The organism is Streptomyces sp. WG5 (genome assembly GCF_049974565.1).
Lineage (GTDB): Bacteria > Actinomycetota > Actinomycetes > Streptomycetales > Streptomycetaceae > Streptomyces.
The window spans coordinates 115,344-172,830 of sequence record NZ_JBNGGC010000006.1 but is presented as its reverse complement, the minus strand read 5'-3'; the positions used below and the strand labels follow the sequence as shown (position 1 = coordinate 172,830).

Here is a 57,487-nt window from a genome sequence, read left to right as displayed (position 1 = left end):
CGGCGGTCTGGTCGCCGACGCCCCCGTCGCCCTGGTCGCGGTCCCGCTGTCGGTCCCGGTGGCTGATGGCTCCGCCCCGGCCCCCTCGGGCTGCTGCGGCTGTCCCATGCGGATGTCCTCCTCGTCGTGGTGGCGCGGTGGGGGGTGGGCCCCGCCCCGGCCGGCTGGTCAGGCCGCTCCCGGGCGGGCGCCCTCACTTGAAGCCGGTGGACATGTACTGGTCCACGTTTTCCTTGTCGACGACGGCCGAGTAGCAGGTGACGGTCGAGGGGATCTCGAACTCGGCGAGGCCGCTGATTCCCTTGCCCTGGCCGAGGGCGCGGGCCAGGTCGATCGCGGAGGCGGCCATGGTCGGCGGGTAGAGCACGGTCGCCTTCAGTACGCCGCTGTCCGCCTTGATGGCCTGGAAGGCGGAGAGCGCGCCCGCGCCGCCGACCATCAGGAAGTCGTCGCGGCCGGCCTGCTCGATGGCGCGGAGCGCGCCCACGCCCTGGTCGTCGTCGTGGTTCCACATGGCGTGGAAGTCCGACTGGGCCTGGAGCAGCTGGGCCATCTTGGCCTGGCCGGACTCGACCGTGAAGTCGGCGGCCTGGCGGGCCACCTTCTTGATGTTCGGGTAGTTCTTCAGGCCGTCGTCGAAGCCCTGGGTGCGCTGCTGGGTCAGCTCCAGGTTGTCCAGGCCGGCCAGCTCGATGACCTTGGCGTCCGGCGTGTCCTTGAGCTTCTCGCCGATGTAGTGGGCGGCGTTGAGGCCCATGCCGTAGTTGTCGCCGCCGACCCAGCAGCGGTAGGCCTGGGGGCTGTTGAAGATGCGGTCGAGGTTCACGACCGGGATGCCGGCGCGCATGGCCTGCAGCCCGACCTGGGTGAGCGCCTTGCCGTCGGCGGGCAGCACCACCAGGACGTCGACCTTCTTGTTGATGAGGGTCTCGATCTGGCCGATCTGCTGGGCGGTGTCGTTGGAGCCCTCGGTGACCTCGAGGGTGACGTCCGAGTACTTCTCCGCGCGCTGCTTCGCGTTGTCGTTGACGGCGTTGAGCCAGCCGTGGTCGGCCTGCGGGCCGGCGTAGCCGATGGTGACGGCCTTGCCCGGCTTGTCGTCGGCGGCCGGCTGCGTGTCCGCGGAGGCCTTGTCGCCGCCGCCGTCGGGGTCGTTGCTCGTACACCCGGTGAGGACGGCACCGGCGGACACGGCGGCGGCTCCGAAGAGCAGTCCTCTGCGACTCGTGAGCTCTGTCATGGCGGTGAACCCTTTCCTCAGTGCGTGCTTGCGGTACGGCGCTGGACCAGCACGGCGGCGACGATGATCGCGCCCTTCGCGATCTGCTGGACGTCGCTCTGCAGGTTGTTCAGGGCGAAGATGTTGGTGATCGTGGTGAAGATCAGGACGCCGAGCACGGAGCCGAGGATGTGGCCGCGCCCGCCGGTCAGGAGCGTTCCGCCGATGATCGCGGCGGCGATGGCGTCGAGTTCGTAGAGGTTGCCGTTGGTGTTCTGGCCGGAGCCGGCCAGGACGATCAGCAGGAAGGCGGCGATGCCGCAGCACAGCCCGGACAGGAGGTAGAGGTAGAGCCGCTGGCGGCGGACGTCGATGCCCGCGAGCCGGGCGGCCTCCGCGTTGCCGCCGACGGCGACCGTGCGGCGGCCGAAGGTGGTCCGGTTGAGCACCAGCCAGCCGATCACGGTGACGGCCGCGAACACCAGCACCAGGGGCGGGATGCCGAGGATGTAGGCGTCGCGCTCGCCGAGGTCCAGGACGCTGGGGACCGTGACGACCTGGGTCCGGCCGTCGGTGATCTGCTCCGCGAGGCCGCGCGCCGAGGCCAGCATGGCCAGGGTGGCGATGAACGGCACCATCTGGCCGAACGCGATGAGCACCCCGTTGACCAGACCGCAGCCCACGCCGACCACGACCGCCGTGAAGAGGATGCCGGCGAACCCGTACTCCTGGGTGGCGACCGTGGTCGCCCACACCGAGGCCAGGGCGACGATGGCGCCGACCGACAGGTCGATGCCGCCGGAGACGATGACGAAGGTCATGCCGACGGTGACGACGCCGATCACGGACGCCTGGGTGAGCACCAGCTGGAGGTTGCGGGTGTCGAGGAACGAGTCGGGCTGGGTGATGCCGCCGATGAGGACCAGTACGGCGAGCACGCCGAGCAGGGTGAGGGTGCGGACGTCGGCGCGGCCCAACTGGACCCGCCAGGCGGGCGGACCGTCCACCGGTGCCGTCTTGCCGGTGCCGTCCCGCGGCGGGGACACGTGCTGCGTCATGACGCCGGGCTTCCTTCCATCACGAGGTCGAGTACGCGGTGTTCGTCGAGGTCGCGGGCCGGGGCCTCGTGCACGACACGGCCCTCGCGCAGTACCAGCACGCGGTCGGCGAGGCCCAGTACCTCGGGCACCTCGCTGGAGACCAGCAGGACGGCGAGGCCGTCGTCGGCGAGGCGGCGGATGACCGCGTAGAGCTCGGCGCGGGCGCCGACGTCGACGCCGCGGGTGGGTTCGTCGAGCAGCAGGACCTTGCAGCCGCGCAGCAGCCAGCGGGCGAGGACCGCCTTCTGCTGGTTGCCTCCGGACAGGGTGCGTACGGGCACGGAGGGGTTGTCGGGCCGCAGGGACAGTTCCCGGGTCGCCGCGCGGGCCGCGTCCAGTTCGGCGCCCCGGTCGATCCAGCCGCCGCGCGAGAAGCGGGACATGGTGGAGACCGACACGTTGCGGGTGACGGACTCCAGCATCAGCAGGGCCTGCGCCTTGCGTTCCTCGGGCGCGAGCCCGAGACCGGCGCGCACCGCGGCGCGCACGCTGCCGGGACGCAGCGGACGGCCGTCGACGAGTACCTGGCCCGTACTCGCCTTGCGCGCCCCGTAGACCGTCTCCAGGATCTCGGAGCGGCCGGAGCCGACGAGACCGGCGAGGCCGACGATCTCCCCGGGGCGGATCTCCAGGTCGAGGGGGGCGAACTCACCCTCCCGGGACAGTCCCCGCACGCTCAGCACCGGCTCGGCGGAGGGCGGTGCGGTGGGCCGGTCCGGGAAGACGTACTCGACGTTGCGCCCGGTCATCAGCGCCACCACGTCACTGGTCGGCGTCGACTCGGCGGGCAGCCCGCCGGCGACGGCCCGGCCGTCCTTGAGGACGGTGACCCGGTCGCCGATGCGGCGGATCTCCTCCAGGCGGTGCGAGATGTAGACGACGGCGACGCCGTCGGCGGTGAGGTCGGCGACGATGCGGAAGAGGTTGTCGACCTCGTCCGGGTCGAGCGCGGCGGACGGCTCGTCCATCACGATCAGCCGTACGTCGTGCGAGAGCGCCCGCGCCATGGAGACGATCTGCTGCTGCGCCGCGGAGAGCTCGCCGACCAGCCGCCCGGGGTCGACCTCCGGGTGGCCGAGGCGCTTGAGGAGCTCGGCCGTCGACGCCTTGGCCGCCCTGCCCCGTACGACGAAGCCGGCGGTGGTCGGCTCGTGACCGAGGTGGACGTTCTCGGCGACCGACAGGTGTTCCACCAGGTCGAGTTCCTGGTAGATGGTGGCGATGCCGAGGCGCATGGCCGCGATGGGCGAGCGCAGGGTGACGTCCTCTCCGCGCCAGCGGATGGTGCCGGTGTCGGGCTGGTGGGCACCGGCCAGCACCTTGATGAGGGTGGACTTCCCGGCGCCGTTCTGGCCGAGCAGGCAGTGCACCTCGCCGGCCTGGACGTCGAGGTCGACGCCGTCCAGGGCCCGGACTCCGGGGAACGACTTGGTGATGCCGGACATGCTGAGCAGCGGTGGTTCTGGTGCCATGTGAGGTCCCCTCGGCGGGCGTGCGGGCCGGTGTCAGGGCAGAGCGGAGCAGGGCAGGGCAGGGCTTGACTGGGCAGGGCGGGACGGAGCAAGCAGGGCAGAACAGGGCGGTGCGCTGTGCTGATGGAGCTCGGGAACCGAGTGGTGCCTACGCGGGTGAGAACAGGTGGTCGCTGATCAGCCGGGCCGCGCCGATGACGCCGGCGGTGGGGCCCAGCTCCCCCAGTACGATGGGCAGGTTGCCGGTCGCCAGCGGCAGCGACTGGCGGTAGACCTGGGTGCGGATCGCGGCGAGCAGGTTGTGGCCGAGGCCGGTCACCCCGCCGCCGATCACCACCAGGCCCGGGTTGAAGAAGCTGACCAGGCCTGCGATGACCTGGCCGGTGCTCCGGCCGCCCTCCCGGATCAGATCGAGTGCGGTGGCGTCCCCCGCGGCGGCCGCGGCGGCGACGTCGGCGGCGCTGAGGCCCCCGTTCGCCTCCAGACGGCCCGCGAGCTCGGCCGACAGGCCCTGCTGGGCGGCCTCCGTGGCGTCGCGGGCCAGTGCCGCGCCGCTGAAGTGGGCCTCCAGACAGCCCCGGTTGCCGCAGGCGCACGGGCGTCCGTCGGGCACGGCCTGGATGTGCCCGATGTCGCCCGCGCTGCCGGTCGTCCCCCGGTAGACGTCGCCGCCGACGACGATGCCGCAGCCGATGCCGGTACCGATCTTGACGACGAGGAAGTCGTGCACGGTGCGGGCGACGCCCGCGTGCTGCTCCCCCAGCGCCATCAGGTTCACGTCGTTGTCGACCATGACCGGGCAGCCGAGTTCCTGGCTGAGCGCCTCCCGCACGGGGAAGCCGTCCCAGCCCGGCATGATCGGCGGAGCCACCGGCACACCCTCGGGGAAGCGGACCGGTCCCGGGACGCCGATACCGGCGCCGTCGAAGCCGTCCGCGAGCCCCGAGGCCCGCAACTTGGCGGACATGGACAGCACTTGCTCGAAGACCGTGACGGGGCCCTCGCGTACGTCCATGGGCTGGTTGATGTGCCCGAGGATCTCCAGCTCGGCGTTGGTGACGGCGACGTCGACCGAGGTCGCGCCGATGTCGACGCCGAGGAAGCGCAGCTCGGGGTTGAGGCGGATGTTGTGGCTGCGGCGCCCGCCGCGCGAGGCGGCGAGTCCGTCGGCCACGACCAGCTCCGTCTCCAGCAGCCGGTCCACCTCCACGGCGAGCTTCGACCGCGAGAGGTCGACCTGGTCACCGAGCTGGGCGCGGGAGTTGGGCCCTCCGTCACGCAACAGCTGGAGCAGTCGCGCTTGGTGGGCGTTGGCGGGTCGTGCCGTCATGCGTCTCACGAGCCCCTCCCCGCCTCTATCGGCCTTGAGTGTGCCGGTTTCCGGCCACGTCCGTGGCTTGCTTTCGGAGGGAACGTAGCAGTGGGCGCCGCGCGTGGGAAGAAGTCACGCACGAATTGCTGCGAACTTTCTCCACTGAGTGGACAAAGGGGCGCGGGGTCCTCAGGGGCAGGGAACGCGACGAGGCCGCCCGGCCAACGGGCCGGGCGGCCTGCGGAACGCCTCCGAGCGCCTCTGACCTCCGGATTCCTCTGGTGCGCGGTGCGGCGGCTCAGGGGCAGCGGACGACCTGTCCGGCGTAGGAGAGGTTTCCGCCGAAGCCGAAGAGCAGCACCGGGTCGCCGGTGGTGATCTCGCCCCGCTCCACCAGCTTGGAGAGCGCGAGGGGGATGCTCGCGGCCGAGGTGTTGCCGGACTCGACGACATCGCGGGCGACGACGGCGTTGACGGCGCCGATCTTCGCGGCGAGGGGTTCGATGATGCGCAGGTTCGCCTGGTGCAGCACGACCGCGGCCAGATCGGCCGGTTCCAGTCCCGACCGCTCGCAGGCCCGGCGTGCGATGGCGGGCAGCCGCGTGGTCGCCCAGCGGTAGACGCTCTGCCCCTCCTGCGCGAAGCGGGGCGGCGTGCCCTCGATGCGGACCGCGTTCCCCATCTCGGGCACCGACCCCCACAGCACGGGGCCGATCCCCGCCTCCTCACCCGGCGCGCAGGCCTCCACGACGGCGGCTCCCGCCCCGTCGCCGACGAGCACGCAGGTGGTGCGGTCGGTCCAGTCGGCGACCTCGGACATCTTGTCCGCGCCGATGACCAGTGCGCGGCTCGCCGAGCCGGCCCGCACGGCGTGGTCGACGGTGGCCAGGGCGTGCGGGAACCCCGCGCACACGACGTTGACGTCCAGGACGGCGGGTTCCGGCATGCCGAGGCGGGCCGCGACGCGGGCGGCGGTGTTCGGGGAGCGGTCGATCGCGGTGGAGGTGGCGACCACGACCAGGTCCACGTCGGCGGGGGTCAGTCCGGCCGCCGCGAGCGCCTTCGCCGCGGCGTGGCCGGCCAGCTCGTCGACCGGCTCGTCGGGGCCGGCGATACGGCGGGAGTGAATGCCCACCCGGCTCCTGATCCACTCGTCGCTGGTGTCGACCATGCCCGCCAGATCCTCGTTGGTAAGGACCTTGGCGGGCTGGTAATGACCGACGGCGGTGATGCGGGAGCCGTGCATGGGTGGAGACCTCGCTGCCTCGGGTACGGGATCCACCAGTGTGATGAGTGACCGGCGGGTACGACGGCAGGTGATACGACAGGAAACGGGCGCCCGCCTTGTCGGCTTCGGTCAGCATCCCCGGTGCCCGTGCCCGCGTCCCCTCCCCTGCCCTTGCTCGCGTCCTTCCCGCCCCGCCCCACGCTCACCCGGTGAACGGCCGCGCTCACCCGGTGAACAGCTGGGTGGCCTTCCGGACGAGTTCGTACAGCCCGTAGGCGAGCGGTGCGCCCACCCAGAGCCAGGTGAAGGTGATCAGCGGCCGCCGGCCGGGAAGGTCAGGCGGACTCTGGCTGCTGTCGTCGGACATCGGTGGCCTCCTTCGGTGCCGGGGCGGCGGGTACGTGGTGGCGGGCGTGGACCGGACGGACGAGTTCGTTGGCGACGAAACCGACGACCAGCAGCCCGATCATGATGACGAACGACGTCCCGTACAGGGACGCGCCGTGCCGCCCGGCCTCCTCCTGCCGGTCGGCGACCCAGTTCACGATCAGCGGCCCGAGGACGCCGGCCGTCGACCAGGCGGTGAGCAGCCGCCCGTGGATCGCACCGACCTGGTAGGTGCCGAAGAGGTCCTTGAGGTAGGCGGGGGCCGTGGCGAAGCCGCCGCCGTAGAAGGAGAGGACGACGAGGGCGCACAGGACGAACAGCGGCTTGGAGGAGTCGCCGAACAGGGCGATCAGGGTGTACATCAGCGCGCCCACGCCGAGGTAGAGGCGGTAGATGTTCTTGCGTCCGATCAGGTCGGAGGTCGTGGACCAGCCGATCCGGCCCGCCATGTTGGCCGCCGACAGCAGGGCCACGAATCCCGCGGCGGCGGTCACCGACACCGGCGTGGAGGTGTCGGCGAAGAAGTCGGTGATCATCGGCGCGGCCTTCTCCAGGATGCCGATGCCGGCGGTGACGTTCATGCAGAGCACGACCCACAGCAGCCAGAACTGCGGGGTGCGCATCGCGCTGCGCGCCGAGACCTGGACGCCTTCGAGGGCGACCGGGCCGCCGTCCGCGCGCTCCTTCGGGCGCGGCACCCGCACCAGCAGCACGCCCAGCAGCATGAAGACGGCGTACGCGAGTCCGTGCACCAGGAAGGCGAGGGCGATCCCGGAGTTGTCGGTGCCGAAGGACTTCAGCATCTGCGCCGACCAGGGCGAGGCGATGAGAGCGCCGCCGCCGAAGCCCATGATGGCGATGCCGGTGGCCATGCCGGGGCGGTCCGGGAACCACTTGATCAGTGTGGAGACGGGTGAGATGTAGCCGATGCCGAGCCCGATCCCGCCGACGAAGCCGTAGCCGAGGACGATCAGCCAGTACTGCTCCGCCGCCGCGCCGAGCGCGGAGAGCAGGAAGCCGGACGAGAAGCAGACCAGGGCGACGGTCATCGCCCAGCGCGGCCCGTGGCGTTCGACGAGGGTGCCGCCGAACGCGGCCGACAGCCCGAGCATGACGATGCCGAGCTGGAAGGGCAGCGCGCTCTGTGTGCCGCTGAGGCCGAGCGCGGACTCCAGGGGCGGTTTGAACACGGACCAGGCGTAGGCCTGGCCGATGGAGAGGTGGACCGAGAGGGCGGCGGGGGGAACGAGCCAGCGGCTCCAGCCCGGGGGCGCGACGGGGGGACTACTCATGGGTCCCCAACCGTAGGCAGCGGGGACGCGATTGAGAAGATGGTTGAGCAGACAACCACCGAGCGTGCACAAAGCCTTGCCGGGGCGACCGCACGGGAGCCGCCGCGGTTCGGCACGCGCGCGGCCGGCACCTGGGACGGGGAGTGGCGGAGCAAGACGACCACGGCGTGCGCGTACCGCGGAGCGGGCTGCGACCGCACCCTCCCGCGTGCAGGACAATGAGACCGTGAAGGTCACCTCGCCGCACGACAGCCCGGTGACCCGGTTCGCCCCGTGCGTCAAGGACGGCTTCAGCTGCCGGCACGCACAGAACCGGGACTGACCGGCACACGGAGAACGGCACACGCCACACGGGAATCGGGACACGCGCATGGGACGAGTCACGGAACGACGCAAGGTGATCCGGATACGGGACGGCGCGGTCTCCACCCGCCCGGACACCCTCGTCGCCGAGGAACCGCTGGAGATCCGGCTGAACGGCAAGCCCCTCGCGATCACGATGCGCACGCCGGGTGACGACTTCGCGCTCGCCGCCGGTTTCCTGGTCAGCGAGGGCGTGCTCGCCGAGCAGGGTGACCTGCAGAACATCGTCTACTGCGCGGGCGCGACGGCCGACGGGGCCAACACGTACAACGTCGTCGACGTGCGGACGACCCCGGGCGTGCCGATCCCCGACATCACTCTGGAGCGGAACGTCTACACGACCTCGTCCTGCGGGCTGTGCGGCAAGGCCAGCCTGGACGCGGTGCGTACGACGGCCCGCTGGCCCATCGCCGACACTCCCCCGGTCCGCGTCACCCCCGAACTGCTGGCGGGCCTGCCCGACCGGCTGCGCGCCGCCCAGCGGGTCTTCGACCGGACCGGCGGCCTGCACGCGGCGGCCCTGTTCCGCGAGGACGGTGAGCTGGTGGACGTACGGGAGGACGTGGGCCGGCACAACGCGGTCGACAAACTGGTCGGCCGCGCCCTGCAGAACGGGGACCTGCCGTTGTCCCGGTCGGTCCTGCTGGTGTCGGGGCGGGCCTCCTTCGAGCTGGCGCAGAAGGCCGTGATGGCGGGCATCCCGGTGCTGGCCGCGGTGTCGGCGCCGTCCTCGCTCGCGGTGGACCTGGCCGCCGAGACGGGGCTGACGCTGGTGGGCTTCCTGCGGGGCGGCTCCATGAACGTGTACGCGGGCGAGGACCGCGTCGCCCTGGGGGCCGCGGCCGCCCAGGGCTGACCTGGCCCTCCACGGACACGGCGGCGGGGCTCCTGCACCCCAGGGCCCCTCGCTCCCAGGCCCCGCAGTCCCGGGTTCCCGCGTGTCCTCCTCGGCTCGGTCGGGCGACACGCGCGCAAACTGTAGGGGACGTACCAGGCACGGCATGTCCTGATGTAGTGATGTCCTGATGATCGGCTCCCGACCAGCCGCCCGAAGGGCAGACCGTTCCATGCCGTCACCCTCCCGCACCTGTCCGCGCTCCCCCCTGCTCGCCCTCGCCTCACTGTTCGCCCTGGCCGCCTCCTCGCTCCCCGCCCACGCCGAACCCAGGACCCGGGCGCCCGAGTTCGAGCAGCGGGTCCTCTTCCGAGCGGACCAGGACCCCGGCGGCTACGCCTGCTTCCGCATTCCGGCGATCGTGCGGACGACGGACGACACCCTGCTGGCCTTCGCCGAGGGACGCGTCCTGAACTGCGGAGACGCCGGTGACATCGACATCGTCGTCAAACGCTCCACCGACGGCGGGCGCACCTGGGGCCCGCTCCAGGTCGTCAACGACGGCGGCGGCGACACCCACGGCAACCCGGCCCCGGTCGTGGACCGCACCACCGGCCGCATCCTGCTGCTCGAGACGTACAACGCCGGCCGTACGGACGCCGCAGGCTGCGCGGTGCCCTGTGCCCGCACCCCGCACCTCCAGTACAGCGACGACGACGGCCGCACCTGGTCCGCGCCCCGCGACCTGAGTGCCGACATCCAGCCGCCCGGCTGGAACTCCTGGTACGCCACCGGCCCCGTGCACGGCGTCCAGCTCACCGGCGGCAGCCACGCCGGGCGGCTCGTGGCCGGCGTCAACGCCGAGACGTGGGACGGCGAGAGGGTCACCGCCAACCACGCGGCGCTGGTGGTCAGCGACGACGGCGGCGAGCACTGGAGGGTCGGGGCCACCGACACCTGGCCCGTCGCCGCCGACGGCACCTTCCGGCAGAAGCCGTCCGAGGTCACCCTCACCGAACGCGCCGACGGCACGCTCCTGGTCAGCGGCCGGGAGGAGCACGGCACCGACCTCGGCCACCGCACCCAGGCCGTCAGCCGCGACGGCGGCGACAGCTTCGCAGGCCCCTTCCGGACCCTCCCGGACCTGTACACGCCGCAGGTGCAGGGGGCCGTGCTCCGCCGCGGCGACCGGATGCTGCTGTCCGCGCCCGCCGATCCCGACCGGCGCCGGACGATGGCCATCCGCTCCTCCTACGACGGCGGCGCGACCTGGGACAGCGTGGACCGCGGCACGGTCGTCACCCGGGACTGGTCCGGCTACTCCGACATGGTGGCCGTCGACGACGCGGCGGTGGGGCTGCTGTACGAGGCCGGGGCGGTGGACGCCCGCGACGAGATCCGCTTCGCCCGCTTCACCGAGGACTGGCTCCAGCCGCGCCGGGGCGCCGACCCCACCACCCCGGACCTCGCCGCGGGTGCCGCGCCCGCGGCCGTGCTCGGCGGCGCCGGGACGACGGACGGCGCGGTGGGCGGCGCGCTCTCCTTCGACGGCACCGACGACGCCGTACGACTGCCGTACGACGAGCGGCTTCCGCTCGGGGCCGGGGACTTCACGGCGTCGCTGTGGTTCCGGTACACGGCGGACGGCGGGGAGCAGCCGCTGCTGTGGATGGGCGGGGTCGGCACCACCCAGCCCCAGGTGTGGCTGCGCGCCGAGCCCGGCAACGGCCGGATCCAGGGGCTGATCACCACGCGCGACGGTGGGGCGGCCCCCCGTTCGGCGTGGGTGCGCACCGACCGCGCCCACAACGACGGCCAGTGGCATCATCTGGCGCTGCGCCGCGGCGGGGGGCGGCTCACGCTGTTCGTGGACGGTACGGCGGCCGGCGCGGCGGACGTGCCCGGCTCGGTCAGCCGGAACTCGCCCTTCGGTGTGCACATCGGGGAGCGCGTGGACAGCCGGGCCCGTCTGACCGGCGCGATCGACGAGGTGCACGTCTGGAACCGGGCGCTGACCGACGAGGAGATCGCAGCCGGGAACCCGCGGTCGGCCATCGGCGACACCGTCCTGTACCTGCCCATGGACGGAGTGCGGTCGGGCGGCTGAGGATGCCGCCGCCCGCTCAGCGCCTCCCGGTGCCGACCGTGGTGCGCGCCGGGGCGGCGGACCCCTCCGACTCCTCCGCCCCCTCTGTCTCCTCTGTCTCCTCCGACTCCCCCGAGTCCTCGGAGTCCTCGGAGTCCTCGGAGGCGACCACCTCCGGATCGCGTGACCGGCGCTTGGCGAGGACCGCGCACACCATCAGCTGCATCTGGTGGAAGAGCATCAGCGGCAGCACGGCCAGCGAGGCCTGGGCACCGAACAGGACGCTCGCCATCGGCAGTCCGGCGGCGAGCGACTTCTTCGACCCGGCGAACTGGATCGCGATCCGGTCCTCGCGGCCGAAGCGCAGCGTCTTCGCCCCGTACCAGGTGAGCAGCAGCATCACGGCCAGCAGCACGGCCTCGACCGCCAGCAGCCCGGCCAGCCGGACCGGGCTGACCTGGTGCCAGACGCCCCGGACCATGCCCTCGCTGAACGCCGTGTAGACGACGAGGAGGATCGAGCCGCGGTCGACGAGCCCGAGGGCCTTCCTGTGCCGGGCGACGAAGCCACCGATCCAGCGGCGCAGCGCCTGCCCGGCGACGAACGGCACCAGCAGCTGCAGCACGATCTCGACCACCGAGTCGGCCGAGAACCCGCCCGCGCCGCCGAGCAGGGCTGCCGCCAGCAGCGGCGTCACGACGATGCCCACCAAGGAGGAGAAGGACCCGGCGCAGATCGCGGCGGGCACGTTGCCGCGCGCGATGGACGTGAAGGCGATCGAGGACTGGATGGTCGACGGGACCAGGGTGAGGAAGAGCAGTCCCTGGTGGAGGGGGTCGGTCAGGAGGACCGGGACGAGGCCGCGGGACGCGAGGCCGAGCAGCGGGAAGACGACGAAGGTGCAGGCCAGCACGGTGACGTGGAGCCGCCAGTGGCGCACGCCGTCCATCGCCTCACGGGTGGAGAGCCTGGCGCCGTAGAGGAAGAAGAGGAACGCGATCGCGGCGGTGGAGGCACCGGAGGCGATGTCCGCGCCCGTGCCGCGGGCCGGCAGCAGCGCCGCGAGGCCCACCGTCCCGAGCAGCAGCAGGATGTACGGGTCGATCGGCAGCCGACGCGGCCGTCGCAGGCGTTTCACGGTTCTCCACTTGCTCGTCGTACTCGTTCATCGCGTTCGCGGGGGCTCACGGGCCCCGGCTCCATCATCCTGCTCCCTCGCTCAGCGATCGGGAATCCGGTATACCGCTCTGACTGTCATCACGTTCCGCGATAGCGTGGGGAGGGTGTACGACCCCTCTCACCTGCGTACGTTCCTGTCGGTGGCCCAGACACTGAGCTTCACGCAGGCCGCCCGGCGGCTCGGGCTGCGCCAGTCGACCGTGAGCCAGCACGTGCGGCGGCTGGAGGCCGCCACCGGCCGGCAGCTCTTCACCCGCGACACGCACTCCGTGGAGCTGACGGAGGACGGCGAGGCGATGCTCGGGTTCGCGCGCCGGATCCTGGAGGTGCACGAGCAGGCGACGGCCTTCTTCACGGGCACCCGGCTGCGCGGAAGGCTGCGGTTCGGGGCCTCCGAGGACTTCGTGCTGACCCGGCTGCCGGAGATCCTGGAGGGTTTCCGGCACGACCACCCCGAGGTCGACCTGGAGCTGACGGTGGAGCTGTCGGGGACCCTGCACGAGCAGCTGGCCGCCGGGAAGCTCGACCTGGTGCTGGCCAAGCGGCGGCCCGAGGACCCGCGGGGCGAGCCGGTCCGGCGCGACCGGCTGGTGTGGATCGGCGCGGAGCGGCTGCGCCTCGAGGCGGACCGCCCGGTACCGCTCATCGTCTATCCGCCGCCGGGCATCACCCGCGCGCTCGCTCTCGACGCCCTGCAGCGCCAGGGCCGCGAGTGGCGCGTCGCGTGCACCAGCGGCAGCCTCAACGGGCTGATCGCGGCGGCCCGCGCGGGCCTCGGCGTGATGGCGCACTCACGCGGACTGATCCCGCCCGGCCTGGTACGGGTGCCGGACCGGGCCGGGCTGCCGGAGCTCGGCCGGGTCGACTTCGTGCTGGTGCACGGCCGGCAGCGCCCCTCGGCGCAGGGCGCGGCGGACGCCCTCGCGTCGGCGATCCTGGCGGGCGGCGACCGGTTGCAGCGGCCTCGGCGCACGGGCCTCGGATAGACGGGCCGGGGTGCGGGTGTGACGGAATCCGCGGCGCCCGCGCTGAAGGAGGAGAGGGCGGCCCCGGCCGCGTACCGCCGGTAAGCGAGTCGTACAGATTCGGTGGAGATTGCGGAGCCGAAACGCGCCCCACGGCCGGGAACGTGCCCGACCCTTCCCCATGTGAGCGCATTTCCTCTCGCTGACCAGCGCGAACATGAGCGCTGTTCGATTTTTGCGACCCTCCCGCCCCGGCCCCGCGTGGGGTAGCTTTCACCGCGCTGTGCGGGGGGCCACCAGAAGCGGGGAGCGGGGTTTGCGCGAGTTCACCAGTCCTCCGTCGACGTTGCCACCACCGGTGGGCGGTCTGGCCGACGTGGTCTTCCGGCATGCCCAGGAGGACCCGGGCCACATCGCGCTCGGCCGCAAGGACGACGCCGGGCGGTGGCGGGACGTGACCGCCGGCGCGTTCCGCGACGAGGTGCTGGCCCTCGCCAAGGGACTGCTCGCCCAGGGCATCCGCTTCGGCGACCGGGTCGCCGTCATGTCCCGCACCCGCTACGAGTGGACCCTCCTCGACTTCGCCCTGTGGACGATCGGCGCCCAGGTGGTGCCCGTCTACCCGACCTCGTCGGCCGAGCAGTGCCTGTGGATGCTGCACGACGCCGAGGTGACCGCGGCGGTCGTCGAGCACGAGGACCACGCGATGACGATCGCCACCGTCATCGACCGGCTGCCGCACCTGCGCGGCCTGTGGCAGCTCGACTCCGGCGCCGTCCAGGAGCTGTACGACGCGGGCGCCCACCTGGACGACGAGGTGGTGCACCGGCACCGGAAGGCGGTCACACCCGATACGCCCGCCACCGTCATCTACACCTCGGGCACCACCGGCCGCCCCAAGGGCTGCGTCATCTCGCACGGCAACTTCATGTACGAGGCGGACACCGTCGTCGAGCGCTGGGAGCCGGTGTTCCACTCCCGGAAGGGCGACGAGGCGGCGACCCTGCTGTTCCTGCCGCTCGCCCACGTCTTCGGCCGCATGGTGGAGGTCGCGGCGATCCGCGGCCGGGTCCGCTTCGGCCACCAGCCGCAGCTGAACGCCGCCGCGCTGCTGCCCGATCTGGCCGCCTTCCGGCCGACGTTCGTCCTGGCCGTGCCGTACATCTTCGAGAAGGTGTTCGACGCGGCCCGGCGCAAGGCCGAGAAGGAAGGCAGGGCCGGTCCTTTCGAGAAGGCCGTCGACGTGGCGGTGAGGTACGCGGAGGCGGTGGAGGCGAAGGCCTGGGGCGCCGGCCCCGGCCCGTCGGCGGGGCTGCGCGTGCAGCACCGGCTCTTCGACACACTCGTCTACACCAAGGTGCGGGCGGCGATGGGCGGACGCATCCGCAACGCCATGTCGGGCGGCTCGGCGATGGACCGGCGGCTCGGCCTGTTCTTCGCGGGCGCGGGCGTGCAGATCTACGAGGGGTACGGCCTGACCGAGTCCACGGCGGCGGCCACCGCCAACCCGCCCGAACGGACCCGCTTCGGCACCGTCGGGGTGCCCGTGCCCGGCGTCACCGTGCGCATCGCCGACGACGGCGAGATCTGGCTGAACGGCGACAACGTCTTCCAGGGCTACCTCAACAACCCGGAGGCCACCGGCGAGGCCCTGCGGGACGGCTGGCTGGCCACCGGAGACCTCGGCGCGCTGGACGAGGACGGCTACCTCACCATCACCGGCCGCAAGAAGGAGATCCTGGTGACCTCCGGCGGCAAGAGCCTCTCCCCGGGGCTGCTGGAGGAGCGCGTCCGGGACCACCCGCTGGTCAGCCAGTGCATCGTCGTCGGCAACGACCGGCCCTACGTCGCCGCCCTCATCACCCTCGACCAGGAGGCCGTCGACCACTGGCTGACGATGCGCAACAAGCCCCGGCTCCCTGCGGCCGAGCTGGTGCACGACGCCGACCTGGAGACGGAGGTGCGGCGCGCGGTCGTCGCGGCCAACACGCTGGTGTCACAGGCCGAGTCCATCCGCACGTTCCGCATCCTCGCGCAGCCGTTCACCGAGGAGCACGGGCTGCTGACCCCCTCGCTGAAACTGAAGCGCAAGGCCATCGAGAAGGCCTACCGCAGCGAGGTCGAAGCACTGTACTCGGCATGAATTCGCCGGTCAGGAATGCGGCGGGCGCCGTGATCGTTGACGATGTGAGTACCACCTGACCACAACCGAAGGATCAAGAGCTCGTGAGCAGCAAGGTCCCCCCGATCATCCTGAACAACGGCGTCGAGATGCCCCAGCTGGGCTTCGGCGTCTGGCAGGTGCCGGACGACGAGGCCGAGACGGCCGTCGCCCAGGCGCTGGAGGCCGGGTACCGCAGCATCGACACAGCGGCGATCTACGGCAATGAAGAGGGCACCGGCAAGGCGCTCGCCGCCTCCGGCGTGGCCCGTGAGGACCTCTTCGTCACCACCAAGCTCTGGAACACGGACCAGGGGTACGACTCCACCCTCCGCGCCTTCGACACGTCGATGGCGAAGCTGGGCCTGGAGTACGTGGACCTGTACCTGATCCACTGGCCCATGCCCGCCAAGGAGCGGTACGTCGACACGTACAAGGCGTTCGAGAAGCTGCACGCCGACGGCCGCGTCCGGGCGATCGGCGTCTCCAACTTCCTGCCGGAGCACCTGGAACGGCTGATCGGCGAGACGTCGGTCATCCCGGCCGTCAACCAGATCGAGCTGCACCCGCACCTCCAGCAGCACGCCGCCCGCGAATACCACGCGGAGCAGGGCATCGCCACCGAGGCCTGGTCCCCACTCGGCCAGGGCAAGGGCATCCTGGAGATCCCGGCGATCGTGGCGATCGCCCAGAAGCACGGCCGCACCCCGGCCCAGGTCGTGCTGCGCTGGCACCTCCAGACCGGCAACGTGGTGATCCCGAAGTCCGTGACGCCGTCCCGGATCAAGGAGAACATCGACGTGTTCGGCTTCACCCTGGACACCGAGGACCTCGCGGCGATCAGCGCGCTGAACGAGGACCGGCGGCTGGGCCCCGACCCGGCGGAGTTCAACGGGGAATGACCTTCATCCCCGCGCGAAGGGGCCCGGTCGGTGCGACCGGGCCCCTTCGCGTGTCCCGGTCGGGCTGCCCCGGCGGCCGTACGGCCACGGTGTCGGCGTCGGCACCGGCGGGCCGCGCCATGGCCCGGACGACCGGGTCGGCGATCTCGTCGGCGGTGAATCGCCGGGCGGCATGCCGCCGGCGGCGTCCCAGAACCCGGTGACGGCCCCCCGGCGGTGGGGAGTCCGTCACCTGGAGCGCTCTCGAAGTCAGTACCCGGGTCGGGCGGCGGGGCGGCTCAGGAAGGCCGCTGGGCCGTGTAGACCGTATGCGCCACCAGCAGGAAAAGGTCCTGGCGCCGGTGCGCGCTCGCCTCGTCCCCGGGGTCGAGCAGCCGGTCGAGCGTGGTCCGGTCGACGGCGTCGAGGCCGTCCCCGACCCGGTCGCGCAGCCGGGACAGCGAGGAGACGACGTACGCGCGGACCTCGTCCGTGACGGGCGCGGGCAGGTCCAGCAGGAAGCTGCGGGTACCGGTGTGCTTCAGGCCCGCCGCGGTCAGCAGCGCCGGCCAGTCCTCGGTCTCGTTCACGGAGCCGGGCAGGCTCGCGCGCATCTCCGCGAACGAGTCCTCCTCCACGGCATGCATCCTGGCCTGCAGCCCGGGGCGCCCGATCCCGAGGTCCCGCGGCAGGAACCGGGCGGGCAGGCCGCCCTCCAGGACCGCCAGCGTGCCGCCGGGCGCGAGGTGCCCGGCGAGCGCGGCCAGGGCCGCCCGCTGGTCGCCGAGGTGGTGCAGGCTCTGGCCGGCCCACATCAGATCGGCGGGGTAGTCGAGCTCGCCCAGTACGCCGGGCAGGTCACCGGTGAGGGTGCCGAAGCGGTCGGCGACGCCGAGCCGGGCGGCACGGTCGCGGGCCCGCTCCAGCAGCGCTCCGGCGCCGTCGACGGCGACGACGCGGGCGCCGGGGAAGGCGTCGGCGAACAGGCAGGAGACGACGCCGGGTCCGCTGCCGACGTCGACGACCAGGCCGGGCTCGGTCGCCTCCCGTGCCAGCCAGGTCATGGCCTGCCGGTACAGCGGCGTGTACAGCTCCGCCTGCGCCTCCAGCAGCGGGGCCATCTCGGCCCAGTCCATGTCGGTGTGGTCGTGGTCGTGGCCGTGCCCGGGTCCACGGTGGTCGTGGTTGTGCTGGTGGTGATGGTGGTCGTGCGCCATGGTGGTCAGCCTCCCGTTCGCGATGCCGTCAGCGTGCGACGGCTCACCGCTTCGGGGCAAATCATGTTGCCGCAACCGCAAAATCGCACGCGCCACCGGGGCCCGGCCCGAAGGCCGGGCCCCGACGGCGTCACCTACGCCGGAGCCCGCTCATGACAGGGGCGGGTAGGCGTTCTTCATCAGCTCCTGGAACTGCGCGGAGAACCAGGCCCCGGAGATCGGGGCGTCGGGCAGGGCACCCGACATGCTGTTGCCGTTGCGCGGGTTGCCCGTGTAGGTGGGGTCGCACATCCGGTCGAAGCCCTTGCCGTCCGGGTTCTCGATCAGCTTGCTGGAGCCGTCGGACTCGCCCGGGGGCTTCATCCACACGTACGCGTCGATCCCGTCGGCGGGGCTGGCCTGCGGGCGTTCACCGAGGCCGGCTCCGGACTGGTTGCACCAGTTGCCGGGGTGGATGCGGCGGTCGTAGCGTCCGCCGTCCACGTAGGTGTTCACGTCGGTCGTCGCGCCCGGTCCGGTGGGCCGGTCGGCGCCGCCCCAGCCGTTGCGGGAGGTGTCGATCAGCATGCCGAGGTTCTGGTCGAAGCCGAGCGAGACCAGCTTGTCGCGCATGGCCTGGGCGTAGGACAGCTCGTCGGTGTACTGGTTCCAGTCGACCCAGTCGGACTGGCGCACGGAGGTCCCGTTCACCGAGTCCGTGATCTTGAAGTTCTCCTCCTTCAGGGCGCTGTAGTTGGCGGTGTTGACGATGAAGCCGTGCACGTCGTCGAGGGTCGCCCCCTCGGTGGTGGCGGCGGTCTTGAAGATCTCGGCGGAGGGGCCGAAGTTGCTGTCCCAGCCGAGCCAGCCGTGGTGGCCGGCGTCGACGTAGTTGTAGACGTTGCCGGCGTCGGCGAGCTTGTTCAGGGCGTAGCCGACGCCCTTCTGGTAATTGCCGTTGGCCTTCATCACGTCGCAGTTCTCCGTGACGGTCGGCCGCCCGGAGACGTTGGTGATCAGGTTGGGCAGCGAGTCGATCTCGACCGTGGTGACGATCCGGAGGTCCGCGTACTTCGAGTCGGCGAGGATCTCGGCGATCGGGTCGATGTACTCGGTCTTGTACCGGTCGATCTCCGTCGGGCCCAGTTCACCGTTGGAGGCGAGGGCGGAGCAGTCGCGTCCCGGCAGGTTGTAGATGACCAGCTGGACCACCATCTCGCCGGAGCCCTTCTGCTCCAGCGCGGCATCCAGGTGGTCGCGCAGGCCCATGCCGCCGTTGGCGCCCTCGATGGCGGCGATCCGGTCGAGCCACACCCCGGTCGGCTGGTCGGCGATGCGGTCGCCGCCGGGCTCGGCGGCGGCGTTGGCCGACCACTCGGGGTTCACGTAGACGTTGGCGCCCTCGTAGGGGTTGTTCACCCGGTCGGAGGGGCCACCGGGGTCCGGCGGGTCGGTCGGGTCCGGGTCGGGCGATCCGCCGTCGTCGACGTTGCAGGTCACGCCGTTGAGGGTGAAGGTGGCCGGGATCGCGTTGCTGCCGCTGTAGGTGCCCTGGAAGCCGAAGCTCGCCGAACCGCCCGTGGACAGGGTGCCGTTGTAGGACTCGTTGGCCACGGTGACGGCGGCACCGCTCTGGCTGACCTTCGCGTTCCAGCTGTTGGTGACCTTCTGGTTGCCGGCGTACGTCCACCCCAGCGTCCAGCTGGAGGTGGCGGCGCCGTTGTTGGTGACGGTCACGGCGGCGGTGAAACCGCTGCCCCAGTCGTTCTGCACCTTGTAGTCGACGGCGCAGGGGACGGCCGCCGCGCCGGCGTTCGCGGACTGGGCGGCGAACGCCGTGCCGGTTGCCCCGGCGACCAGCGTCAGGGCAGCGAGCATCGCGGTTCTGCTTCGGGTCATGAGTGCGGGTTCCTTCTTTCGTGGGGGTGCGGGTGCTGTCGTACCGGGCCACGCGCCGACTGGGCGCGGCCCGCTGCCGAACGGCATGGGGGTGCCGTGATCGGAGGTCAGGAGCGGCCCGCGGGCGCGATGGGACCGCCCGGGGGAGGTGCGGGCCGGCACGCCGGCCGATGACGCGTGGGACAGGCCGCGAGCGCGGCTAAAAGTCCTGAACACGAGGGATGGAGCGGGGGGTGCCGCATGAGCGACTCCTTGCAGTTCGGGCGCGCCGTGACGAACGCGTCGACTGATGGAACCGCTCCCACTGGTGCCAGTGAAGGTAGCGCCAAGTGACGGTGAAGAACAGGGGAGTCACTGACTTTCTCTCAGCACCACCTGTCGAATGTTTTCGACTCTTCACACATCTTGACCGCCCCGCCCCCTCTCCTCACTATGGGAGCGCTCCCACTGGTTCAAGGCTTGTTGCTCCTCCCCCACACCCTCCCCGAGCTGCAAGGAGGAACCAGCACCATGCATCCCGGACGCAGACGCAGACGCCGCACCGCGCGGCGGTTGTGGACCACCGCACTCGCCGCTCTCGCACTCCCCCTCACGATGCTGAGCAGCGGTGCGACTCCCGCCCAGGCGGCGGCTCTCCAGTGCAGCGTGGACTACAGGACCAACGACTGGGGCTCCGGCTTCACCGCGGAGCTGACGCTCACCAACCGCGGCACCGACGCCATCGACGGCTGGACGCTGACGTACGACTACGCGGGCAACCAGAAGCTGACCAACGGCTGGAACGGCACCTGGTCCCAGTCGGGGCGAACGGTCACCGTGAAGAACGCCCCGTACAACGCGCGGATCGCCGCGGGTGCCGCCGTCTCCGCCGGCGGACAGTTCACGTACAGCGGCACCAACACCGCCCCGGCCGGCTTCGCGGTCAACGGCACCTCCTGCACCGGCGCGCACCAGCCGCCCATCACGGTACTGACCAGCCCGGAGGCGGGCGCGGTGTACTCGCAGGGCGAGGCGGTCCCGCTGGCGGCCACGGCGGCCGCCGCCGACGACGCCACGATCAGCAAGGTGGAGTTCTACGACGACACCACGCTGCTGGGCACCGACACCAGCTCGCCCTACACGCTCTCCGCCTCTGGCTTGACCGTGGGCAGTCATTCCCTGGTGGCGAAGGCGTACGACAGCATGGGCGCCTCCGCGAGCTCGACGCCGGTCGGCATCACGATCGCCTCGGGACCGGCCGTGGTGGCCACCCCCAGCCAACTGGGCGTTCAGCAGGGCGAGTCCGGGACGTACGAGGTCAAGCTGTCGAAACAACCGACCGCGAACGTCGCCGTGACGACGGCCCGCGCGAGCGGCAACACCGGTCTGACCGTCTCCGGCGGGGCGACCCTCACCTTCACCCCGGCGAACTGGGACACCGCCCAGCGGGTGACCATCGCGGCCGACGCCTCCGGCACCGGCTCGGCGGTCTTCGAGTCGACGGCCCCCGGCCACGGCAAGGCCACGGTCACCGTGACCCAGCTGGCCGCCGCGAAGGACTACGACGCCCGCTTCCTGGAGCTCTACGGGAAGATCACCGACCCGGCGAACGGCTACTTCTCCCCCGAGGGCGTTCCGTACCACTCGGTCGAGACCCTGATCGTCGAGGCCCCCGACCACGGGCACGAGACCACGTCCGAGGCGTACAGCTACCTGCTGTGGCTCCAGGCCATGTACGGCAAGGTGACCGGCGACTGGACGAGGTTCAACAACGCCTGGGAGATCATGGAGACGTACATGATCCCCACGCACGCCGACCAGCCGACCAACTCGGCCTACAACGCCTCGAAGCCGGCGACGTACGCGCCCGAGCTGGACACTCCGCAGGAGTACCCGGCGCCCCTGGACGGCACCGTCTCCGTCGGCCCGGACCCGATCGCCGCCGAGCTGAAGTCGGCGTACGGCACGGACGACGTGTACGGCATGCACTGGCTCCAGGACGTCGACAACACCTACGGCTACGGCAACTCGCCCGGCAAGTGCGAGGCGGGTCCGTCGGACACCGGCCCGTCGTACATCAACACCTTCCAGCGCGGCGCGCAGGAGTCGGTGTGGGAGACGGTGCCGCAGCCGACCTGCGACGCCTTCAAGTACGGCGGCGAGAACGGCTACCTGGACCTCTTCACCGGTGACGCGTCCTACGCGAAGCAGTGGAAGTTCACCAACGCCCCGGACGCCGACGCGCGGGCCGTGCAGGCCGCGTACTGGGCGGACAAGTGGGCCGAGGAGCAGGGCAAGGGCGACGAGATCGCCGGCACCCTCGACAAGGCCGCCAAGATGGGCGACTACCTGCGCTACGCCATGTTCGACAAGTACTTCAAGAAGGTCGGGAACTGCGTGGGTCCGACGAGTTGCCCCGCCGGCACCGGCAAGGACTCCTCGCACTACCTGCTGTCCTGGTACTACGCCTGGGGCGGCGCGGTGGACACCTCGGCGGGCTGGGCCTGGCGCATCGGCTCCAGCCACACCCACGGCGGCTACCAGAACCCGCTGGCCGCGTACGCGCTGAGCACCTACGACGACCTGAAGCCGAAGTCGGCGACGGGCGCGGCGGACTGGGCCAAGTCCCTCGACCGGCAGGTGGAGTTCTACCGCTGGCTGCAGTCCGACGAGGGCGCCATCGCGGGCGGCGCGACGAACAGCTGGGCGGGCCGGTACGCGACCCCGCCGGCCGGCACGCCGACCTTCTACGGCATGTACTACGACGAGAAGCCGGTGTACCACGACCCGCCGTCCAACCAGTGGTTCGGCTTCCAGGCGTGGTCCATGGAACGGGTCGCCGAGTACTACCAGCAGAGCGGCGACGCGCGGGCCAAGGAGGTCCTGGACAAGTGGGTCGACTGGGCGCTGTCGGAGACGACGGTCAACCCGGACGGCAGCTTCCTGATGCCCTCGACGCTGAAGTGGTCGGGGCAGCCGGACACCTGGAACGCGGCCTCCCCCGGTGACAACGCCTCCCTGCACGTCACGGTCGCGGACTACACCAACGACGTCGGCGTGGCGGCGGCCTACGCCAAGACGCTGACGTACTACGCCGACCGCTCGGGCGACACGGAGGCGGCGGCGACCGCGAAGGCGCTGCTGGACGGCATGTGGGAGAACAACCAGACGGCGCTCGGCATCGCCGTCCCGGAGACCCGCGCCGACTACAACCGCTTCGACGACCCGGTGCACGTCCCCAGCGGCTGGACCGGGACCATGCCGAACGGCGACACGATCGACGCGTCGTCGACCTTCTCCTCGATCCGCTCCTTCTACCAGGACGACCCCGCCTGGTCGAAGATCGAGAGCTATCTCGCGGGCGGTGCCGCGCCCACGTTCACGTACCACCGGTTCTGGGCGCAGGCGGACATAGCCCTCGCCATGGGTTCGTACGCGGAGCTACTCGAATAGCCCCCGCGAAGCGCTCCGCGGGGCGGGCGGTTGTTCGGCCGCGGGCCGTGCGTGGCCGGCCGTGCGGCTCCCCGCGTCCCTGAGGGGGCGCGGAGGGCACCACTTCCTCCCCCGAGCGCTTGACGGCTCCGCGTGCTCGGTCTCGTCACCGGACGACGGGACCATCCGACCGGGCGGCCCCTCACCCACGCCGAGGGCCGCCCGGTCCTCGCACGTTCGCCCTCCCCGAACGGTCCTTGCGAAAGGAAGACTCCCCACCGTGCGAAGAACCCGCATCCTCACGACTGTGCTCGCGCTGGCCGCCGGACTGCTCTCGGGCGCCCCCGCCGCACTGGCCGCCGAGGCACCGAAGGCGGCACTCACCGCCGACACCTACACCTGGAAGAACGCCCGCATCGACGGCGGTGGCTTCGTCCCCGGCATCGTCTTCAACCGCACCGAGAAGGACCTCGCCTACGCCCGCACCGACATCGGCGGTGTCTACCGCTGGCAGGAGTCGTCCCGGACCTGGACGCCGCTGCTCGACCACGTCGGCTGGGACGACTGGGGCCACACCGGCGTGGTCAGCGTGGCCTCCGACTCCGTCGACCCGGACCGGGTGTACGCGGCGGTCGGCACGTACACCAACGACTGGGACCCGGGCAACGGCGCGGTCCTGCGCTCCGCCGACCGGGGCGCCACCTGGAAGAAGGCCGACCTGCCCTTCAAGCTGGGCGGCAACATGCCGGGCCGCGGCATGGGCGAGCGCCTCGCGGTCGACCCGCACGACAACGACGTGCTGTACCTGGGCGCACCCAGCGGCAAGGGCCTGTGGCGGTCGACCGACGCGAGCGCGACCTGGGCCGAGGTGACGGCCTTCCCGAACCCCGGCGACTACGCGCAGGACCCGGGCGACACGAGCGGCTACGCCTCCGACAACCAGGGCATCGTCTGGGTGACGTTCGACGAGTCGACGGGCACCGCGGGTGCGCCGACCAAGACGGTCTACGTCGGGGTCGCCGACAAGGAGAACGCCGTCTACCGCTCGACGGACGCGGGGGCGACCTGGCAGCGGATCGCCGGCCAGCCCACCGGCTACCTGGCCCACAAGGGCGTACTGGACGCAGAGAACGGCTACCTCTACCTCGCCTACAGCGACACGGGCGGCCCGTACGACGGCGGCAAGGGCCGGCTGTACCGGTACGCGACGGCGACCGGCACCTGGACGGACATCAGCCCGGTCGCGGAGGCGGACACCTACTACGGCTTCAGCGGCCTGGCCGTCGACCGGCAGAACCCGGGGACGGTGATGGCGACGGCGTACAGCTCCTGGTGGCCGGACACGCAGATCTTCCGCTCCACGGACAGCGGCGGCACCTGGACGCAGGCGTGGAACTACACGTCGTACCCCACCCGGGAGAACCGGTACACGATGGACGTCTCGTCGTCCCCCTGGCTGACCTGGGGCGCGAATCCGTCGCCGCCCGAGGAGACACCGAAGCTGGGCTGGATGACGGAGGCGCTGGAGATCGACCCGTTCGACTCGGACCGGATGATGTACGGCACGGGCGCCACGATCTACGGCACCGAGGACCTCACGAACTGGGACGACGACGGCGGCAGGTTCACCATCGAACCCATGGTGCGCGGCCTGGAGGAGACGGCGGTGAACGACCTGGCCGCTCCCCCGTCGGGCGCTCCGCTGCTCAGCGCGCTGGGCGACATCGGCGGCTTCCGGCACACGAGCCTGACCGAGGTCCCGTCGATGATGTTCACCTCCCCGAACTTCACCTCCACCACGAGCCTGGACTTCGCGGAGGCGAACCCGGACACGGTCGTCCGGGCCGGCCATCTCGACGCGGGCCCGCACGTCGCGTTCTCCACGGACAACGGAGCCAGCTGGTTCGGCGGGACGGACCCCGCGGGGGTGAGCGGCGGCGGCACGGTCGCGGCGGGCGCGGACGGCAGCCGCTTCGTGTGGAGCCCGGAGGGCGCCGGCGTGCACTTCACGACGGGCTTCGGCACGTCCTGGCAGGCGTCGAGCGGCATCCCGGCCGGGGCGGTCGTGGAGTCCGACCGGGTCGACCCCAAGACCTTCTACGGCTTCAAGTCCGGCACGTTCTACGTCAGCACGGACGGCGGCGCGACCTTCACGCCGTCGGCGGCGACCGGCCTGCCCTCCGGTGACAGTGTCCGCTTCAAGGCGCTGCCGGGCGGGGAGGGCGACATCTGGCTGGCCGGCGGTGCGGCGGACGGCCCGTACGGCCTGTGGCACTCGACGGACGGCGGCGCCACCTTCACCAAGCTGTCCCACGTCGACGAGGCCGACACCATCGGCTTCGGGAAGGCCGCACCGGGCGCCTCCTACCAGACCCTGTTCACCAGCGCGGAGATCGGCGGCGTCCGCGGCATCTTCCGCTCCACCGACCAGGGCGCCACCTGGACCCGCGTCAACGACGACGCCCACCAGTGGGGCTGGACCGGCGCGGCCATCACCGGCGACCCGCGGGTGTACGGGCGGGTGTACGTGGCGACCAACGGGCGGGGCGTCGTCTACGGCGACACGGCCGGCGACGACGGTGGCGGGCCCGGCCCGGGTCCCGACCCGGGGCCGACCGGCGCGTGCGCGGTGACGTACACGATCACCAACCAGTGGTCCGGCGGCTTCCAGGCGGACGTCCGCCTCACCAACACCGGCAGCTCGCCCTGGAACGGCTGGGCCCTCGACTGGTCCTTCGCGAACGGCCAGAAGGTGACCCAGATGTGGAACGCCGAGCACACCCGGTCGGGCACGACGGTGACGGCCAGGAACACCGGCTGGAACGCCAACGTGCCGGCCGGCGCCTCGGTGGGCTTCGGCTTCACGGGCGAGTGGTCGGGCACGAACGCGAAACCGGCGTCGTTCACGGTGGGGGGCCGGGCCTGCTCGACCGGCTGACCGCCCGCCCGCGTCAGGTCACGCCGCCGAGGGGCGGCTGTGGCCTCCCCCGCACGACGGCCCCGAACCGGAAGGGTTCGGGGCCGTCGCCCTGCGAGGCGCCGGTCAGGCGACGACGTCGATGTACGTGGAGGGCCCGTAGCTGCCACCCTTGACCGGGGTGACGTACATACGGACGGACTTGCCCTCGGTGAGGTCGCCGCCCTTCCAGGGACTGCAGTAACCGGCCGTGTGGCCGCGGGTGTCGACACGCCGGTCGATGACACCGTCGTAGTTGTAGTCGAGGGCGGTCTCGATGCCCCAGCCGTCCGACTTGGTGTCGCAGGCCCTGATGGCGTCGCCGGGGATCGAACCGGACGGGTCCGCGTTCCAGGTGGCGCTTCCCGCACCGTTGGGGGCGTAGATGGTCACTGATCCCGCCCACGCCTGGCCCTGCAGGCCGACGGCCAGACCGATCGCGCAGGCACCGGTGACGAGTGCTCGGATCGCGGTTCTCCGGGTCTTCATGCTGCTTCCTCCCCTGGCCGGGGACCTCGCGCCCCTGGCATGCACGGAACAATATGCCACACCTTGATCAACTGCAGAAGTCCCGTCGGGCGCCTCAGTGGTGAGCCCCGCCGCAGGTCAGGGCGTGTACACCGTCGGCCTGGGCGCCGTCGCCATCCCGGCGCCGATGAAGAAGCTCGGGTGCGGGGGCTGGTTGTAGGCGGTGTTCTGCCAGGCCAGGGCCGTGCGGTACTGGGTGTCGTGGAGGAGGGTCGTGATCCTCCGGTCCGTGTCGTGCGGGGTGGAGTAGATGCGCAGGGCCGTGTTGCCGCTCGTACGCCAGACGACCTCCTCGCGCCAGTCCCCGAGGATGTCGCCGGCGAGGACCGGTGTGGCCTTCGTGCCGTTGTTGGAGGCGACGCCGGAGCCGGTGAGGAGGCGGGTGTCGCCGGAGGTGCCGTACTTGTCCACGCGGGTGCCGTCGAGGAGTTCGCGGACGGGGTCGCCGTCCCACCAGGACAGGAAGTTGGCGCTGGAGGGCTTGCGGCTGCTCACGACCGTGCCCTTCGGGTTGCGGATGCCGCTCTCGACCGACGACCAGGACTCGGCGCCCGCGCTGCCGGACCAGATGTCGGCGGAGACGCCCCGGCCGTTGTCGCCGTTCGCGCCGGTGGCCCAGATGACCTGGCCGGTGCGCGCGTCCGCCATCCACGAGGACGGCTTCGAGCCGTCCTCGTCGACCTTGAACTCCTCCAGGCCCGCACGGGACGGGTCCAGGTCGCCGACATGCATGGCGTCGCCGTGGCCGTTCCTCGTGGTCCACAGGGCATGGCCGTTGTCGTCGACGGCCATCGCCCCGTAGACGATCTCGTCCCTGCCGTCCCCGTCGACGTCGGCGACGGACAACTGGTGGTTGCCCTGGCCGTCGTAGCCCTTGCCCGCGTTGGTGGAGGAGTTGGTGTCGAAGGTCCAGCGGCGGGTGAACCGCCCGTCGCGCCAGTCCCAGGCGGCGATGACGGAGCGGGTGTAGTAGCCGCGCGCCATGATCAGGGAGGGGCGGGAGCCGTCCAGGTACGCCGTGCCCGCCAGGAACCGGTCGACGCGGTTGCCGTAGGAGTCGCCCCAGGACGAGACGTTGCCCCGGGCCGGGACGTAGTCGACGGTGCCCATGGCCCTGCCGGTCTGCCCGTGGAACATGGTCAGGTACTCGGGGCCGGACAGGATGTAGCCGGACCCGTTGCGGTGGTCGGCCGAGGAACTGCCGATGACCGCGCCGGTGCCGTCCCGCGTGCCGTCGGCGGTCTTCATCGCCACCTCGGCCCTGCCGTCGCCGTCGTAGTCGTACACCTGGAACTGCGTGTAATGGGCGCCCGAGCGGATGTTGCGGCCCAGGTCGACGCGCCACAGGCGGGTGCCGTCGAGCTTGACGCCGTCGACGATCGTGTTGCCCGTGTAGCCGGACTGCGAGTTGTCCTTGGCGTTGGTCGGCTGCCACTTGAGGACGAGGTCCGGCGCGCCGTCGCCGTCGAGGTCGCCGACGGAGGCGTCGTTGGCCTCATAGGTGTAGGAGACGCCGTCGGGTGTGGTGCCGCCGGCCGGTGGGCTGATGGGGACGTCCTTGTAGCCGGCCCGGAACTGGATCGCGTGGACCGAGTCGCCCTGCTCCGTGCCGTTCACGACCGCGCGGACGGTGTAGTCGGCGTGGGAGGGGGCGCCCGAGTGGAAGTAGGTGGTGGAGCCGGTGACCGGACTGGAGTTGACCTTCGTGCCGGCCCGGTAGACGTTGAACGAGACGTTGTCCGGGTCGGTGCCCAGCCAGCGCCAGCTGACCAGGTTGCCGTCACCGGTGTGGACGCTGACCACGCCCCGGTCGAGGGCCTCGACCTGCCGGGCCGTGGCGGCCTCGGCGGTGTCGGCGGTGAGCGTCGTCAGACCCGCGCCGACGAGCCCGGTGGCGGCGAGGGCCGCGGCCAGGACGAACGGGCGTCTGCGGTACGTGCGGGAGTGCCTCACGGGACGGACCTCCTTGAGGACGGATGGGTTCCGCCTCTCAGTCGCCGCCGGGAGCCGCCGGGTTGCCGCACCCGGCCTACGGTTTCGCGAACGCCCTCAGGGTGAAGACCGGGTCGGGGCGCGGCCGGTCCTGGTCGGGGAGGGCCGCCAGCCGGGCGGCGAAACGATCCGCGCGCGGATCGCCCGGCGGCAGCGTGACGAACCAGCCGCGCCGCAGGTCGGCGACCGTGCGACGGGGGCTGCGGCCCTGGCCGTGGCCGGTGAAGCGGGCCCGGCCCGCCGGTGTCAGGCCGTGTGCGCGGGCGTACGACTCGACGAGGTCCGCGGCGTCGTGGGCGGTGCTGGGCGGGCGGGAGGCGAGCACGGTGTCGATGTCGCTGCCCACGTTGTGCGAGGCGCCCTTGTCGACCGTCGTCACGTACACCCCGCCGGGCCGCAGGACGCGGGCGCACTCGCCGACGATCGCCCGCGCGTTCCCGGCGCTGCCGGCGAGGTGCAGCAGCCACACACTGCTGACGGCGTCGAACTCCCCGTCCCGGAAGGGCAGCCGACGGCTGTCGGCCAGTACGACGGCGCCGGGCAGCCGGGCGGCGGCGTACCGGGCCATGGCGGGGGTGAGGTCGGCGCCGGTCACCCGCATGCCCTCGCGTCCGGCGGCGAGGCGCCGGGTGACGATGCCGGTGCCGCAGGCGACGTCGAGCAGGCTGCGCGCCTGCCGCGGTACGAGGCTCAGTACGGCCTGTGCGGCGGCCTCGGCGCGGGGCTCGCCGCCGCGGGAGACGTCGTACCGTTCCGCTTCCTTGTCGTAGTCGAGCACGTCCGTCAGTGTGCCGCATGGCCGGCGGCCAGGTCCTCCACCCTGCGGGCGAGCTCGACGTCCTTCTCGGTGACGGCGCCGCCCGCACTGTGGGTGTGCACGGCCAGGGAGACCGTGTTGTAGCCGAGGGTCAGGTCGCTGTGGTGGTCGAGTTCCTCCTGCACCTGGGCGATGTGGACGACCATCGCGGTCGCCGCGAAGTGCGAGCCGAGCCGGTAGGAACGGGTGAGGCGGCCGGCGTCCAGGGACCAGCCCGGCAGTTCGGCCAGCCTCTCCTCGATCTCCTTCTGCGACAGCGGTTCGACGGACATGGGCTGCGCTCCTCTCCTCGGCGGCGGCACCCCTTCAGCCTGCCACAGGATCGCCGCGCGAGCCCTGGTCAGGAGCGTCGGCAGGTCCCGGTGCGGGCCGCCGTCGGCTACCGTTCGGCGTATGACCGCACTCATGTCCGGTACCGCCTCCACCGCCCAGGGCGTGGGCCCCCTGCTGCGGGCCTGGCGGGAGCAGCGGCGGATCAGTCAGCTGGAGCTGGCCCTGCGCGCCGACTCCTCCGCCCGGCACATCAGCTTCGTCGAGACGGGCCGCTCCCGGCCGAGCGCGGAGATGGTGCTGCGGCTCGCCGAGCACCTGGACGTCCCCGTGCGGGAGCGCAACGCGCTGCTGCTCGCGGCCGGTTACGCCCCGCACTACCCGGAGACCCCGCTGGACGATCCGGCGATGGACGCCCTGCGCGAGGGCATGGAGCGGCTGATCCGGGGCTACGAGCCCTATCCCGCGCTGGTCGTCGACGCGACGTACCAGGTACTGGCCGCCAACCGGGGCATCCTGATGCTGATGGACGGCGTGGCGGAGCACCTGCTCGAGCCGCCGCTGAACGCGATGCGGCTGACCCTGCACCCGGAGGGCCTGGCGCCGCGCATCCGCAACCTGCGCGAGTGGCGCGGGCATCTGCTGGAGCAGATGCGGGGGCAGATCGCCCTGCGCCGCTCGGAGCCGCTGCGGGCGCTGTACGAGGAAATGGCGGCGTATCCGGTGCCGGACACGGCGGCGGGGGCGGCGCCGGCCGTGACGGTGCCGTGCTTCGCACTGCCCATGCAGCTCGAACACGAGGGTCACGTCCTGTCGCTCATCTCGTCCATCTCCACCTTCAACACGCCGATGGACGTGACCGTCGCCGAGCTGGCCATCGAGACGTTGCTCCCGGCCGACCCGGCGACGGTGAAGTACCTTCACACGCTGCTTTCCTGACGCTGCCTCAGCGCGGCGTACTGCAGCAGCGCGAAGCCCGCGACGGCGAGCGCCTGGAGCACCGTCCACACCGCACCGGCCGTGGTGGGCGTGAGCCAGAGGGCGAGGGCGGCGAGACTGACCGCCGACCACGCGAGGTTGGCCTCGACCACGGCCCGCACGGCGAGCGCCGCGGGCCGCCGGCGGGCGGCCACCAGGGCCACACCGGCGGCGTACACCACGAGGAACGCGCCGAGGCCGAGCAGCAGCCCGGAGCCCGCACCGAGGAAGCGGCCCAGGGGCTCCGGGAACGCGAGGCAGGCGACCGCGTTGGCGCCCACCGTCACCGCGTCCAGCACCAGGAAGCGGCGCAGCATCAGCTGCGGTCCGGCGGTGCGGGCGAGTGCGGCCAGCTGGTTCGTGGACATGACGAGTCACCCTCCGTCGGGGTCGGACACGGCCGCGGGGCCGGGTTCCGGGCCGGAGTGCGCCGGCCCGGAACCCGGTGACTCCACGATCGCGTCCGGGCCCCGCCGGGTCGATGACCCGGCAGGTAATGATGTTGGTCCCCGCCCACCCCTGTGAGACCGACGGGGGAACGTGGCACACTGCGGGCAGACTTGGGCGCGTTGGGGAGGCGTGGCGTGAGTGAGCGGCGGGCCGCACCCACCGTGGGCCAGGTGGTCCTCGGCAGACGGCTGCAGGAACTCCGGGAGGCGGCGGGCCTCAAGCGCGAGGAGGCCGCCAAGGTGCTCCGGGTGGCCCCGGCGACCGTGCGGCGCATGGAAACGGCCGAGGTCGCCCTGAAGGTTCCGTACATCCAGATCCTGCTGACGGCGTACGGCGTGCCCGAGGGCGAGGTGTCGGCGTTCGTCGCGCTGGCCGAGGACGCGAACCGGCCGGGCTGGTGGCAGCGGTACCACGACGTGCTGCCGGACTGGTTCAGCATGTACGTGAGCCTGGAGGGTGCCGCGCGGATCGTCCGTTCCTACGAGCCGCACTTCGTCCCGGGGCTGCTGCAGACCGAGGACTACGCGCGCTCGGTGCTGGAGGCCGGGACGATCGGGAGCGCGGGCCGGGACGCGGTGGAGCGGCACGTGTCCCTGCGCATGGAGCGGCAGCGGCTGCTGGACGGCGCGGACGCGCCCCACCTGTGGGTGGTGATGGACGAGACGGTGCTGCGGCGCCCGGTGAGCGCCGACGGCCGGGTGATGCGCGACCAGCTGGACAGGCTGCTGGAGTTCTCGGCCCGGGACCGGGTGACGCTCCAGGTCGCCGAGTTCGCGGACGGGCCGCACCCCGGAACGTACGCGCCGTTCACGCTCTTCCGGTTCGCGGAGCCGGAGCTGCCGGACATGGTCTTCACCGAGTACCTGACCGGTGCGCTGTACCTGGACTCCCGCGCGGAGGTCTCCGCGCATCTGGAGGTGCTGGACCACATGACGGCGCGTGCCGCCTCGAACCAGCGCACCGAGAAGCTCCTGCGCGAGTACCGCGAGGCCTTCTGACCCGGCGCCCCGGCACACCGGCCCCCACCCCGTCCCGAACACCCCGTCCCGAACACCCGCGTCCGAACGCACCGGGCCCGAACAGCCCGGGCCCGACCACCCACCAGGCTCCGAGGAGACGAGAGCGCATGACCGGATCCGACGCCATCCCCGCTCCCATCGACACCAGTCGGCCGCATCCGGCCCGCGTCTACGACTGGTGGCTGGGCGGCAAGGACAACTACCCGGTGGACGAGGAGCTGGCCCGCAAGATCCTCGCCGCGGACAGCACGGCGGTCCGCGGGGCGCGGGCCAACCGCCGGTTCATGCACCGCGCCGTCCGTACCCTCGCCGAGGCCGGGATCCGCCAGTTCCTGGACATCGGCACCGGCATCCCCACCGAGCCGAACCTGCACCAGGTGGCCCAGGCGGTGGCGCCCGAGGCGCGCGTCGTCTACGCCGACAACGACCCGATCGTCCTGCGGCACGCCGAGGCACTGCTGCACGGCTCGGCGGAGGGATCCACCGAGTACGTCCACGCGGACGTCCGGGATCCCGACACGATCCTGCGGCTGGCGGGCGAGTCCCTGGACTTCGGCCGGCCGGTCGCCCTGTCGCTGGTGGCCCTGACCCACTACCTCGGCGACGCGGTCGACGGCGACGACGTGCACGGTCTGCTGAAGCGGTACGTCGACGCCCTCGCCCCGGGCAGCTACCTGGTCCTCTCCCAGGTCACACCCGATCTGAACCCCGAGGCGGTGGGCCGGGCCGCCGGTCTGTTCGCCCGCAGCGGCACGCCGTTCTACCCGCGCTCCCTCACCGAGTTCTCGCGTTTCTTCGACGGCCTGGAGCTGCTGGGGCCCGGCACCATCCCGGTCACCGGGTGGCGGCCGGACCCGGAGGACGTGGCGGCGCAGGCGGAGGGCATCGTGCCGGTGTACGCGGGGGTGGCCCGCAAGGCCTGACCCGGACGCCGTGCCGCCCGCCTGACCCGTACGGGCCCCGCGAACAGGTGCGCTCCCGCGCCCGCCCCTAGGTTCGGACCCAGGGCCTGGGCGAGCAAGGGAGCGCACGTGACCGACACGCGGACACCGCCCACCGAACCGGGCGCGGCGCTGCTGCGGGCGGGGCGGTTCTTCCGGCCGGGTACGGCAGCCCCCGACCTGCACAGCATCGGGCTGGTCGGCGGCCGGGAGTCGGACGCCTTCTACCGCGACCGGTGGAGCCACGACAAGGTGGTGACCTCCACGCACGGCGTGAACTGCACCGGTTCCTGCCGCTGGAACGTGTTCGTCAAGGACGGCATCATCACCTGGGAGACCCAGGCGACGGACTATCCGTCGGTCGGCCCGGACCGTCCCGAGTACGAGCCCCGCGGCTGCCCCCGGGGCGCGGCCTTCTCCTGGTACACGTACTCGCCGACCCGCGTGCGCTACCCGTACGTGCGCGGGGTGCTGCTGGAGATGTACCGGGAGGCGAAGGCGCGGCTGCCGGACCCGGTGCTGGCCTGGGCGGACATCCAGGGCGACCCGGAGCGGCGGCGGCGCTACCAGCGGGCGCGCGGCAAGGGCGGTCTCGTCCGGGCGACCTGGGACGAGGCGGTCGAGATGGTCGCCGCGGCCCACGTCCACACCATCCGCACCCAGGGCCCCGACCGCATCGCGGGCTTCTCGCCCATCCCGGCGATGTCGATGGTGTCGCACGCGGCGGGCGCCCGCTTCCACTCGCTCATCGGCGCGCCGATGCTGTCGTTCTACGACTGGTACGCCGACCTGCCCGTGGCCTCTCCGCAGGTCTTCGGGGACCAGACGGACGTGCCGGAGTCGGGTGACTGGTGGGACGCGGCATATCTGATCATGTGGGGTTCGAACGTCCCGGTGACCCGCACGCCGGACGCCCACTGGATGGCGGAGGCCCGCTACCGGGGCCAGAAGGTCGTGGTCGTCTCCCCCGACTACGCCGACAACACCAAGTTCGCCGACCAGTGGCTGCACCCGCACCCGGGGACCGACGCCGCACTGGCCCTGGCGATGGGGCACGTGGTCCTCAAGGAGTTCTTCGTCGACCGCGTCACCCCCTTCTTCGAGGACTACGTACGGCGCTTCACCGACCTGCCGTTCCTGGTGACGCTGACCGAGCGGGACGGGGCGCACGTCCCGGCGAAGTTCCTGCGCGCTGCCGACCTGGGGCAGGAGGGCGAGGACGCCCGCTGGAAGACGGTCGTCCTGGACGAGGCGACGGGCCGCGCGGTCGTCCCGAACGGCTCGCTGGGCTTCCGCTGGAACGAGGCGGACCAGGGCCGGTGGAACCTCGACCTGGGCGACGTACGCCCCCGGCTGAGCCTGCACGGCCATGCGATGGCGTCGGGCGTGGAGGTGCTGCTCCCCCGCTTCGACACCGAGGGCGGCGCGCACGCGCAGGGCCGCGGTGAGGTGGTCCGCCGGGGTGTACCGGCGACGCGGCTGGGCGGGGCGAACGGGCCGCTGGTGACCACGGTGTTCGACCTGCTGCTGGCGCAGTACGGCGTGGCGCGTGAGGGGGTGCCGGGTGACTGGCCGGCGTCGTACGAGGACGCTGCCGCGCCCGGCACCCCGGCCTGGCAGGAGACCCACACGTCGGTGCCGGCGGCGGCCTGCGTGCGGATCGCCCGGGAGTTCGCGCGGACCGCCGAGCGCTCCGAGGGGCGCTGCATGATCCTGATGGGCGCGGGCACCAACCACTGGTTCCACTCCGAGACGATCTACCGGGCCTTCCTCGCCCTGCTCCAGCTGACCGGCTGCCAGGGCCGCAACGGCGGCGGCTGGGCGCACTACGTCGGCCAGGAGAAGTGCCGGCCGGTGACCGGGTGGGCGTCGCTGGCCGCCGCGTCGGACTGGTCGCGCCCGCCCCGCCAGATGATCGGCACCGCGTACTGGTTCCTCCACACCGACCAGTGGCGCTACGACCGGTTCGGCGCCGACGTGCTGGCCTCGCCGCTGGGCGAGGGGCGGCTGGCGGGCATGACCGGCGCGGACTGCCTGGCGCTGTCGGCGCGGACGGGATGGATGCCGTCGTATCCGACCTTCGACCGGAACCCGCTGGAGCTGGGCGAGGCGTTCGGCGACCCGGTGGCGAGGGCGGTGGCCGAACTGCGGGCGGGCACCTTGAAGTTCGCCTGCGAGGACCCGGACGCGCCGGAGAACTGGCCGCGGATCCTGACCCTGTGGCGGGCCAATCTGCTCGGCTCCTCCGCGAAGGGCGCCGAGTACTTCACCAAGCACCTGCTGGGCACGCACTCGTCGCTGCGCGCCGAGCAGGCCGCCCCGCACGAACGCCCACGGGACGTGGTGTGGCACGAGGAGGCACCCGAGGGGAAGCTCGACCTGCTGCTGTCGCTGGACTTCCGGCACACTTCCTCCACGCTGCTGTCCGACGTGGTGCTGCCCGCCGCGACCTGGTACGAGAAGCACGACCTGTCCAGCACGGACATGCATCCCTACGTGCACGCCTTCTCCCCGGCGGTGGACCCGCCGTGGCAGACGCGTACCGACTTCGACACCTTCAAGACGCTCGCGGAGAAGCTGAGCGAGCTGGCCGCCGGCCACCTCGGGGTGCGCAAGGACCTCGTGGCGGCGCCCCTGCAGCACGACACCCCGGGCGAGATCGCCCAGCCGGGCGGGGTCGTACGGGACTGGCGGCGCGGGGAGTGCGATCCGGAGCCCGGGAAGACCATGCCGGACCTCGTCGTCGTGGAGCGGGACTACACGGCGATCGGCGCGAAGTTCGCGGCGCTGGGCCCGCTGGTGGAGACCAAGGGCCTGCCGGCCAAGGGCATCACCCTGAAGCCGGACGAGGAGGTCGACCGGCTGCGGCACATGAACGGCGCGGTGCGCGGCGGCCCGGCCGACGGACGTCCGGCGCTGGACACGGCGGTCAAGGCCGCCAACACCATCCTGGCGCTCTCCGGCACGACCAACGGGCGCCTGGCCACCCAGGGATTCCACACGCTGGAGGCGAAGACCGGGCAGAGGATGGCCCACCTGTCCGCCGAGCACGAGGGAAAACGGATCACGTACGCGGACACCCAGGCGGCACCCGTGCCGGTGATCACCTCGCCGGAGTGGTCGGGCAGCGAGGCCGGCGGGCGCCGCTACACGGCGTTCACGCTGAACACCGAGCACCTCAAGCCCTGGCACACCCTCACCGGCCGGCAGCACTTCTTCCTCGACCACGACTGGATGCACGAGCTGGGCGAGGCCCTGCCGGTGTACCGGCCGCCGCTGGACATGAGCCGGCTGTTCGGCGAACCGCGGCTCGGCCCGGACGGGCACCGGGAGGTGACGGTCCGCTACCTCACCCCGCACAACAAGTGGTCCATCCACTCCGAGTACCAGGACAACCTGTTCATGCTGGCGCTGTCCCGGGGCGGCCAGACCCTCTGGATGTCGGCGCGGGACGCGGAGGCGATCGGCGTGTCCGACGACGACTGGATCGAGGCGGTCAACCGCAACGGCGTGGTGGTGGCCCGCGCGATCGTCTCGCACCGCATGCCGCCGGGCACGGTCTACATGCACCACGCGCAGGAACGCACGGTCAACGTGCCGCTCGCGGAGACCACCGGCAAGCGCGGCGGCATCCACAACTCCCTCACCCGTCTGATCCTCAAACCGACCCATCTCATCGGCGGCTACGCCCAGTTGTCCTGGGCGTTCAACTACCTCGGCCCGACGGGAAACCAGCGTGACGAGGTGACGGTGATCCGCCGCCGCGGCCAGGAGGTCGAGTACTGATGCGCCCGATGGCCCAGGTCGCCATGGTCATGAACCTCGACAAGTGCATCGGCTGCCACACCTGCTCGGTCACCTGCAAGCAGGCGTGGACCAACCGGCGCGGCATGGAGTACGTCTGGTTCAACAACGTCGAGACCCGCCCCGGCCAGGGCTACCCCCGCCGCTACGAGGACCAGGAGCAGTGGAAGGGCGGCTGGGAGCTGAACCGGCGCGGCGCGCTGAAGCTGAAGGCGGGCGGCCGGTTCAGGAAGCTCGCCGGGATCTTCTCCAACCCGAGGCTCCCGGAGATCAAGGACTACTACGAGCCCTGGACCTACGACTACAAGAACCTCACCGACGCCCCGCTCGGCGGCGACTACCCGGTCGCCCGGCCCGTCTCGCAGCTCGACGGCAAGCCGATGAAGATCGGCTGGTCCTCGAACTGGGACGACAACCTGGGCGGCGCCCCCGCCTACGGCGACCTCGACCCGATGGTGGAGCGGACGCGCCAACAGGCCTCGGAGAAGGTGCGGTTCGCGTACGAAGAGACGTTCATGTTCTACCTGCCGCGCATCTGCGAGCACTGCCTCAACCCGTCGTGCGTGGCGTCGTGCCCGTCCGGGGCGATGTACAAGCGGTCGGAGGACGGCATCGTCCTCGTCGACCAGGACCGCTGCCGCGGCTGGCGGATGTGCGTGACCGGATGCCCGTACAAGAAGGTGTACTTCAACCACCGCACCGGCAAGGCCGAGAAGTGCACCTTCTGCTATCCGCGCATCGAGATCGGACAGCCGACGGTCTGCTCGGAGACCTGCGTCGGCCGGCTCCGGTACCTGGGCGTGGTGCTGTACGACGCCGACAAGGTGACCGAGGCGGCCTCCACGCCGGACGAGCAGGGCCTGTACGAGGCCCAGTTGGGCGTCTTCCTCGACCCCGAGGACCCCGCGGTGCGGCGGGCCGCGGAGGAGGCGGGCATCCCGTTCGACTGGATCGAGGCGGCCCGGCGCTCCCCCGTGCACGCGCTGGTGAGCAAGTACCGCGTAGCGCTGCCCCTGCACCCGGAGTACCGCACCATGCCGATGGTCTGGTACATTCCGCCGCTGTCACCGGTGGTGGACGCGCTGACGGAGACGGGGCACGACGGCGAGGACCCGGACAACCTCTTCGGCGCGATCGACACGCTCCGCATCCCCCTGGAGTACCTGGCGGAGCTGTTCACGGCGGGCGACACCGGCCCCGTGCGCGCATCGCTGGAGAAGCTGGCGGCGATGCGCTCCCACATGCGGTCGGTCAACCTCGGCGAGGACCCCGACCCCGGTGTCTGCGCGAGCGTCGGCATGCGCCCGCGGGACGTCGAGGAGATGTACCGGCTGCTGGCGATCGCCAAGTACGAGGAGCGGTACGTGATCCCGACGGCGGCCGTCGGGGACGCGCACCGGCTCGAGGCGTCGGCGCTGCCGGACACGTGCAGCCTCGACACCGACGGCGGCCCGGGGATGGGCGGGGACGGGCCGTTCGGCCAGGACTCGGGACGCAGGCGGCTGCCGCTGGTGCCCGTGGAGAACTTCCACATCCTGCGCCGGCGGCAGACCGCGGACGACGAGAGGGAGGTCTGATCCGATGCCCGGCTTCGAGGTGCTGTACCAGGCGGCGGCGCTCTGTCTGACGTATCCCGACGACGACTTCCGCGCCCGGCTGCCGCTGCTGCGCGAGGCCGCGCCGCAACTGCGCGCCTTCACCGACCACGCGGCCGTGACCCCGCAGGGCGAACTGCAGGCGCACTACGTGGAGGTCTTCGACTTCAAGAACCGGCACAGCCTGTACCTGAGCTGGTGGACCGACGGCGACACCCGCAACCGCGGGATGTCCCTGGTCCGGTTCAAGGAGCTGTACCGCGCCCACGGACTGGAGTTCACGGACGAGGAACTGCCGGACTTCCTGCCCGCCGTCCTGGAGTTCGCCTCCCGCACCGGGGACATCGGCATGCTCACCGAGCACCGCGACGCCCTGGACCAGCTCCGCTCCCGGCTCACCGCCTTCGGCACGCCCTACGCCTGCGTCCTGGACGCCGTGTGCGCCACCCTGCCGCCCGCACCCACCGGAGCCCGCCCGTGACCGTCTTCCTCTGGGGCGTGCTGCCCTACGCCGCGTTCGTCCTGCTGATCGCCGGCCTGGTGTGGCGCCACCGCTACGACCGGTTCGGCTGGACGACGCGTTCCTCGCAGGTCTACGAGTCGAAGCTGCTGAACATCGCCTCGCCGGTGTTCCACTACGGCATCCTGTTCGTGCTCGTCGGCCATCTCGTCGGGCTGTTCGTTCCCGAATCGTGGACGGACGCGCTGGGCGTGAGCGAGCACGCGTACCACCTGCTGTCGCTGTACGGCGGCACGGCGGCCGGGGTACTGGCGGTCGCCGGCATCCTGCTCCTGATCTACCGGCGGCGCACCAACGCGCCCGTCTTCCGGGCGACGACCGCCAACGACAAGGGCATGTACGTCTTCCTGCTCGGCGCGATCGTGCTGGGCATGGTCGCCAAGCTCGCGCACTCCTCCGGCACCGGCTACGACTACCGGCACACCATCGCGCCCTGGTCGCGCAGCCTGTTCACCCTCCAGCCGAAGACGGAGCTGATGGTGGGGGTGCCGGTGCTGTACCAGGTGCACGCGGTGATCGGGATGGTGCTGATCGCCCTGGTGCCCTACACCCGGCTCGTGCACATGTTCAGCGCGCCGGTGCAGTACCTGGTCCGGCCCTACGTGGTCTACCGGTCGCGCGACCCCAGACAGCTGGGGCCGCGCCCGGACCGGCGGGGCTGGGAGCGCGCGGGCTCCTAGCCGGTTACGCCAGCTTCGCGGTGAGGGTGATGGTCGTGCCGGTCAGGGCCTGGCTGACCGGGCAGTTCTTCTTGGCGTCCTCGGCGGCGGCGACGAACGCGTCGTTGTCGAGACCGGGGACGGTGCCCTCCACGGTGAGGTGGATGCCCTTGATGCCCTCACCCGGCTGGAAGGTGACGTCGGCGGAGGTGGTGAGCTTGGTGGGCGGGGTGCCGGCGCCGGCCAGGCCGTGCGACAGCGCCATGGAGAAGCAGCTGGAGTGGGCGGCGGCGATCAGCTCTTCCGGGCTGGTCTTGCCGTTCGCCTGCTCGGCGCGCGACGGCCACGACACCGGCTGCTCGCCGATGCCGGACGAGTCGAAGGTGACGACACCGTTGCCCTCGAGCAGGTTGCCTTCCCAGACGGTGTGTGCGGAGCGCGTGGTTGCCACGGCGGGTTCCTCTCGAATTCTCTTGCTGTACTGGGGCGGTGGGAGCCCGCGACCGGGTTCCCACCCCCATACGATCACACTCCGGCTCGGCTCACCCGGAAGACCGGTCCCCGGGCGGTGAACGGCAGCCGCGCGCCCCGCGGGATCAGGTAGGCGTGCTCGCGCCGGCCGGTTCGGCGTCGGCGACGAGGGTGACGCCGGCCGCGATGCCGCCGAGGAGCGGGTAGGAGGAGACGAACCAGCTCAGGGCCTGCTGCCACTGTGGGTGCCCCGCCGTCCGGGCGCGGCCGGATTACCGTGCGGCGGTCCCCTCCGCGCGCCGTCTGCGGGCCGCCATCACCGCGTACACCAGCACGCCGGCGAACAGGAACAGCACGCCCTGGTACACCGCCGCGTAACCGGCGCCGGCGACGAGCCAGAGGGAGAAGGCGGCCGCGACCGCCGCGATCACGCCGTCCCGCACGAGCCGCGCCCGGTCGACCTTCTCGCCCTGCCCGGAGACCAGGTGGAAGATCTGCGCCGCGGTGGCCAGCAGATACGGAACGGTCGCGGTGAAGGTGGTGACGAGGACGAGGATCTCGAAGACCTTCGCCGAGCCGGACGTGTAGTTGTAGACGGTGAGGAGGGAGGCCAGGACGACGGTGACGCCGACGCCCACCGTCGGCACGCCGCGCCGTCTGCGGGCGAACGCGGCCGGGAAGAGGCCGTCCTTCGCGGCGGCGTACGGGGTCTGGGCGCTGAGCAGCGTCCAGCCGTTGAGGCAGCCGGTCATCGACACCAGGGCGGCGAGCGCGACCGCCCAGCCGCCCCAGGCGCCGCCGAACATGGCGTTCACGGCGTCGGAGAAAGGCGCGGTGGAGTCCACCAGACGGTCGTGGGCGACCGTGCCGAAGACGGACAGGGTGCCCAGCAGGTAGACGAGGGCGGCGCCCGCGGTGCCGATGACCGTGGCCCGGCCGACCGTGCGGCGGGGGTCCTTGACCTCACCGGCGCTGACGGCGGCGGACTCCACGCCGAGGTAGGAGAAGAGCAGGATCGCGGCGGCGGCGGAGACCGCCCCGATGCCGCTGCCGCCGCTCGCGTTGAACGGGCCGAGGTTGTCCAGGTCGAAGAAGAACAGCCCGCCGACCGCGACGAGCAGCAGCGGTGCGAACTTCAGCACGGTGGAGACGAGCTGCACGGCGCCGACGTAGCGGGTGCCCGCGAAGTTGGCGAGCGCCGGCAGCCACTGGATGACGAGCGCGGCCAGGCAGGCGGTCCAGCGGTGGTCGTTCACCGGGATCAGGACATCGAAGTAGCCGACGGCGGCGACGGCGAGCGCCGCGTTGGACACCCAGGTGGTGATCCAGTACGCCCAGGCGGCGAGGAAGCCGGCGAAGTCACCGAACGCCTCGCGGGCGTACACGTAGGGGCCGCCGGTGCGCGGGTCCCGGGCGGCGAGGCGGCCGAAGACCAGGGCGAGCGCGATGGCGCCGACGGTCAGGACACCGAAGGCGAGCAGGCTGATGGTGCCGAAGGGGGCGACGGAGGCCGGGAGCAGGAAGATGCCGCCGCCGATGATGTTGCCCATGACCAGGGCGGTGGCGACGGGGAGCCCGAAGCGGCGGGCGTGCCTGCCGTTGCCGGGGGCCGGAGCGGAATCGGGGGCCGCGGGGGGCTCCTGCGGATCCGGAGCCGGTGGGGGGACGGACCCGGTGACGTGCATGGGGTGGGGCGCCTTCCTTGGAACTGGTGCCCGGGATCGCCGGGACGGCGCCCATGGTCGGGCACGGTCCTGCGCGGCTCCAAATCAGGCGCTTTTATCCTGTACGACCCCGTCCGGGACCGGAAAAGGTCCGTTCTCGACAGCCCGGGGCCGGGGATCCTCCAAGGGCACCTGCGGGCCGTTCGACTCGCGCAGCCAGCGGCGCAGGATCCGGTGGACGTGCTCGGCGCCGACGATCTCCGCGCCCTCGGCGACCGGCGCGGACAGGACGACCGGCGACAGCAGGAAAGCGCGGGACTGGGCGCCGCCGAGTCCGCCGTGGGAGCCGATCTGCTCCTCGAAGGCGAGGACCTCGCCGTCGGCCGGGTCGTGGAAGGAGTTGACCATGATGTCGGCGGTGTGCGGGAAGGAGTGCGTGCGGCGCACGGCGTCGGCGGCTCCGGGTCCGAAGGGGACGAGCGGGCCGGGGTCCTCGTCGAGCCGGTCCAGGGGGATCTCCGCGCCGCGCGCGCCGAGCACCACACCGCCGTGCCTCTCGCTGCGGACCAGCAGGAAGCCGATGCCGGGGTGGTTGGCGAGGGTCGGCAGCAGCGCGGGGTGGCGGGCGTCGATCTCCTCCCGGGTCATCCGGTGCGGCACGTCGGGGAAGGAGACCAGGCCCAGGTTGCCGGAGGCCAGCACGATCGGCTCGGAGCGGCGGCCGGTGGGGGTGTCGGCGGGGCGCTGCTGCTCGGCGCCCTCCTCGACGGGCCGGTGCAGGGCGGCCCGTACGGTGTTGCGCGCCTCGGCGCCGCTGCGGGTGCGCTGGGCACGGCGCGGCACGGGCAGTCCGCAGCCGGCCCGCACCAGGTCGCCGAGGGTGAGGCCGTAGCGGGTGCGGAAGGTCTCGCCGGGGCTCTGGCCGTGGTCGGACAGGACGACGATCCGGTATCTGCGGGGGGCGTGCTCGGCGACCTTCTCGATCAGCGCGAGCGCGCGGTCGAGCCGCTGGAGGACCTTCCGGGCGTCCCGGCCGGACGGCCCGGAGTGGTGCGCCACCTCGTCGTACGCCACCAGGTCGGCGTAGACGGCGGTGCGTCCGGCGAGCATGTCGCCCATCACCGCGGCGACGACGACGTCCCGTTCGACGACGGTCGCGAAGGCGCGGACGAAGGGGTAGAGGCCGCCGCGGGAGACTCGGGGGCGGACCTTGCGCACGCGGGCCCGGGTGGACTGGCCGATCTCCCGGCACACCTCGGCGACGAAGGACATGGCGGTGCGGACGGCGTTGGCCGGGTCGGAGAAGTAGGCGAAGTAACCGGACCGGGACCGCGTCTGAGGGCTGCGGCGGCGGGTGGCGATGGAGAGCACGAGTGCCTGTTCGTCGGCGCCGCCGCCGAACAGGTTGCCGCGGCTGGCGCCGTCGAAGGTGAGCAGTCCGCCGTCGCCGGTGCGCTGGACGGCCCGGTGCTGGAGCTCGGCCGCGCTGGTCGGCCGGTTGCAGACGACGACCTCGCCGCTGTCCTTCTCGTACCAGCGGAACGCGGGGACGTCGTGATTGCTGCCGTGCAGTATGCCGAGCTGGCTGGCGCCGGTCTGGCTGGACCAGTCGGTGCGCCACCGGGCGAGCCGGTGGGTCGCCGACGTGCCGTCCCGGCCGAGCCAGCGGGCGACGGTGGGCATGGTGCCGTCGTCGACGGCGTCCAGCAGGACGTCGTGGCCGACGCCGTCCAGTTGCAGGAAGACGGTGCCGGGGTCGGCCGGGCAGGGCGGGCCGGCTCTGCGGCGGCGGTCGGCGAGCCGGTAGAGCCGGCGCCGGTAGGCGTCGTCGTCCCGCACGGCCAGGGCACCGCCGGTGGCCGAGGCGACCGCGGACATGACGGCGGCCACCACGACCGCCGTCTCGGGGGCGACGCCGCCGCGCCCCGCCGGGTTCACGTCGATGGCGAGGAGCAGCAGCCCGCCGTTGAGGAAGAAGACGAGGAGCCCGAGGACGAGCGCCGGCACCAGCAGCAGCAGCCGGACCAGCAGCGGCCACACCAGGGCGGACAGCAGGCCGAAGGCGCCGGCGCCGACCGCGGCGGTCATGGCGATGTCGGTCGCGCTGTCGCCGTCGGGCGACTGGAGCCGGAAGTCCGGCAGGATCCCGGCGAGCACGAGCATGGTGAGGGTGGAGACGGCCCACACCGCGACGCTCCGCCCGACCTGACTGGCGACCCGGCGCCAACGCCCTCCACCCACGCTCCGCACACCTCACGTTCCGGCCCGTCGTCCGCGCGGGCCCTCCCCACCCTGTCACAACGGTCCGGAGCACCCGTTTGTCCCCCCGGGTCCGGTTCACACCCCCGGTCGGGTCAGCGGCCGTCGTACCCCGCCGTCGGCATCGACAGTCTGCGGTGCACGCACGCCTTCATCCGGGCGTCGTAGGACGGTTCCGCGTGGCCGGCCGTCTCGACGCGGACCCCGCGTCGCGCGCACTCCGCGGTGAACTCCTCCACGGACGACAGCGCGCTCTCCAGCACCCGGCGACTGGGCGCGACGAACAGGTCGTGCCCGGGGCGGACACCGTCCCACAGGGCTTCGTGGTCGGGCCGCAGACCACGTACCAGCAGCTCCCTGGCGACGACGTACCCGTGGTCCGCGGCCCAGCGGGCGCACATGGCGTGCTGGCTGCGCGAGTCGACCAGGAAGGGATCGTCGTCCAGCTGCTCCAGCGGCGTCAGACTCGCGATCGCCGTCACCCGCACCGGCCCCATGCTGCCCCCTCACCTCCCGTTTTCGCCGCCGACCCTACCCCTGGACGTAGGCTTCGGGGAGTCGCACGAAGGAGGCAAAGGGGTGCCGGTGGAGCTCACGTGGTGGGGTCACGCCACCTGCACGGTCGAGGACTCGGACATACGTGTGCTCACCGACCCGCTGTTCGTCCGCAGACTCGCCCATCTGCGCCGCAGACGGGGCGCGGTGCCGCCGCCGGACGCCTGGCGCGCGGACGTGGCGCTCGTCTCCCATCTGCACGCCGACCACCTGCACGTGCCGTCGCTCGCGCGGCTCGCGCCGGGCACGCGCCTGCTCGTGCCCCGGGGCGCACGCCGGGCGGTGCCGGGGCTGCGCCGGCTCGGGCACCTGAAGCTGACCGAGGTGGCGCCCGGCGACGAGACCATGGTCGCGGACCTGCGGATACGGGCGGTGCCCGCGCGGCACGACGGGCGGCGGCTGCCGTTCGGACCCCACCGCTCCCCCGCCCTCGGCTATGTCGTCGAGGGCGACGCCCGGACGTATTTCGCCGGGGACACCGGCCTGTTCGACGCCATGGAGAAGGAGGTCGGACCGGTCGACGCGGCCCTGCTGCCGGTGGGCGGCTGGGGGCCGTACCTGGGCGAGGAGCATCTGGACGCGGGGCGTGCGGCACAGGCGCTGGCCCGGTTGGCGCCGCGCACGGCGGTGCCGGTGCACTACGGCACGTACTGGCCGATCGGCATGGACGCCGTGCGCCCCCACGAGTTCCACGCGCCGGGTGACGAGTTCGTGCGCCTGGCGGCGTTGCGCGCGCCGGGGGTGGCGGTGCACCGGCTGGGGCACGGCGAGCGGATCCGGGTGGAGGTCGTGCGGTGAGCTGGCTGGGCGCCGTCACGACGAACATCCCGGCCGACCCGGCGCAGCAGGCGTTCGGTTATCCGTCGCTGTTCCTGCTCGTGCTGATCGGGGCGCTGGTGCCGGTGGTGCCGACGGGCGCGCTGGTCAGTTCGGCGGCCGTGGTGGCGATGCACCAGACGGTGCCGTTCTCCCTCCTGATGGTGTTCGCGACGGCGTCGCTGGCCGCGTTCTGCGGGGACTTGGCGCTGTACTGGCTGGGGCGGCGCGGCGTCGGCTCGAAGAACGGGTCGCGCTGGCTGGAGGCGATCCGGTCCCGGGCGCCCGAGGACCGGCTGGAGCAGGCGCAGCAGAAGCTCGCCGAGCACGATGTCGCGGTGCTCGTCCTGTCCCGGCTGGTGCCGGCCGGCCGCATACCGGTGATGCTGGCCTGTCTACTGGCCAAGTGGCCGCTGCGCCGGTTCGCCCGGGGCAACCTGCCCGCCTGCCTGGCCTGGGCGATGACGTACCAACTGATCGGCATCCTGAGCGGCGCGCTGTTCAGCAAGCCCTGGGAGGGCGTGGCCGCGGCGATCGCACTGACCGTCGTGGTCGGCGGGGCGCCGAGCGTGTGGCGGCGGTGGCGAGGGCCGGCGAACGCGTAGGCGTGGGGCGTGGGGCGTGGGGCGCGACGAGCTGGGTCAGGGGTCGGCTCCGGTCGGCTCACGCCGCTCGGCGGGGAATTTCCGGGCAATCCGGGCGGAACGGCGTGCCAGGTGTGCCAAGTGTGCCAGGTGTGCCAGGTGTCCACGCGCGAACGCCCGCCCCTGCGAACCGCCCGAGCGCCCGAGCCGTGCGCGACCGCGCGGTCGGACGCGTCGGCCGCCGTGTCGCGGCCCGCGTCGGCGCTCCTGCCCGGCGAGCGACGGCGCCCGCCCGGACGGGCGGCCCTGGAGTCGGTCACTCCAGCACGCGGGAACCGCCGATCGGGAGGTCCCACAGGTGCTCCCGGGGCAGGCCCGCCCGCTGCCAGGCGGCGCGTACGCGGGTGAGCGGTTCCAGTACGGGTTCCGCGGAGAGCACGAACGTGCCCCAGTGCATCGGTGCCATCCGGCGGGCCCCGACGTCCTGGGCGGCCCGCACCGCCTCCTCCGGGTCGCAGTGCACGTCGCTCAGCCACCAGCGGGGATCGTAGGCGCCGATGGGGAGCAGGGCGAGGTCGATCCCGGGGTAGCGGCGGCCGATGCGGGTGAACCAGTGGCCGTACCCGGTGTCACCGGCGAAGTACACGCGCCGGCCGCCGGGGTCGGTGAGGACCCAGCCGCCCCACAGCGTGCGGCAGGTGTCGGTGAGGGTGCGCTTGGACCAGTGGTGGGCCGGTACGAAGTCGAAACGGACGCCGTCCAGCTCGGCCGCCTCCCACCAGTCCAGCTCGGTGACGCGGGTGAAGCGGCGGCGGTGGAACCAGCGGCCGAGCCCGGCCGGCGCGAGGACGGGGGTGTCGCGCGGCAGCCGGCGCAGGGTGGGGGCGTCCAGGTGGTCGTAGTGGTTGTGGCTGACGACGACCGCGTCGACGCACGGCAGGGCGCTCCAGGGAACGCCCACGGGCGTGACACGGGCCGGGGTACCGAGGATGCGGCGGGACCACACCGGGTCGGTGAGCACGGTGAGCCCGCCGATGCGCACCACCCAGCTGGCGTGCCCCGCCCAGGTGACGGCGACGGTGCGGGCGTCCACGCGGGGCAGCGGGCCGGGGGCGTAGGGCAGCCGGGGGATGTCCGCGAGCCCCTCGGGGCCGGGTCTCACCGCGCCCTCGCGGGCGAATCTGGCGAAGGCCTTCAGGCCGGGCAGCGGCGCGGTGAGCCGGTCGTGGAAGGTCCGCGGCCACACCCGGTGTTCGGACATCGGCCGGGGAGCGGCGAGCGGCGGGTACGAGGAGGCCGGGGAGGACGTGGCCGGTGGCGCTTCGGTGTCCCTGGCGGACGTGGCCGTGGACGTGGACGTACGCGTGGTCGACCGGGGCTGCTGCGTCATCGAGGAGACTCCCATCGCTGAGCGTCGCGGAGATCGTCGAAGACCGACGTGAGGCCGGCCAGCGCGCGGTGCACGTGCGGCAGTTCCAACGGGTCGGGGGACGTGAGGCATTCCGCGCGCCGCTCGTCGGTGCCGCCGAGCAGGGGGCCGGTGGCGAGCCGGACGCGCAGCGCCGGGAGGTCGTCGCCGAAGCGGTGGCCGCCGGGGGCGGGCATGCCCAGCCGGGCGGTGAGGAAGTCCTCCAGTTCCTGGGCGTCGCCGACGCCCTGGGCACCGAGCGCGTCGCGCAGCGGGCCGAGATCGGCGTACAGGTGGCGGCCGGCCTGCGGTGGCCGGGCGGTGGCCCCCGCCGCGACGACGGCGGAGTGCACGGCGGCGGCCACGCGCGCGTGCAGGCCCACGGCGGCCGACCGGCGGGCGGTGACCGGCTCGGGTTCGGCGAGCGCGTACCCGGCCGCGGCCGCGACGGGCGCGGCGACGCGGGCGCCGAGCGCGGTGAGTACGTCGAGTACGCGCGCGTGCAGGCCGTCTCCGGCGGCGGACGCCGGGAAGCGGGCGACGGCGGCCGGCCAGCCCGGCGGCAGCAGCGCTCCGGCCAGGTCGGTGACGACGGTGACCCGTTCGGGCAGCATCTCGGCGGGGCTGAGCAGCACGGTGGCGTGCGGATCGTGCACGGTGTCGCGCCAGGTCTCGTCGCTGACCAGGTGCAGTCCCTCGTCGGCGGCTGCCTCGACGGCCTCGTGCAGCAGTTCGGGCGGTGCGACGGTGCCCGTGGGGTCGTCGGCGACGGACAGGACGAGCAGTCGTGGGTCGCCGCCCTCCGCACGGACCCGGCGGACGGTTTCCAGGAGGGCGTACGGGTCGGGGACGCCGCCGGACTCGGCCGGGGTCGGCACGTGGAAGACGGGTCTGCCCAGCAGCCGCGCGTAGGGCGCCCACCAGGTGGCGCAGGGGCGGGGTGCCAGGACGTCGCCGCCGAGCGCGGCGGTCAGCGCGAGCAGCAGGGCATTGGCGCCGGGCGCGGCGGCCACGTGGCCGGGCTCGGTGGGCAGGCCGCGCCGGTCCCAGTAGTCGCAGGCGGCGTCCAGGAGTGCGGGGGCGCCGCCGGCCGGTTCGTCCCGGCCACGGCCCGCGGCGGCGGCGAGTACGGCGGACAGCTCGGGCAGCACGGGCAGTCCGTCGTCGGGGAGGTGCGGACCGAAGCGGACGGGGCCGTGCCCCACCGGGTCATGCCCGACGGCACGGCCTCCACGGTCGTGGCTTTCACGGTCGTGGCTTTCACGGTCGTGGCCTTCACGGTCGTGGCCTTCACGGTCGTGGCCTGCGAAGGCGTGGCCTTCACGGTCCGTCCGCCGCATGCGTGCCTCCGCGCAGTCCGTGGTGCCGTGTCCTGTCGCGCCCGGCCGGGTGCTCCTTCGTTGCTCCCAGTACCCCCGTGGCGGCCTGCCATTGCTGTGGCCCCGGTGAGCGGAGGCACGCGGTCCACCGGCCTGCGGGTCAGCGGTGCTCGGCGTCTCCGCGCAGGCGGAGCCGCAGCCGGTGCGCGGCCGCGCCGAACGCGCCCGCGATCAGGGCGCCGCCGGCGACCAGTGCGGGCACCGAGTCGGTGAAGGCGCCGCCGCCGCCGGCCCGCACCCCGTGCTCCACGGCCGCGCCGCCGCAGGGCTTCCCCCGCGCGGAGGTCTCACCGTGCGGAGCTGCGGGTTCGGGGCACGGCGGCTCGGTGGCGCAGGGCGTGCCGTGCGCGGAGGGCCCGCCCGGTGCGGCGGACTCGCCGTGCGCGGAGGACTCGCCGTGCGCGGAAGACTCGCCGTGCGCGGAAGACTCGCCGTGCGGGGCCGGTTCGGGACACGCCGGTTCGGTGGCGCAGGACGTGCCGTGCGCGGAGGGCCCGCCCGGTGCGGCGGGCTCGGGGCACGGGGACGCGGCGGCGCCGGCCCCGTGCTCCCCGGGCACGGTCATCGTCGCGCTCCACGGATCACCCTCGCCGCCGGACGCCTCCGGACAGGCGCCGTCGACGGTCCACGCCTCCTCGGAGCCCGCGGCGTCCGGGTCGGCCTCGGCGTCCTCGGCGTCCTCGGCGTCCTCGGCGGCGACTGTGCGGGCGGTGCCCCGGTAGGCGGGCCCTGACGTCGTCCCGTCGTCGCCCTCCACCTTGCGCAGCTCGACGGTGCCCTCCTCGAAGGCCGGCGAGGTGGCGTCGAGGGTCGCGGGCGCGGTCCCGCCGGTCGGGGCGCAGGAGACGGAGACGCCCGGTACCACGTCGGCCGGGCTGACCTCGGCAGTGGGTCGACCGGCGCCCGCCGACGGCGGGGGGACGCCGGGGTCGGCCGAGACGGGGGCTGCGCTGACGCCGAGGGCGGCACTGGCCAGGACGGCGGTGGACAGGGCGCGGGCGGTGCGGCGCATGGGGCGGGCTCCTTCGAGCGACGGCTGCGGGGCACGGCACTCGCGCCCCCTCGGCCATCACAGCCCGCCCGGTACGCGGGCGCGCGCCACCGTGCGCCGTTCGCGGGAACGGGTCGCCCGGGCGGGTGAGGCCCTGGTTTCGGCACACCCGCCAAGGGTCGGGCGCCACGGGTCGGACGCCGGCCGGAACGACCGCCGGACCAGCCTCGCCGAATCGGCCTTCTCCGGACCCGGCCCGCCGGCCGGCCCCGCCAAGTGGGCCCCGCGCCTGCCCCAGCCCGGCGGGCCGGCCGGCGGGCTCGACCCGGCGGGCTCGACCCGCCGGACCGAGCCCGCCGCCGCTGCGGCCCCGTTCCGGCCCCGCCGGCTCAGGCCGCCTGGTCCCGCAGCACCTGTTCCCGCACCCGGTTGCAGCACCGGCTGATCAGACGGGAGACGTGCATCTGGGAGATGCCGAGCTGTTCGGCGATGCGGCTCTGGGTCATGTCGTCGAAGAAACGCATGTAGAGGATGGCGCGTTCCCGCTCGGGCAGGGCGGCGAGGCGGTCTTTGACCGCCTCGCGGTCGACGACGGTGTCGAGGGCCGGGTCCAGGTCGCCGAGGGCGTCGCCGAGTGAGTAGCCGTCCTCGCTGCCGGGGAGCTCCGCGTCCAGGGACAGTGCCGTGAAACTCTCCAGGGCCTCCAGGCCCACCCGGACGTCCTCCTCGCTCAGGTCGGCGTGCTCGGCGATCTCCGCGACGGTGGGGTTGCGGCCGGAGATGGTCTGGGACAGGTCCTGGCCGGCGAAGCGCACGCGGTTGCGCAGGTCCTGGACCCGGCGCGGCACGTGCAGGGTCCACATGTGGTCGCGGAAGTGGCGCTTGATCTCGCCGGTGATCGTCGGCACGGCGTAGCTCTCGAAGGCGTTGCCGCGCTCGGGGTCGTACCGGTCGACGGCCTTGACCAGGCCGAGGGCCGCGACCTGGCGCAGGTCCTCGTAGCTCTCGCCGCGACTGCGGAACCGTCCGGCGAGCCGTTCGGCCATGGGGAGCCAGGCCTCGACGATCCGGTCGCGAACCGCGTCGCGTTCCGGGCCGTCGGGAAGGGTGGTGAGTCGGCGGAAGGCGTCGGCGGTGTCGGGGGCGTCGTCGTGCGGGTGCTTCACGCTGGCGTGGATCGGCATGGTGCGTCGCAACTCCCTCGGAGCGCGGGACCCCGTCGTCGCGCCGGGGCGATGGCCCGGCCGGCGCGGCCGGCGCCGGAGTGCGTGCGGCCTCCGGCGCGCCGGGCGGCGTCACCGGTGCGACGACACGGCCCTTGGGTTCGGGCGGTCACCATGGGAGGGCGTCCGGCCCGGACGGACGCATCCGTGACGGCGTCGCGCCGCTCCCACGGACGTGCCTCCTGTCCGAAGCACTGACCTTGCGCCTGCCCCCTGGACCACACGGCAAACACCCGAAGATGTGCCGCGCGGGCCAGGGGTCCAAGGGGAAGGTGCGGAAGTCGCCGCCGGGTCGGGAACGGGGACGGTCGCGCTCCTCGCGCGTGCGCGCGAGCCCCGTCCCCCGGGGCCGGTGACGCGCGCGCCCGGCACCGACGGTTTCCGCCGGTCTCGGGTCAGGGCCTCACCGCGGCGGCCCGCGAGGTCACCGCTTGCGCGGCTGGTTGAAGCGCAGCATGTTGCCGGCCGGGTCGCGGAAGGCGCAGTCGCGGACTCCGTAGGGCTGGTCGACCGGCTCCTGGAGGACCTCGGCGCCCGCGGCCCGGATGCGTTCGAAGGTGGCGTCGACGTCGTCGGTGGTGAAGATGACGCCGCGCAGCAGGCCCTTCGCCAGCAGTTCGGCCATGGCCTCCTTGTCGGCGGCCGAGGCGTTCGGGTCCGCGAGCGGGGGTTCGAGGACGATGTCCACGCCGGGCTGGGCCGGGGAGCCGACGGTCACCCAGCGCATGCCCTCGAACCCGACGTCGTTGCGCACCTCCAGTCCGAGCACGTCCCGGTAGAAGGCGAGCGCCTTGTCGTGGTCGTCGACGGCGATGAAGCACTGTGAGAGGTTGATGTCCATGCGCTTCACGCTACGGGCGGGGTCGCGGGCCTCGCTTCTCCGTTCCTGACCGGTCGCGTGTAGACCTTGGCGACGCATGCCGGGATGTCGGCGCCGTCGGCGTGGTCGCGGGCCCGGTAGGCGCTCGGGCTCTCGCCGACCAGTTCGGTGAACCGCGTGCTGAACGACCCCAGTGAGGTACAGCCGACCGCGAAGCAGACCTCCGTGACGGACAGGTCGCCGCGCCGCAGCAGGGCCTTGGCCCGCTCGATCCGGCGCGTCATCAGGTAGCTGTACGGCGTCTCCCCGTAGGCGGCGCGGAAGCTGCGGGAGAAGTGGCCCGCCGACATGAGGGCGACGCGCGCCAGCGCCGGAACGTCGAGCGGTTCGGCGTAGGCGCGGTCCATCAGGTCGCGGGCCCGGCGCAGCCGGGCCAGGTCCTCCAGCGTCGTCACCCCACCACGATCCCACAGCGCCGGCCCGACCCGGTACCGGCGCCGCGGGGGCTCGTGCGCGGTCAGGCTCCGACGTACGCGGCGAGGTGTTCGCCGGTGAGGGTGGAGCGGCCGGCGACGAGGTCGGCGGGGGTGCCCTCGAAGACGATCCGGCCGCCGTCGTGGCCGGCGCCGGGGCCGAGGTCGATGATCCAGTCGGCGTGCGCCATGACCGCCTGGTGGTGCTCGATGACGATGACCGACTTGCCGGAGTCGACGAGCCGGTCGAGGAGGCCGAGCAGTTGCTCGACGTCGGCGAGGTGCAGGCCGGTGGTGGGCTCGTCGAGTACGTAGACGCCGCCCTTGTCGCCCATGTGGGTGGCCAGCTTGAGCCGCTGGCGCTCGCCGCCGGACAGCGTGGTGAGCGGCTGGCCGAGGGTGAGGTAGCCGAGCCCGACGTCGGCGAGCCGGTCGAGGATCTTGTGCGCGGCCGGGGTACGGGCCTCGCCGGCGCCGAAGAACTCCTCCGCCTGCGCCACCGACATGGCGAGGACCTCGCTGATGTCCCGGCCGCCGAGGCGGTAGTCGAGGACCGAGGCCTGGAACCGCTTCCCCTCGCAGTCCTCGCAGGGCGTCGCGACGCCCGCCATCATCGCCAGGTCGGTGTAGATGACACCGGCGCCGTTGCAGGTGGGGCAGGCACCCTCGGAGTTGGCGCTGAAGAGGGCGGGCTTGACGCCGTTGGCCTTGGCGAAGGCCTTGCGGATCGGGTCGAGCAGTCCGGTGTACGTCGCCGGGTTGCTCCGCCGGGAGCCCTTGATGGGGCTCTGGTCGACCGATACCACGTCGGCGCCCGCCCCGGCCGGCACCGAGCCGTGGATCAGCGAGCTCTTGCCGGAGCCGGCCACGCCGGTGACCACGCAGAGCACGCCGAGCGGGACGTCGACGTCGACGCCCTGGAGGTTGTGCGTCGTGGCGTCGCGGATCTCCAGGACGCCGGTGGGCTCGCGGACCGTCTCCTTGAGCGACGCCCGGTCGTCGAGGTGGCGGCCGGTGACGGTGCCGCCGGCCCGGAGCCCCTCGACGGTGCCCTCGAAGCAGACGGTGCCGCCCGCCGTGCCGGCGCCGGGTCCGAGGTCGACGACGTGGTCGGCGATCGCGATCGTCTCCGGCTTGTGCTCGACGACGAGCACGGTGTTGCCCTTGTCCCGCAGCCGCAGCAGCAGGTCGTTCATGCGCTGGATGTCGTGGGGGTGCAGGCCGACGGTGGGCTCGTCGAAGACATACGTGGTGTCGGTGAGCGAGGAGCCGAGATGGCGGATCATCTTGACGCGCTGCGCCTCACCGCCCGACAGCGTGCCCGCCGGACGGTCGAGGGAGAGGTAGCCGAGGCCGATCTCCACGAACGAGTCGAGGGTGTCCCGCAGCGCCGTGAGCAGCGGCGCCACCGACGGGTCGTCGAGAGTGCGGACCCACTCGGCCAGGTCGCGGATCTCCATCGCGCAGGCGTCGGCGATGCTGATCTTCCCGATCCGCGACGACCGGGCGCCCTCGCTGAGCCTGGTGCCGTCGCACTCGGGGCAGGTGGTGAAGGTGACCGCCCGCTCCACGAACGCCCGGATGTGCGGCTGCATCGCCTCCTTGTCCTTGGACAGGAACGACTTCTGGATCTTCGGGATCAGTCCTTCGTAGGTGAGGTTGACGCCGCTGACCTTCACCTTGACCGGCTCGCCGTAGAGGAAGTCCCGCAGCTCCTTCTCCGTGTACTCGCGGATCGGCTTGTCCGGGTCCACGAAGCCGGACTGGGCGTAGACCTGCACGGTCCACTGGCTGTCCGACTTCCAGCCGGGGATGGTGAACGCGCCCTCGGACAGCGACTTGGAGTCGTCGTAGAGCTGTGAGAGGTCGATGTCGGAGACCTTGCCCCGGCCCTCGCAGCGGTTGCACATGCCGCCGGTGCGCTCGTAGGTCGCCTTCACCGCCTTCTTGTTGCCGCGCTCGACGGTGATCGCGCCGCTCGCCCGGACGGAGGCGGTGTTGAAGGAGTACGCGCTGGGCGGGCCGATGTGCGGGTCCCCGAGCCGGCTGAAGAGGATGCGCAGCATCGCGTTGGCGTCGGTGGCGGTGCCGACCGTGGAGCGGGGGTCGGCGCCCATCCGCTGCTGGTCCACGATGATCGCGGTGGTCAGGCCGTCGAGGACGTCGACCTCGGGGCGGGCGAGCGTCGGCATGAAGCCCTGGACGAAGGCGCTGTAGGTCTCGTTGATCAGCCGCTGCGACTCGGCGGCGATCGTGTTGAACACCAGCGAGCTCTTGCCCGAACCGGAGACGCCGGTGAACACCGTCAGCCGGCGCTTGGGGATCTCGATGCTGACGTCCTTGAGGTTGTTCTCGCGGGCACCGTGCACACGGATCAGATCATGACTGTCGGCGACGTGTGGCACGGCCGGCTTCTGGTCCGTTTCCCTGGCGCTGCTCATCGTTTCTCCATCCATCGGGCGGGTCAGCAGGGACACGCTAGACGGAGCGCCACGGGCCTCGCTTCTCGATTACTGATCTGCCGGTTCGGCCTCGGCCGCGTCGGGCCCGTCGTCGGACGGCGGCGCGGTGCCCGGCAGCACCAGCTCCTCGTAGCGGCCCAGGGCCAGCACCACGCCGAGCATGAGGACCGGGATGAACACAGCGAGCAGCACCGCCATGATCCGTCCTTCCCGACAAGGGGTGGGCGTGGGGGGTGGTGGCGCGGGCCGGGTTCCCCGTGCCCGCCGGGCAAACCCGCGGTGCACGCGGGCACACGCAGCGTGCCGGGGTGAATCGGATCGGGCCCGTCCGGATGTTTCCGTGTCGGCCCGCGGTGCCCGGGTACGCGGTCGGCACCCCCGAAGGATGTGGAGGGAGACATGCAGCGAGGCAGTGACCGGATGAGCGTCCACCGTGACGACGAGATGAAGCACGAACTGCAGGGTCTGCTCAGGTCCGGGCACCCCACCCGCAGCGAGGAGTGGAACGACCCGGAACCGGCCGCGGAGGACGACCCGGAGGTCACCTACGGACCGGTGACGCCGGGCCGCGGGCCGACGTATCTGGAGGCGCTCCGGCTCGAACTGGCCCGGAACCTGACCCGGCATACCTTCCCCGCGAACCCGCGGGAACTGACCCGCGCGCTGCGCCGCGGCAACGCGCCCGACGCCCTCGTCGAGGGTCTGGAACGGCTGCCGCACAAGGCGCGCTACGACAACGTCCAGGAACTGGCGGTGGCCCTGACCGAGCACGGCGGGTCCGGACCGGCCGGGGCGCGGAACACATAGGCGCCGGAAAGGGCGGTCGACCTGGCCGAAGCCCGGGATCCCGCCTCGGCTCCCGCGGACATCAGCCGCGCGGAACCGGACGCCGGACCCGACGCCGGGGACGAACCCGACGCCCGGCCCCGACGACCCGGACAGCGAGCAGGACGGGCGGCCACGGCACACACGACCGGACGATCCACACACGCGCGCGGGGCGGCGACGCCGGCCGGCGCGCCAGGAAAGGAATCCGACCACATGCGCATCGCATTTCTGACCGCGCCCGAGGGCGTGGAGCAGGTCGAACTGACCGAGCCGTGGCGAGCGGCGAAGGAGGCGGGCCACGAACCCGTGCTCGTCTCCACGCAGTCAGGCGAGATCCAGGGCTTCGACCACCTCGACAAGGCGGACACGTTCCCGGTGGACGAGGTGGTGGGCGACACGTCGGCCGACTCGTTCGGCGGGCTGGTCCTGCCCGGCGGCGTGGCCAACCCGGACTTCCTGCGAATGGACGAGAAGGCCGTGGCGTTCGTCAAGGAGTTCTTCGAGCAGGGCCGGCCGGTGGCCGCCATCTGCCACGCCCCGTGGACGCTCATCGAGGCGGACGTCGTACGCGGCCGGGTCATGACCTCGTGGCCCAGCTTGCGGACCGATCTCCGCAACGCGGGCGCCACCTGGGTCGACGAGCAGGTGAAGGTCTGCGACCACGGCGACAACGTCCTGGTCACCAGCCGCAAGCCGGACGACCTGGAGGCGTTCTGCGAGACCTTCCTCGCCGAGTTCGGCAAGGCGGACGGCTGAGGAGGCGGACGGACGTCCGGAGGCCGGAGCGAGAGCCTCACGCCGGACCCGGCCCACCGGTGCGCCCCGATCGCGCCGGCGGGCCGGGTCTCGCGCTGCTTACTGGGCCCGTAGGGCCACCGAGCCCCAGCCCCAGGGGTTGAGGGCTGCTGAGGGCTGCTGAGGGCCGAGTCTCGCGCCCGCCCGAGGCCTGCCGGGCGGGCGGTACGGCCCCGGGCGGCGGTGCGGCCGGTACTCAGCCGCCGGGGGTGGTGGCCTCCCCGCAGCCCCGTTCCCGGGCGCCCTCGCGGGTGCGGCCCGCGGCGACCGGGCGCCGGGGGTTGCGGCGCAGCCACTCGCCCTCCAGCTGGGCCATGCGGTCGTTGTGGGACCGCAGCGCGTCGTTCGACCCGTACAGCAGGGTGTCGTGACGGGTGCGGTGGATGGTCTCCAGCTCCTTCATGAGCTGTTGGTCGTCCAGGCGGCCCGGGTCCACTCCGGTCATGGTGTCGTCCCGCGTGTCGTGTTCGTTCATGCGGTCCGGGTACCCGCCCCGGAAGCACTACCACCCCCGAGCGGCACCCGGGAGGGAGCCATGGATCTCGCGTTTCTGCACCCCCTCTACGAACATCAGGGGCCCTGGGCCTCCGTATACGTCGACCTCTCCCGGAACACGGAGGACACCGCCCACGAACGTGAGCTGACGGCCGCAGCGGTGGCCCGGGAGCTCGCGGAGCAGGGCGCGGACGACGCGACCTGCCGGGCCGTGAAGGAGGCGGTGGAGGGGCTGCGCCACGCCACCGACCCGCACGGGCGGGCCCTGTTCGCGTGTGCCGGGCGGGTGGTCCTCGATCCGCCGCTGGCCCGCCCCCCGTACGGCGGGACCACCGCCGACTGGGCGCCGCTGCCGCACGTCGCACCGCTGCTGGAGCTGGCCGGTGAGGACCCGGTGTGCGTGGTGGCGTACATCGACCGCAAGGGCGCCGACTTCGAACTGCGCAGCGCGCTGGGCAGCTCGGACGCGGGCGGCGTGACCGGGCGGCAGTGGCCGGTGCACCGCACCAGCAGCGTCGACTGGTCGGAGCGCCACTTCCAGCTGCGGGTGGAGAACACCTGGGAGCACAACGCGGCGGAGATCGCGGACGCGCTCGCCGTGTGCCAGGAGGAGACGGGCGCCGACCTGCTGATCCTGGTGGGGGACGACCGGGAGCGGCGGTCCGTGCACGAGCGGCTGCCGGCGCGCCTGCAGCACCGGGTCGCCGAGGCCTCGCGCGGTGCCGGCAGCAGGCTGCTGGACGACGAGG

48 protein-coding genes and 1 pseudogene (2 of these 49 only partly in view) are annotated in these 57,487 nt (G+C 72.5%); 20 read left to right on the top strand and 29 right to left on the bottom strand.

The annotated features are described in order from the left end of the window. The 8 genes from ACP4IX_RS08510 to ACP4IX_RS08475 all read right to left on the bottom strand — a co-directional run. A protein-coding gene (locus ACP4IX_RS08510) for a Gfo/Idh/MocA family protein (protein WP_426517605.1) crosses the window boundary here: on the bottom strand, positions 1-108 show its 5' portion. The gene continues 1,164 nt to the left of window position 1, outside the view; only the first 108 of its 1,272 coding nucleotides appear in the window; the start codon lies at positions 106-108; the stop codon falls past the left edge of the window. A gap of 85 nt (positions 109-193) precedes the next feature. Beyond that, on the bottom strand, positions 194-1,240 hold the full coding sequence (locus ACP4IX_RS08505; RefSeq protein ID WP_426517607.1) for a substrate-binding domain-containing protein: 1,047 nt from the start codon (positions 1,238-1,240) through the stop codon (positions 194-196). Positions 1,241-1,257: 17 nt separating this feature from the next. Beyond that, positions 1,258-2,277: an ABC transporter permease gene (locus ACP4IX_RS08500; protein WP_426517609.1), complete on the bottom strand. Its 1,020-nt coding sequence runs from the start codon at positions 2,275-2,277 to the stop codon at positions 1,258-1,260. Further along, positions 2,274-3,791 (bottom strand): sugar ABC transporter ATP-binding protein, encoded by a 1,518-nt coding sequence (locus tag ACP4IX_RS08495; RefSeq protein WP_426517611.1) that lies wholly within the window; start codon positions 3,789-3,791, stop codon positions 2,274-2,276. Before ACP4IX_RS08495 ends, ACP4IX_RS08500 begins: the two co-directional genes overlap by 4 nt. A 148-nt stretch (positions 3,792-3,939) precedes the next feature. Then, on the bottom strand, positions 3,940-5,121 hold the full coding sequence (locus ACP4IX_RS08490; protein ID WP_426517613.1) for an ROK family protein: 1,182 nt from the start codon (positions 5,119-5,121) through the stop codon (positions 3,940-3,942). 280 nt (positions 5,122-5,401) lie between these two features. Then, positions 5,402-6,349 carry a beta-ketoacyl-ACP synthase III gene (locus tag ACP4IX_RS08485; protein WP_426517615.1) on the bottom strand — a complete coding sequence of 316 codons (948 nt, stop codon included), beginning with the start codon at positions 6,347-6,349 and terminating at the stop codon, positions 5,402-5,404. Between the two features lie 205 nt (positions 6,350-6,554). Beyond that, positions 6,555-6,698, bottom strand: a complete 144-nt coding sequence (locus ACP4IX_RS08480) for an MFS transporter small subunit (protein ID WP_398131410.1) — start codon at positions 6,696-6,698, stop codon at positions 6,555-6,557. Further along, entirely contained in the window at positions 6,667-8,010 is a 1,344-nt protein-coding gene (locus ACP4IX_RS08475) for an OFA family MFS transporter (protein ID WP_426555143.1), read from the bottom strand. Before ACP4IX_RS08475 ends, ACP4IX_RS08480 begins: the two co-directional genes overlap by 32 nt. A gap of 108 nt (positions 8,011-8,118) precedes the next feature. On the opposite strand from ACP4IX_RS08475, the pseudogene ACP4IX_RS08470 reads away from it, so the two are divergent. The 3 genes and pseudogenes from ACP4IX_RS08470 to ACP4IX_RS08460 form a co-directional block, all read left to right on the top strand. Then, positions 8,119-8,332 (top strand): annotated as a pseudogene (locus tag ACP4IX_RS08470) (2Fe-2S iron-sulfur cluster-binding protein); the annotation flags it as partial. A 48-nt stretch (positions 8,333-8,380) separates the two neighbouring features. Continuing rightward, positions 8,381-9,229 carry a formate dehydrogenase accessory sulfurtransferase FdhD gene (fdhD, locus tag ACP4IX_RS08465; protein WP_426517620.1) on the top strand — a complete coding sequence of 283 codons (849 nt, stop codon included), beginning with the start codon at positions 8,381-8,383 and terminating at the stop codon, positions 9,227-9,229. A gap of 211 nt (positions 9,230-9,440) precedes the next feature. Continuing rightward, on the top strand, positions 9,441-11,315 hold the full coding sequence (locus ACP4IX_RS08460) for an exo-alpha-sialidase (protein WP_426555142.1): 1,875 nt from the start codon (positions 9,441-9,443) through the stop codon (positions 11,313-11,315). Positions 11,316-11,331: 16 nt separating this feature from the next. Here the strand turns inward: ACP4IX_RS08460 and ACP4IX_RS08455 are convergent, their stop codons facing one another. Next, positions 11,332-12,432 carry a bile acid:sodium symporter family protein gene (locus tag ACP4IX_RS08455; RefSeq protein ID WP_426555141.1) on the bottom strand — a complete coding sequence of 367 codons (1,101 nt, stop codon included), beginning with the start codon at positions 12,430-12,432 and terminating at the stop codon, positions 11,332-11,334. A gap of 145 nt (positions 12,433-12,577) precedes the next feature. Here ACP4IX_RS08455 and ACP4IX_RS08450 point away from each other — a divergent pair, with 145 nt between their 5' ends. The 3 genes from ACP4IX_RS08450 (at position 12,578) to ACP4IX_RS08440 (ending at position 16,501) form a co-directional block, all read left to right on the top strand. Next, positions 12,578-13,459 carry a LysR substrate-binding domain-containing protein gene (locus ACP4IX_RS08450; RefSeq protein ID WP_426555140.1) on the top strand — a complete coding sequence of 294 codons (882 nt, stop codon included), beginning with the start codon at positions 12,578-12,580 and terminating at the stop codon, positions 13,457-13,459. 295 nt (positions 13,460-13,754) lie between these two features. Next, positions 13,755-15,581, top strand: coding sequence for an AMP-dependent synthetase/ligase (locus ACP4IX_RS08445; RefSeq protein ID WP_426555139.1), 1,827 nt, complete (start codon positions 13,755-13,757; stop codon positions 15,579-15,581). Positions 15,582-15,664: 83 nt separating this feature from the next. Then, entirely contained in the window at positions 15,665-16,501 is an 837-nt protein-coding gene (locus ACP4IX_RS08440) for an aldo/keto reductase (protein WP_426517630.1), read from the top strand. Positions 16,502-16,779: 278 nt separating this feature from the next. Here ACP4IX_RS08440 and ACP4IX_RS08435 read toward each other — a convergent pair whose 3' ends face one another. Beyond that, positions 16,780-17,697: a class I SAM-dependent methyltransferase gene (locus tag ACP4IX_RS08435; RefSeq protein ID WP_426517632.1), complete on the bottom strand. Its 918-nt coding sequence runs from the start codon at positions 17,695-17,697 to the stop codon at positions 16,780-16,782. Between the two features lie 150 nt (positions 17,698-17,847). Further along, positions 17,848-19,575: a glycoside hydrolase family 6 protein gene (locus ACP4IX_RS08430; protein WP_426517634.1), complete on the bottom strand. Its 1,728-nt coding sequence runs from the start codon at positions 19,573-19,575 to the stop codon at positions 17,848-17,850. A gap of 510 nt (positions 19,576-20,085) precedes the next feature. On the opposite strand from ACP4IX_RS08430, the gene ACP4IX_RS08425 reads away from it, so the two are divergent. Then, positions 20,086-23,007, top strand: a complete 2,922-nt coding sequence (locus tag ACP4IX_RS08425) for a glycoside hydrolase family 48 protein (RefSeq protein ID WP_426517636.1) — start codon at positions 20,086-20,088, stop codon at positions 23,005-23,007. A 259-nt stretch (positions 23,008-23,266) separates the two neighbouring features. After that, positions 23,267-25,924, top strand: a complete 2,658-nt coding sequence (locus ACP4IX_RS08420; RefSeq protein WP_426555138.1) for a cellulose binding domain-containing protein — start codon at positions 23,267-23,269, stop codon at positions 25,922-25,924. 105 nt (positions 25,925-26,029) lie between these two features. Here ACP4IX_RS08420 and ACP4IX_RS08415 read toward each other — a convergent pair whose 3' ends face one another. The 4 genes from ACP4IX_RS08415 to ACP4IX_RS08400 all read right to left on the bottom strand — a co-directional run bounded on the left by ACP4IX_RS08415 (position 26,030) and on the right by ACP4IX_RS08400 (position 29,551). Further along, complete coding sequence (locus tag ACP4IX_RS08415; RefSeq protein WP_426555137.1) at positions 26,030-26,431, bottom strand: hypothetical protein; 402 nt, start codon at positions 26,429-26,431, stop codon at positions 26,030-26,032. 117 nt (positions 26,432-26,548) lie between these two features. Beyond that, positions 26,549-28,423: a rhamnogalacturonan lyase gene (locus ACP4IX_RS08410; RefSeq protein WP_426555136.1), complete on the bottom strand. Its 1,875-nt coding sequence runs from the start codon at positions 28,421-28,423 to the stop codon at positions 26,549-26,551. A 76-nt stretch (positions 28,424-28,499) separates the two neighbouring features. Next, positions 28,500-29,240 (bottom strand): class I SAM-dependent methyltransferase, encoded by a 741-nt coding sequence (locus ACP4IX_RS08405; protein ID WP_426517644.1) that lies wholly within the window; start codon positions 29,238-29,240, stop codon positions 28,500-28,502. A gap of 5 nt (positions 29,241-29,245) precedes the next feature. Next, positions 29,246-29,551: a 4a-hydroxytetrahydrobiopterin dehydratase gene (locus ACP4IX_RS08400; protein ID WP_426517646.1), complete on the bottom strand. Its 306-nt coding sequence runs from the start codon at positions 29,549-29,551 to the stop codon at positions 29,246-29,248. 121 nt (positions 29,552-29,672) lie between these two features. Here ACP4IX_RS08400 and ACP4IX_RS08395 point away from each other — a divergent pair, with 121 nt between their 5' ends. Next, positions 29,673-30,488: a helix-turn-helix domain-containing protein gene (locus tag ACP4IX_RS08395; protein ID WP_426517648.1), complete on the top strand. Its 816-nt coding sequence runs from the start codon at positions 29,673-29,675 to the stop codon at positions 30,486-30,488. Here the strand turns inward: ACP4IX_RS08395 and ACP4IX_RS08390 are convergent. Then, positions 30,470-30,895, bottom strand: a complete 426-nt coding sequence (locus ACP4IX_RS08390) for a hypothetical protein (protein WP_426517650.1) — start codon at positions 30,893-30,895, stop codon at positions 30,470-30,472. The two genes, ACP4IX_RS08395 and ACP4IX_RS08390, sit on opposite strands and share 19 nt — an antisense overlap. Before the next feature lie 216 nt (positions 30,896-31,111). Between ACP4IX_RS08390 and ACP4IX_RS08385 the strand changes: the two genes are divergently transcribed. The 6 genes from ACP4IX_RS08385 to narI all read left to right on the top strand — a co-directional run bounded on the left by ACP4IX_RS08385 (position 31,112) and on the right by narI (position 39,536). Further along, positions 31,112-31,975, top strand: coding sequence for a helix-turn-helix domain-containing protein (locus ACP4IX_RS08385; protein ID WP_426517652.1), 864 nt, complete (start codon positions 31,112-31,114; stop codon positions 31,973-31,975). Positions 31,976-32,103: 128 nt separating this feature from the next. Beyond that, on the top strand, positions 32,104-32,919 hold the full coding sequence (locus ACP4IX_RS08380; protein ID WP_426517654.1) for an SAM-dependent methyltransferase: 816 nt from the start codon (positions 32,104-32,106) through the stop codon (positions 32,917-32,919). Positions 32,920-33,027: 108 nt separating this feature from the next. Continuing rightward, positions 33,028-36,723: a nitrate reductase subunit alpha gene (locus ACP4IX_RS08375; protein WP_426517656.1), complete on the top strand. Its 3,696-nt coding sequence runs from the start codon at positions 33,028-33,030 to the stop codon at positions 36,721-36,723. Then, positions 36,723-38,318 carry a nitrate reductase subunit beta gene (gene narH / locus ACP4IX_RS08370; RefSeq protein WP_426555135.1) on the top strand — a complete coding sequence of 532 codons (1,596 nt, stop codon included), beginning with the start codon at positions 36,723-36,725 and terminating at the stop codon, positions 38,316-38,318. Before ACP4IX_RS08375 ends, narH begins: the two co-directional genes overlap by 1 nt. A 4-nt stretch (positions 38,319-38,322) precedes the next feature. After that, on the top strand, positions 38,323-38,817 hold the full coding sequence (gene narJ / locus ACP4IX_RS08365) for a nitrate reductase molybdenum cofactor assembly chaperone (protein WP_426517660.1): 495 nt from the start codon (positions 38,323-38,325) through the stop codon (positions 38,815-38,817). Next, entirely contained in the window at positions 38,814-39,536 is a 723-nt protein-coding gene (gene narI, locus ACP4IX_RS08360) for a respiratory nitrate reductase subunit gamma (protein ID WP_426517662.1), read from the top strand. The genes narJ and narI overlap by 4 nt, the downstream gene beginning before the upstream one ends. A 4-nt stretch (positions 39,537-39,540) precedes the next feature. Here narI and ACP4IX_RS08355 read toward each other — a convergent pair whose 3' ends face one another. The 4 genes from ACP4IX_RS08355 to ACP4IX_RS08340 form a co-directional block, all read right to left on the bottom strand. Beyond that, positions 39,541-39,966, bottom strand: coding sequence for an OsmC family protein (locus ACP4IX_RS08355; RefSeq protein ID WP_043377849.1), 426 nt, complete (start codon positions 39,964-39,966; stop codon positions 39,541-39,543). A 292-nt stretch (positions 39,967-40,258) separates the two neighbouring features. Then, positions 40,259-41,671, bottom strand: a complete 1,413-nt coding sequence (locus ACP4IX_RS08350; RefSeq protein ID WP_426555134.1) for an amino acid permease — start codon at positions 41,669-41,671, stop codon at positions 40,259-40,261. 84 nt (positions 41,672-41,755) lie between these two features. After that, positions 41,756-43,900 carry a phage holin family protein gene (locus ACP4IX_RS08345; RefSeq protein ID WP_426517667.1) on the bottom strand — a complete coding sequence of 715 codons (2,145 nt, stop codon included), beginning with the start codon at positions 43,898-43,900 and terminating at the stop codon, positions 41,756-41,758. Positions 43,901-44,004: 104 nt separating this feature from the next. After that, entirely contained in the window at positions 44,005-44,406 is a 402-nt protein-coding gene (locus ACP4IX_RS08340; RefSeq protein WP_426517669.1) for a hypothetical protein, read from the bottom strand. Positions 44,407-44,488: 82 nt separating this feature from the next. Here ACP4IX_RS08340 and ACP4IX_RS08335 point away from each other — a divergent pair, with 82 nt between their 5' ends. Together ACP4IX_RS08335 and ACP4IX_RS08330 are read left to right on the top strand one after the other, a co-directional pair. After that, entirely contained in the window at positions 44,489-45,262 is a 774-nt protein-coding gene (locus ACP4IX_RS08335; RefSeq protein ID WP_426555133.1) for an MBL fold metallo-hydrolase, read from the top strand. Next, entirely contained in the window at positions 45,259-45,885 is a 627-nt protein-coding gene (locus tag ACP4IX_RS08330) for a DedA family protein (RefSeq protein ID WP_426555132.1), read from the top strand. Before ACP4IX_RS08335 ends, ACP4IX_RS08330 begins: the two co-directional genes overlap by 4 nt. Before the next feature lie 295 nt (positions 45,886-46,180). On the opposite strand, the gene ACP4IX_RS08325 is transcribed toward ACP4IX_RS08330, so the two are convergent. The 8 genes from ACP4IX_RS08325 to ACP4IX_RS08290 all read right to left on the bottom strand — a co-directional run bounded on the left by ACP4IX_RS08325 (position 46,181) and on the right by ACP4IX_RS08290 (position 54,818). Then, a complete protein-coding gene (locus ACP4IX_RS08325; protein ID WP_426517675.1) occupies positions 46,181-47,254 on the bottom strand; it encodes an MBL fold metallo-hydrolase in 1,074 nt (357 codons plus the stop codon). Continuing rightward, positions 47,251-48,612, bottom strand: a complete 1,362-nt coding sequence (locus tag ACP4IX_RS08320; RefSeq protein ID WP_426555131.1) for an aminotransferase class I/II-fold pyridoxal phosphate-dependent enzyme — start codon at positions 48,610-48,612, stop codon at positions 47,251-47,253. The genes ACP4IX_RS08325 and ACP4IX_RS08320 overlap by 4 nt, the downstream gene beginning before the upstream one ends. A gap of 139 nt (positions 48,613-48,751) precedes the next feature. Beyond that, a complete protein-coding gene (locus ACP4IX_RS08315; RefSeq protein ID WP_426555130.1) occupies positions 48,752-49,663 on the bottom strand; it encodes a hypothetical protein in 912 nt (303 codons plus the stop codon). 368 nt (positions 49,664-50,031) lie between these two features. Then, positions 50,032-50,826 (bottom strand): RNA polymerase sigma factor SigF, encoded by a 795-nt coding sequence (locus ACP4IX_RS08310; protein WP_426517681.1) that lies wholly within the window; start codon positions 50,824-50,826, stop codon positions 50,032-50,034. Positions 50,827-51,289: 463 nt separating this feature from the next. After that, a complete protein-coding gene (locus tag ACP4IX_RS08305) occupies positions 51,290-51,706 on the bottom strand; it encodes a VOC family protein (protein WP_426517683.1) in 417 nt (138 codons plus the stop codon). A 5-nt stretch (positions 51,707-51,711) separates the two neighbouring features. Further along, positions 51,712-52,140: a helix-turn-helix transcriptional regulator gene (locus ACP4IX_RS08300; protein ID WP_426517685.1), complete on the bottom strand. Its 429-nt coding sequence runs from the start codon at positions 52,138-52,140 to the stop codon at positions 51,712-51,714. A gap of 62 nt (positions 52,141-52,202) precedes the next feature. After that, on the bottom strand, positions 52,203-54,599 hold the full coding sequence (locus ACP4IX_RS08295) for an ATP-binding cassette domain-containing protein (RefSeq protein ID WP_426517687.1): 2,397 nt from the start codon (positions 54,597-54,599) through the stop codon (positions 52,203-52,205). 69 nt (positions 54,600-54,668) lie between these two features. Continuing rightward, positions 54,669-54,818: a hypothetical protein gene (locus tag ACP4IX_RS08290; RefSeq protein ID WP_426517689.1), complete on the bottom strand. Its 150-nt coding sequence runs from the start codon at positions 54,816-54,818 to the stop codon at positions 54,669-54,671. A 201-nt stretch (positions 54,819-55,019) separates the two neighbouring features. Between ACP4IX_RS08290 and ACP4IX_RS08285 the strand changes: the two genes are divergently transcribed. Next, complete coding sequence (locus tag ACP4IX_RS08285) at positions 55,020-55,427, top strand: DUF2795 domain-containing protein (RefSeq protein WP_426517691.1); 408 nt, start codon at positions 55,020-55,022, stop codon at positions 55,425-55,427. A 234-nt stretch (positions 55,428-55,661) separates the two neighbouring features. Beyond that, positions 55,662-56,204: a type 1 glutamine amidotransferase domain-containing protein gene (locus ACP4IX_RS08280; protein WP_426517693.1), complete on the top strand. Its 543-nt coding sequence runs from the start codon at positions 55,662-55,664 to the stop codon at positions 56,202-56,204. A gap of 235 nt (positions 56,205-56,439) precedes the next feature. Here the strand turns inward: ACP4IX_RS08280 and ACP4IX_RS08275 are convergent, their stop codons facing one another. Continuing rightward, positions 56,440-56,718, bottom strand: a complete 279-nt coding sequence (locus ACP4IX_RS08275) for a DUF6158 family protein (RefSeq protein ID WP_426517695.1) — start codon at positions 56,716-56,718, stop codon at positions 56,440-56,442. Between the two features lie 60 nt (positions 56,719-56,778). Here ACP4IX_RS08275 and ACP4IX_RS08270 point away from each other — a divergent pair, with 60 nt between their 5' ends. Next, positions 56,779-57,487 carry the 5' portion of a Vms1/Ankzf1 family peptidyl-tRNA hydrolase gene (locus ACP4IX_RS08270; RefSeq protein WP_426517697.1) on the top strand. Its footprint extends 413 nt past the window's final position, so the window shows 709 of its 1,122 coding nt (coding positions 1-709); its start codon is at positions 56,779-56,781; its stop codon lies beyond the right edge, outside the window.

Coding starts and splice junctions, on each gene's coding strand:
- ACP4IX_RS08400 (WP_426517646.1), bottom strand. CDS start 29,551: ATGTCCGTCGAACCGCTGTCGCAGAAGGAGATCGAGGAGAGGCTGGCC.
- ACP4IX_RS08425 (WP_426517636.1), top strand. CDS start 20,086: ATGCATCCCGGACGCAGACGCAGACGCCGCACCGCGCGGCGGTTGTGG.
- ACP4IX_RS08315 (WP_426555130.1), bottom strand. CDS start 49,663: ATGCGCCGCACCGCCCGCGCCCTGTCCACCGCCGTCCTGGCCAGTGCC.
- ACP4IX_RS08490 (WP_426517613.1), bottom strand. CDS start 5,121: ATGACGGCACGACCCGCCAACGCCCACCAAGCGCGACTGCTCCAGCTG.
- ACP4IX_RS08380 (WP_426517654.1), top strand. CDS start 32,104: ATGACCGGATCCGACGCCATCCCCGCTCCCATCGACACCAGTCGGCCG.
- ACP4IX_RS08495 (WP_426517611.1), bottom strand. CDS start 3,791: ATGGCACCAGAACCACCGCTGCTCAGCATGTCCGGCATCACCAAGTCG.
- ACP4IX_RS08350 (WP_426555134.1), bottom strand. CDS start 41,671: ATGCACGTCACCGGGTCCGTCCCCCCACCGGCTCCGGATCCGCAGGAG.
- ACP4IX_RS08390 (WP_426517650.1), bottom strand. CDS start 30,895: ATGTCCACGAACCAGCTGGCCGCACTCGCCCGCACCGCCGGACCGCAG.
- ACP4IX_RS08305 (WP_426517683.1), bottom strand. CDS start 51,706: ATGGACATCAACCTCTCACAGTGCTTCATCGCCGTCGACGACCACGAC.
- ACP4IX_RS08285 (WP_426517691.1), top strand. CDS start 55,020: ATGCAGCGAGGCAGTGACCGGATGAGCGTCCACCGTGACGACGAGATG.
- ACP4IX_RS08325 (WP_426517675.1), bottom strand. CDS start 47,254: ATGACGCAGCAGCCCCGGTCGACCACGCGTACGTCCACGTCCACGGCC.
- ACP4IX_RS08415 (WP_426555137.1), bottom strand. CDS start 26,431: ATGAAGACCCGGAGAACCGCGATCCGAGCACTCGTCACCGGTGCCTGC.
- ACP4IX_RS08395 (WP_426517648.1), top strand. CDS start 29,673: ATGACCGCACTCATGTCCGGTACCGCCTCCACCGCCCAGGGCGTGGGC.
- ACP4IX_RS08295 (WP_426517687.1), bottom strand. CDS start 54,599: ATGAGCAGCGCCAGGGAAACGGACCAGAAGCCGGCCGTGCCACACGTC.
- ACP4IX_RS08320 (WP_426555131.1), bottom strand. CDS start 48,612: ATGCGGCGGACGGACCGTGAAGGCCACGCCTTCGCAGGCCACGACCGT.
- ACP4IX_RS08435 (WP_426517632.1), bottom strand. CDS start 17,697: ATGGCGCACGACCACCATCACCACCAGCACAACCACGACCACCGTGGA.
- ACP4IX_RS08275 (WP_426517695.1), bottom strand. CDS start 56,718: ATGAACGAACACGACACGCGGGACGACACCATGACCGGAGTGGACCCG.
- ACP4IX_RS08340 (WP_426517669.1), bottom strand. CDS start 44,406: ATGGGGCCGGTGCGGGTGACGGCGATCGCGAGTCTGACGCCGCTGGAG.
- ACP4IX_RS08475 (WP_426555143.1), bottom strand. CDS start 8,010: ATGAGTAGTCCCCCCGTCGCGCCCCCGGGCTGGAGCCGCTGGCTCGTT.
- ACP4IX_RS08310 (WP_426517681.1), bottom strand. CDS start 50,826: ATGCCGATCCACGCCAGCGTGAAGCACCCGCACGACGACGCCCCCGAC.
- narJ (WP_426517660.1), top strand. CDS start 38,323: ATGCCCGGCTTCGAGGTGCTGTACCAGGCGGCGGCGCTCTGTCTGACG.
- narH (WP_426555135.1), top strand. CDS start 36,723: ATGCGCCCGATGGCCCAGGTCGCCATGGTCATGAACCTCGACAAGTGC.
- ACP4IX_RS08290 (WP_426517689.1), bottom strand. CDS start 54,818: ATGGCGGTGCTGCTCGCTGTGTTCATCCCGGTCCTCATGCTCGGCGTG.
- ACP4IX_RS08480 (WP_398131410.1), bottom strand. CDS start 6,698: ATGTCCGACGACAGCAGCCAGAGTCCGCCTGACCTTCCCGGCCGGCGG.
- ACP4IX_RS08485 (WP_426517615.1), bottom strand. CDS start 6,349: ATGCACGGCTCCCGCATCACCGCCGTCGGTCATTACCAGCCCGCCAAG.
- ACP4IX_RS08280 (WP_426517693.1), top strand. CDS start 55,662: ATGCGCATCGCATTTCTGACCGCGCCCGAGGGCGTGGAGCAGGTCGAA.
- fdhD (WP_426517620.1), top strand. CDS start 8,381: ATGGGACGAGTCACGGAACGACGCAAGGTGATCCGGATACGGGACGGC.
- ACP4IX_RS08430 (WP_426517634.1), bottom strand. CDS start 19,575: ATGACCCGAAGCAGAACCGCGATGCTCGCTGCCCTGACGCTGGTCGCC.
- ACP4IX_RS08500 (WP_426517609.1), bottom strand. CDS start 2,277: ATGACGCAGCACGTGTCCCCGCCGCGGGACGGCACCGGCAAGACGGCA.
- ACP4IX_RS08460 (WP_426555142.1), top strand. CDS start 9,441: ATGCCGTCACCCTCCCGCACCTGTCCGCGCTCCCCCCTGCTCGCCCTC.
- ACP4IX_RS08505 (WP_426517607.1), bottom strand. CDS start 1,240: ATGACAGAGCTCACGAGTCGCAGAGGACTGCTCTTCGGAGCCGCCGCC.